The sequence below is a fragment of the Streptomyces sp. NPDC000151 genome, assembly GCF_040301705.1.
Classification (GTDB): Bacteria; Actinomycetota; Actinomycetes; order Streptomycetales; family Streptomycetaceae; genus Streptomyces.
On sequence record NZ_JBEPFC010000011.1, the window covers coordinates 1 to 57,671 of the forward strand.

The window sequence follows — 57,671 nt, forward strand, 5'->3', positions numbered from 1 at the left end:
GCCCGGCGCCGGCGCCGGCGGGCACCCGGGGCGCGGGCACCAGCTGCCGCCACATGTCCGTCACGGCCTCCCGGCTCCACCACGTACGGTCCGTGTGGCCGAGCTCCAGCAGCCCCACCACCATCGTGGTCAGCGCCCGGGCGAGCCGCTGCGGGTCGGTGTCCGGGGGCAGCCGGCCCGCCGAGCGGTCGGCGGCGGCCTTCTCCAGGAACAGCGTGCACCACCGCCGGTGCAGCAGGGTGCCGCTGGGTGTGGGGTCGCTCTCCGGGCGGATCCGCAGTCCGGCGCGGACGACGATGTCCCGGTCCACCCGGTCCAGCAGGGCGGCGGCGAAGTCGCGGGACGCGGTCAGCACCGGGTCGGGCGCGCGCAGCAACTGCTCCTCCAGCTCGCGCAGCGCGCCGAGCGCCTCGTCGCGGACGGCGAGGGTCAGCTCTTCCTTGGACTCGAAGTGGAAGTAGAGCGCGCCTTTGCTCAGTCTCGCGCGCCGGCTGATGTCGACCATGCCGGAGGCGGAGACGCCCTTGTCGATGAAGCTCTGGGCGGCCGAGCGGATGAGCGCCTGGCGGCTCTGGATCGCGCGGTGCTGCGTGGGCACTGTGTCCGTCCTGTCTCTCGTCCGGCTCGCGGGCTCGATGAGCCGAGGGCTCGGTGACGCGGGAGCCCGATGGCTCGATGGCTCACATGGTTCATGGTTCACGTGGTTCGATGCGGCGAAGGGTACCGAGAAAAACCAACCATGCGGTTTCAATATGGTACGGCCCGGCAAAGTCGGGCGCGGTAACCGGCCGATCCCTCGAAGCCGAGGTGGCTGAAGTGTTACCCCCATGATCGCGGCCCTGTGGCGGTCGGGTCGCGGTTCGTCCCGGGCGTCACAGGCGTTGCGGTCGTGTACGCGTTGTGTGTGAGGTGTGGCTCAGCGCATTGACAAACAGCGCAGGCGGTTTTTAAATCTGCAAAGGCGAGCAACGAAACGCGTTGCCTCCATGAAAGCCGTTGTAACGCTTCCCCGCCAGGCCCCCGCGGCGTTGCGTGCCGACGGATTCGCTTCACTCTTCACACATGCATCGGTTTCAGTTCCTCATCGCCGGTGGGAGTCCTGGACTCCGGCCGGCCCGTCAACGCATCGGAAGGTATCGAGCAATGCGCGATTCAGCGGACGTCGGCGAAGGCATCGGGGGGGCGCCGCGGGGCGGTGGCGCGGTTCCGATCCGGGCTGTCGTATTCGACCTGGACGGCACCCTCGCCGACACGCTGCCCGCCATTGGCCGGCTGCTCTCGAAGGTGGTCGCGGAGCAGGGGCGCCGGGTGACGCCCCGGCAGGCCGCGGCCGCGGTCGGCAAGCCGGCCCCCGCCGCCTTCGGGCAGCTGCTCGGCCGCCCGGAGACGGACGAGGCGGTGCTCACCGCGATGGGTCGCTACCGCGAACTCTTCGCACACGAAGTGCTCCGTGAGGGCCCGCGGCTGCTGTTCCCCGGCGTCTCCTCCGGCCTGTCCGCGCTGCGCGCGCACGGCATCGAACTGGCCGTGGCCACCTCCAAGGTGGCGCGCAGCGCCGAGGCGCTGCTGGACGTGATGGGCATCCGCGACCTGGTCGGCCCGGTCGTCTGCCACGACATGGTGCGGCGCGGCAAGCCGCACCCGGAGATGGCGCTGCGCGCCGTCTCCCAGCTCGGCGTCTCGCCGCGCGAGAGCGCGTACGTCGGCGACACCGTCGGCGACATGCGCATGGCCGTCACCGCCCACATGGCCCCGATCGCCGTGACCTACGGCGTGGGCCGCTTCGGGGAGCTGGCCGCGGTGGCCGGCACCCGGATGTGCAGCTCCTTCCGTGACGTGGTCGCCGCCGTGGCCGCCACCCGCCCCCGCCCGGTCGAGATGGCCGCCGGGCACCACCGGATGCGCTGAGGCGCTCCACTGCCCGTCCTCCTGGGGCCGTATCCGCGTCCGCCCCGTACGACGCCCGCTCCGCACGACGTGCCTCACGCGCGGCCGCGCCGCCACCCTGACGGCCGTCTCCCGCCCGTCGGCACGCCGGACCCCCCATGCGGAGGCCCGTCCCTCACCCGGGACCCAGTGCGCCCCGCTCAGCCAGTACCCCGTGCGCGAACTCCGCGCCCGCCGCGTGCAGCCGCCGGTGCAGCCGGCCGAAGACCGCCGCCGCGCGGCCGCCGGGCCAGTCCTCCGGCAACAGCGCGGCGGGCAGGCCAGGATCGGCGTACGGCAGGCGCCGCCAGGCGTCCAGGGCCAGCAGATAGTCGTGGTACGCCGCCTCCGGCACCGTCCCGCGCCGGCGGGTCCAGCGCCGCAGCACCGGCTCGTGCGCGTCGAGGAACGCGCGGTGCCGCCCGGCGATCGCGGGCAGGTCCCACCAGCGCGCCACCGCCTCCACCGTGGGCGCGAACCCGGCATGCGCGCCGGTGAAGAGGTCGACGTACCGATCGAGTTGGAGGCGCCGCACCACGTGCCGGGTCTCCTCGTAGAGATGGCCCGGCGCGATCCATACGCCCGGAGCCGCGGTACCGAAGCCGAGCCGGGCCAGCCGGGAGCGCAGCAGGTGCCGCTTGTGCCGCTCCTCCTCGGGTACCGAGAACACCGCCAGCACCCAGCCGTCGCTCGCCCGGGCGGCGGGCCGCCCGTAGATCCGCCGGTCGCCGTCGGCCAGCAGCTCGCGCGCGTCCGCCGACAGCGCGTATCCGGCGCCCCCCGCCGGCGTGCGCGCGGGCACCAGCAGCTCGCGGCGCTTGAGCCGGGAGACCGCCGAGCGCACCGACGGCGGGTCCACGCCCACCACGCCCAGCAGCGTGATCAGCGCGGCCACCGGCACCGGCCCCAGCGGTTCCCCCTTCGCGTCGCGTCCGTACGCGCCGTAGAAGGTGACGATCAGGGACCGTGGGGTGCGCTGCGGCTGCGGGTCACTCACGCCGTCACTCTAAAGGGGCGCCCTGAAGAGGCGCGCGCAGCCGGAAGCGCTGGAGTTTGCCGGTCGGCGTCCGGGGAAGCGCGTCGTGGAAGACGATCTCGCGCGGGCACTTGTACGGCGCGATCTCGGCCTTGGTGAACTCCCGCAGCGCGGCGACGGTTTCCTCCGAACGGGGGAGGTCCGTGCCGAGCACCACATGGGCCACGACCACCTGTCCGCGCGCCGCGTCGGCACGGCCGACCACCGCGGCCTCGGCCACCGCCGGGTGCCGCAGCAGCGCCTCCTCGACCTCGGGCCCGGCGATGTTGTACCCGGCCGAAATGATCATGTCGTCGGCGCGCGCGACATAGCGGAAGTAGCCGTCCGGCTCGCGCACATAGGTGTCGCCGGTGAGGTTCCAGCCGTCCCGTACGTACTCCAGCTGGCGCGGGTCGGCGAGGTAGCGGCAGCCGGTCGGACCGCGCACGGCCAGCAGCCCCGGCTCGCCGTCCGGCAGCGGCCGCCCCGCCGCGTCCACCACCCGCGCCTCGTACCCCGGCACCGGCACCCCGGTGACCCCGGGACGGGCGGCCTCGTCGGCGGCCGAGAGGAAGATGTGCAGCAGCTCCGTCGCGCCGATGCCGTTGATGAGCCGCAGGCCGGTCGCCTCGCGCCAGGCGTGCCAGGTGGCGGCGGGCAGGTTCTCGCCCGCCGAGACGCAGCGGCGCAGCGAGGAGACGTCGTACCCGGCCAGTTCGGGCAGCATCGCGCGGTAGGCGGTGGGCGCCGTGAACAGGACGGAGACGCGGTGGGCCGCGATGTCGCGGAGCAGTCCGCGCGGCCCGTTCCCTTCGGTGAGCAGCGCGCTGGCCCCGGCCCGCAGCGGGAAGACCACCAGGCCGCCGAGGCCGAAGGTGAAGCCCAGCGGCGGGCTGCCCGCGAAGACGTCGTCCGGCACGGGGCGCAGCACGCGTGCCGAAAACGTGTCGGCGATGGCGAGCACGTCCCGGTGGAAGTGCATGCAGCCCTTGGGGCGCCCGGTGGTGCCGGAGGTGAACGCGATCAGCGCGACGTCGTCGGCGGCGGTGTCCACCGCGGCGTACTCGGCGGGCTTGCCGGCGGCCAGGCGCAGCAGGTCGTCCGGTGCCCCGCCGCCGTACGCGGTGACCGCGAGGCCGGGCAGCGCGGCCTTGGCCAGGTCGTCCACCGACCGTACGTCGCACACCGCATGGCGGATACGCGCGATGTCGCACAGGGTGGCCAGCTCATGGGTGCGCTGCGCGGCCGGTACGGTCACCGCCACCGCGCCCGCCTTCATCACCGCCAGCCAACAGGCGGCGAGCGCGGGGGAGTTCGGCCCGCGCAGCAGTACTCGCGCGCCGGGCCGCACGCCGAGGTCGTCGCTCAGTACGTGCGCGATGCGGTTGACGCGCTCGCGCAGCTCTCCGTACGTCCAGACCGTCCCGGTGCCGTCGCGCAGGGCGGGCCGCCCCGCGCCGAACCGGTTCAGCGAGCCGTCCAGCAGCTCCGTACCGCAGTTGAGCCGGTCGGGATACCCCATATCGCCGAGGTGCGGCCACTGCTGGGGTGGTGGGAGATGGTCGCGGGTGAAGGTGTCGGCGTGGGCCGAAGGCTGTAGGTCCATGACGCATGCGCCCCCTCGTGACGCTCAGCCGTGGTGTCCGAGGGCCGCCGGGGACTGCCGTACGGACGGTTCGCCAGCGTAACGTGTTCGTGACGACAGTCAACAGACCGCGATAAGGGAGCCGCCCTGTGACCGCATTCGCGCTCGACGCCGGGGACGTGGCCTGGTGTGCCGAACTCCGGGCCCTGACCGCCGCACAGCTGCGCCCGCTCGCCGAGAAGGGCGAGCCGGGCCGGGTCAACCGCCCGCTGGTGGCCGCGCTCGGCGAACTGGGGCTGCTGCGCCGGCTGTTCCCCGAGGGTGGCACCGTCCGCGCCCTGGACCTGTGCCTGTTGCGGGAGTCCCTGGCGCAGGAGTGCACCGAGGCGGAGACGGCGCTCGCCCTCCAGGGGCTCGGCACCTATCCGGTACTCCAATCCGGTACCGAGGAGCAGCGAGCGCGCTGGCTGCCGGAGGTCACCGCCGGGCGCGCGGTCGCCGCCTTCGCGCTCAGCGAGCCCGGCGCCGGGTCCGACGCGGCGGCGCTCAGCCTGGCCGCAGAGCCGGACGGCCCCGGCGGCAGCGGCTGGCGGCTCACCGGCGAGAAGTGCTGGATCTCCAACGCGCCCGAGGCGGACTTCGCCACCGTCTTCGCGCGCACCGGCGAGGCCCCCGGCGCCCGCGGCGTCACCGCCTTCCTCGTCCCCGCCGACCGCCCCGGACTGAGCGGCGAGCACCTGGACATGCTCAGCCCGCACCCCATCGGCACGCTGGTCTTCGACGGCGTCCCCGTCACCCGCGCCGACGTCCTGGGCGAGCCGGGCCACGGCTTCGGCGTCGCGATGCGCACCCTGAACCTCTTCCGGCCCAGCGTCGGCGCCTTCGCCGTCGGCATGGCCCAGGCGGCGCTGGACGCCGCACTGGAACACGCCGCCACCCGTGAGGCGTTCGGCGCGCCCCTGAAGGACCTGCAGTCCGTCTCCCACCGCCTCGCCGACCTCGCCACCCGTATCGAGGCGGCCCGGCTGCTGGTGTACGCGGCGGCCGCGGCCTACGACGCGGGCGCGCCCGGCATCGCCAAGCGCGCCGCCATGGCCAAGCTGCTCGCCACCGAGACCGCCCAGGAGGCCGTCGACGCCGCCGTGCAGATCCACGGCGCCCGCGCCCTGCGCCGCGGCCACCTGCTGGAACACCTCTACCGGGAGGTGCGCGCGCCGCGCATCTACGAGGGCGCGACGGAGGTGCAGCGGACGATCATCGCGCGGGAGCTGTACCGCTGACGGACGTACTGTCTCCGGTGGGAACTCCTGGTCGACTTCGTCCACCGGGAGCCGGTGGCCGAGCTCCCGGCCGTGCGGTAGAGTTGATCTTGAGCGCGCCGCCGGGAAACCGGTGACGGCCCAGGCGTTGGTGGTCCAAGGAAAGACGCCCCGCTTCCTGCGGGGAGATGCAGGTGCAAGGCCTGCCCAGCGCTCGCGACGAACCCCGGTCTCCGCACGGAGACCGGGGTTCTGCCATTGCCCCCGGCGGGGGCTGGGCACGGGCTCTCAGGGGCGGGCCTTCTTGAGCGCCGTGGTGACGGCGTCGAGCAGGCGGTACCGCGAGACCGTCGCCTCCTCGTGGGCGGCGGCTTCGAGCCGGCGCGGGACGTCGTCCAGCGGAACGCCCAGCCGCGCAAGGGAGTCGAGCGTACGCGCGGCCTCCGCCCCGGTCGCCTCCTCCTGCTGGACGCGCTGGATGCGGCCGTGGTCGGCCACCGCCCACAGGAGCTGCTCCGGCATCGCGCTGACCGTGCCCGGCGCGAACAGCCCGTCCGCGTAGTGGGTGTCGCGGTACACGGTGTCGTGCACCGTCGTCGCGGTCCACAACAGCCGCTGGCGCCGGGCCCCGAGCCGCGCGTGCGGCTGCCAGGCGGCGCCGTCGTACGTCCTCCTGTGCCGCGCGAGGGCGAGCCGGGCGACGGCCAGGGCGGTCTTGCCGCGCAGGGCCAGCGCCGCCTCCGTACCGATGCCGTCGAGCAGCGGGTCCACCGCACAGTCGATCGGGCTGACGTGGAACGACGCCACGGAATGGATGCGGGCCAGCGGGCGGCCCGCCCGGGAGGCCAGCTCCAGACCGGCGAGATGCGCGTCGGCGACCTGCTGATAGCGCTCGGCCGAGAACACCGCCGCGGCGTTCACGCCGATGCCCTCGGCGAGACAGCCGGTGATCGCCGCAAGGCCCGTGTCGGTGGCCGGAATCCTGATCAGCAGGTTGGGCCGGTCGATCTCCCGCCACAGCCGGCGGGCCCACTCCACGGTCGCCGCACTGTCGCCGGAGAGCCGCGGATCGATGTCCACCGACACCAGCCCCGTCGTGCCGTGCCGCGCGAGGTGGACGGGCAGCAGTACGTCACAGGCCCACCGCAGGTCATGGGCCGTCAGCTCCCACACGGCCTGTTCCACGGTGGCCTCGCGCGCGGCCAGGCCCCGCAGCTGTTCCGCGTACGCGGGTCCCGCGGTCACCGCGTGGAGGAACAGCTCGGGGTTCGTCGTGGCGCCGGACACGCGCCAGTCCTTCACCAGCGCTGCCAGGGCGCCGCTGCCCAGCAGGAAGCGGCTGATGCCGTCGAGCCAGAAGGAGATCCCCGCGTCGTTCAGCTGCCGCAGCCGTGGCGCGGTCATCGGGCCCGCCGGCGGAGGGTGACGCGGCGGTGGCGCGCGGTCCGCGCGGCGGACGGGGCGGCCGCGGCGGCCGGGCGTCCGGTGGTGCCCCGTGCGGGGTGGGGAATGTACTGCACACACCGACCCTCGCTCAGGGCGCGGGGAACCAAAAGGGGGCGCACCGGACTCCGTCAAGTAGCCCGCGATTTCTGGCCGTTCGGGCAAGAATCCGCGCCCCGAGGGGCATGCGGGCCGGCGCCGGCGTGCCCGGCCGGGCAGCGGCGCCTACGCCTCCGCCGGACCGGACCGTCGGCCGGGGGCGGCCGTCTCCCGCTGCTGCCGCAGCACCTCCCGGGCCCGCACCAGGCGCAGGGCGAGCTGGACCTCGACCGCGCGCTCGCCCTTCTGCCAGCCGGACCCGAGCAGTTCCGTGATCCGGTCGAGCCGGCGGGCCACGGTGTTGGCGTGGATGTACAGGGCCTCCGCCGCGCGGGTGGGGCTCTGGCCCGAGGCGAAGTACGCCTCCACGGTGCCGACGAGATCGGCTCCGCGCTCGGCGTCGTGGTCCAGCAGGGGACCGATGGCCGAGGCGACGAACCCGTCCACGTCCCGGTCGTCGGAGAGCAGCAGCCCGAGGAAGCCGAGGTCGGCCATGGAGGCGGCGTTCCCCGCCTCGCCCAGGATGGCCAGTGTGTCCAGGCAGCGCTGCGCCTCGTGGTGCACCCGGGCCACCGACGCGAGCCCGGTGCCGGGACCGGCCGCGCCGACGGTCACGGGCTGCGTCAGGGAGGGCGACAGCTCGTCGGACACGGCGCGCGCCGCGGCCGAGGCGTCGGAGCCGGGCAGCAGCAGCACGATGCGCCCGTCCCGTACCGTCTTGAGCCCGCGGTGCCGGGAGCTGTACGACGAGGCCCACACGACGGCCTTGCCGTGCTCGCTGCCCTCGGGCCGGATCGCCACGACGACGTACGGCTCGTCCAGGTCCACCTGGAGCCGCTGGGCGCGCGTGGCGAGCCGGTGCGGCGCGCGCAGCGGCACGGCGAGGAGCTCGTCGAAGAACTCGTCACGGACCGGCCCGGCCGCGACCGCCGTGCTGCGCTGGATCACCAGCAGCATGGCCACCGCCTGCCCGGCGAAGCGGAGGAACCGCCGCCCTTCGGCGTCGAGTCCGGCGGCGGGCCGGAACAGGACGATGCCGAGGTTCTCGGCCCCCGCGCTGACCGGGGCCGCCCAGAGGTCCGCCGCGAGGGCGACCGGCTCGCCCGCCGCGTGCGCCTCCAGCACGGCCCGGTCCGTCACCGCATCGGTGAGCCCGGACGCCTCCCCGGCCGACGTCAGGACCCGCCCGTACGCGTCGCTCACCACCAGCCCGCCGTCCAGTGCCTCGGCCGCGGTGCTCGCGAGCTGCTGCAGGTCGCTGCCGTCGAGGACCAGCGAGGCCAGCCGGGACTGGGCGTCCTCCAGGTACGTCATGCGCGCGACGGTGGCCCGCGCCCGGGCGCCCAGGGACTCCAGCTCGGCGATCTCCGAGCGCGTACGGTCGAGGAGTTCGGCCTTCTCCAGGGCGACCGAGGCGAAGTCCGCGAGCGAGCGCATCACGCTGATCTCGTCGGGCGTGAAGTGCCGCACCACGCGGTTGGCCCCGTAGAGCACGCCGATCGGCTCGCTCCCGCGCAGGATCGGCACCGCCATGATCGCGGAGAGGCACTCCGCGCGGACGACGGCGTCGACCTCCTCCCAGTGCGGGATCCGGTCGTCGTTGAGGTAGTCCGTGGTCCAGAAGGGCGCGCCCGTGGTGCGGACCAGGTCGCTCAGACCGCGCTGCTTGCGCACCACGAGGCCGGTGTTGAGGGCCGTCGTGTCGCCGTCCGAGCTGTGGATGTAGGAGTTGTCCTCGGCGTCGCGCAGGCTGACGTACGCCATGTCGAAGCCGAGCAGTCTGCGGGCCCGGCTCGTGACGACCTTCAGCAGGGTGTCGGGGCTGGAGGGCGCCGCCATGTCGTGCACGGTGTCCACGAGCCCGGTCATGAAGGTCTCGCGCCGGCGGCGCTGGCTGACCGACGCCTGGACGTCCAGCGCCAGATGCGTCGCCCGCTGGAGATCGGCGAGCCCGTCCGGTGACAGGGACAGCCGCCGGCCGCGCTGGAGCAGTTCGTGGAACCGGTCCGGCGGTGAATCCTGCGCGAGCAGTTCCAGAACGGCCAGTGCCGGGACGCCGATGGACTCCTCGCCCTTCACCTTTGCATCTCCCCCCGAGACCCCGAACGCGTCGAGCCGCTTGAATGTATGTGCCGCCGTGGGCCGAGTCAAGCACGAGTCAAGCCCCGGTCAAGCGGCTGACCTGGAAATTCGCATTCTGCCGGTGGCTGCGACATCACTCGGCGGCCGCGCGGTGTTGTGGGACCACCTTTTGCCCGCCGTCCGGCTCGGCAACGATCAACGCGGGGGCCGGGAACGGACTTCGCCCGGGGGTGGCGACGACGTTCGCGGCGATCAATGAGAAACGGGGGCGGGATGGCCGCGATCAAGAACTACGTGCTTTCTCTGGAGCGGAGCAGAGCGGCGCTGCTGCACAAGGAACGGCCGCGGACGTTCGCCATGGCGGGCGCCGAATGGGATTTGCTGGACGGGGTGTTCGCGCCGCCTTTCTCCGCCTCGACCGGCGCGGCCATGGAACTCCTCGGCCTCACCGGGCCGGACCCGGCACTGTGGCGTGGCTCGTTCCTGGAGGTCGGCTGCGGTACCGGAATCATCGCCGTGTCCGCCGCACGGGCGGGCTGCGACCGCGTCACGGCCCTCGATATCAGCGCGGACGCCGTACGGAACGCCGCCATGAACGCGGCCCGCCACCACGTGGCCGACCGCGTGAAAGCCGTGCACAGCGACCTCTTCGACGGACTCGTGCCGGGCGACCGGTACGACACCGTTTACTGGCACTCGAATTTCGTCCTGGCCCCGCCGGAGTACCGCTACCTGTCGGTGCACGAGCAGGCGTACGTCGACCCCGGCTACCGCGCTCACCGGCGCTATCTCGCCGAGGCACCGTCGTACGTGACGCCCGGCGGAAGGGCCCTGCTGCACTTCAGCGAGCGCGGCGACCTCGCGTCGCTGGAGGCGATGGCCGCGGACTGCGGCCGCCGGCTGCGGGTGCTGCGCAGCCGCACGGTGCGCGAGGGCGCGGAAAACGTCGGGCACTTTCTTCTGGAGATCACCGATACGGCGACCGAGCGGCGCGCGGCGGCCCGCTGAACCGGCGGCGCCGAATGCGAGAAAGCCTTGTCGGCCCCGAGTACTCCCCTTCGTACGTACTCCTTCGTACTCCTTCCCGAGCTGAGAAAAGAATCGTGCGGACTCTGCTGATAGACAACTACGACTCCTTCACCTTCAACCTCCACCACTACCTGTCCCGGGTCAACGGAGTCGAGCCCGTGGTGCTCCGGAACGACGACCCGCGGTGGGATCCGGCGCTGCTCGCCGAATTCGACAACGTCGTACTGTCACCGGGACCCGGAAACCCCGGCCGCCCGGCCGATTTCGGAATCTGCCGGGAGATCGCCGAACGCGGCGACATTCCGGTGCTCGGCATCTGCCTGGGCCACCAGGGGCTGGCGCTGCTGCACGGCGGCACCGTCGCCCGGGCCCCGGAGCCGCGGCACGGCCGCACGTCACTGGTGCGGCACACCGGCACCGGACTCTTCCGCGGCCTGCCCTCGCCCTTCGAAGTGGTGCGCTACCACTCGCTGGCGGTGACGGACCTGCCGGACGGGATGGAGGCGGTGGCGTGGACCGAGGACGGCGTCCTGATGGGGCACCGGCACCGGTCCCGCCCCCTGTGGGGAGTGCAGTTCCACCCGGAGTCGATCCTCACCCAGTACGGCCATGAACTCCTGGCGAACTTCCGCGAGCTGACCGCGGAATGGCAGGCGGGACGGGGTACCGGACGCGGTGCCGGACGACGAGACGCACCGCACGTACCCGCCGTCGCGGAGCCCGTCGAGCCCGCCGGACCCGTCACGCCCGCCGCCCCCGACGTACCCGTCGTGCGCCGGCTGCGTGTCCTGACCGAGCAGCTGCCGACACGATGGCGCGACGAGGTCGCCCACCAGCGGCTCTTCGGCCGCAGCGAGAACGCGTTCTGGCTGGACAGCAGCAGGGCCGACGCGGACGCCGGGCGGTTCTCCGTCATGGGCGACGCCGCGGGGCCGCTCGCGCGCGTGGCCAAGGCCGATGTGTGGAGCCGCACCGTCACGGTGAGCTCCGCCGAGGGCCTGCAGATCGTCACGGGCGAGTTCCTCGACTGGCTCGACCGGGACCTGCGCGGCATGGAGACCGAGCTGCCCGACGTGCCCTTCGAATTCACCCTCGGCTGGGTCGGCTACCTCGGGTACGAGCTGAAGACGGAGTGCGGCGGCGACCTGGTGCACCAGGCGGAGGACGCCGACGCCGCCATGGTGTTCGCCGACCGCGCCGTGGTCCTGGACCACCTCACCGGGACCACCCATCTGCTGGCGCTGGCGGAGGACGACGACGAGCGCGACGCGCGCTCCTGGCTCACCGCCACCGCGCGGACGCTGGAGTCCCTCGCGGGTGTGCCCGCCGGCGAACCGGCCCCGCCGGCCCCGACCGCCGGGATCCGGCTGCGCCACGAGCGCGACGGCTACCTGCGGCTGATCGACGCCTGCCAGGAGGAGATCGCCGCCGGGGAGACCTACGAGGTCTGCCTGACGAACCTGGCCGAGGCGGACTGCCCCCTCGACCCGTGGGAGGGCTACCGCGCGCTGCGCCGCTTCAGCCCCGCCCCGTACGCCGCGCTGCTGCGCTTCGGCGCGCTGTCCGTGCTCAGCACGTCGCCCGAGCGGTTCCTGCGGGTGAGCGCGGCGGGCGTCGCCGAGTCCAAGCCGATCAAGGGCACCCGGCCGCGCGGGGCGACCGCGTCGGAGGACGCCGCGATCGTCGCGGAGCTGCGCGCGAACGAGAAGGACCGCGCGGAGAACCTGATGATCGTCGACCTGGTGCGCAACGACCTCGGCCGGCACGCCGAGATCGGCTCCGTCGAGGTCACGGGGCTCTTCGACGTCGAGTCGTACGCCACCGTCCATCAACTGGTCAGCACCGTACGCGCCAGGCTGCGCGCTGACCGTACCGCGGTGGAGTGTGTGCGGGCCGCGTTCCCCGCCGGGTCCATGACGGGCGCGCCGAAGGTACGCACGATGCAGATCATCGACCGGCTGGAGGGCGGACCGCGCGGCGTCTACTCGGGGGCCATCGGCTACTTCTCGCTGTCCGGGGCCGCCGACCTGAGCGTGGCGATCCGCACGGCGGTGGTCACGCCCGGGCGCGTCCGCTACGGCGTGGGCGGAGCCATCGTCGCGTTGTCGGACTCGGAGGAGGAGTTCGAGGAGACGGCGGTCAAATCGGCGCCGCTGCTGATGCTCACCGGAGCCGAGTTCCCGGGCCGCCGCAGGACGGACTCGGTCCCCGGGTGACTCCCGGGAAGCGGTGGTGCGGGCCCCGCCCCGTCGCGGTGCCCGCACCACCGGCACGGTGTCCCCGCCACCGCAGCGGCCGCGCGCGGGCGGCACAAAAGGCGTGACAGGGCGGCCGGGTGGTGGTGGGAGCACCACCCGGAGGCGCAAGAGGGGAGCCTGCGCACCTCGTCCGAGGCGGCCGGCCGGAGCGATTCTTGAGGCGGTCGAAGGATCACCGTGTCAGAGGGGGAGACCCGTGGTTGTGTCCGTCAGTGCAGGAAGAGCGGTACGCGAGCAGTCCTGGTCCGCCGCGCCGTCCGGGCCCGCGGGAGCGCCGGAGGCCCGGGAGGCGGTGACCCGCGGACTGGGCGACGTGCTGTTCGCCTCGTTCGCCCGCAGGGACCAGCGCCGCAAGGGGGAGCAGTACCTGCGCGGGCTGCTGCAGACGGAGGGCCGCAAGTCCATCCGTAACATCGCGGCCCAGGTGGGCGGTTCGGCCACCGAGCAGAGCCTGCACCACTTCATCAGCAGCTCCACCTGGGACTGGCAGCCCGTGCGCGAGGCGCTCGCCGGCCACCTCTCGCGGCTCGCCACGCCGCAGGCATGGGTGGTGCACCCGATGGCCATCCCCAAGGCCGGCGACCAGTCGGTGGGCGTGGACTACGGCGTCGACCCCTGTACGGGCATCTTCCGGGGCCAGCGCGCCTTCGGCGTGTGGTACGCCACCGAGACGCTCAACACCCCCGTCAACTGGCGGCTTTTCCTGCCGGGCTCCTGGGACGGTGACGAGGAGCGGCGGCGCCAGGCCGAGATCCCCGAGGGAGCGGGCGGGGAGACCCTGGAACAGTGCGCCGCGGCGGCTGTACTGGAGGTGATGGCGTCCTGGCGGGTGCCCGCCCGCCCGGTGGTGCTCAACACCCACATCAACCGGATCGGCGCCACCATCGGCCGGTTCAGCGCCGCCGGGGTCCCGGTGATCGCCCGGATCCGCGGGACGGACCGGCTCATGATGGGCGACCCGGCGCTGCCCGGCTACGACGGGGGAGCGCTGACGGCCGAGCGGATCCTCGCGGGCGTGCGCGGGCTGCGCCGCCCCGTCCGCGCGGCCGGCACGGGCGACACGCTGGCCGTCGCGGTCCGGGTGGCGTGCGTCGGCGAGCCGCCGCGCCGGCGCCGGGGCGGCGCGGCCGACGCCCCGGGTGACCTCGTGCTCGTCGGGGAGTGGCGGGACCCGCAGGGCCCGCCCGCCGCCCTGTGGGTCACCAATATGACGGCGGTCCCCGCGGGGGCGCTGCTGCGGCTGACCGGGCTCGGCGGCCGGGCCTGCCAGGACCTCGCGGCGGCGGGCGAGGACGTGGGGCTCAAGGACTTCGAGGGCCGCTCGTTCCGCGGCTGGCACCGCCACATGACCCTGGCCTCCGCCGCGCACGCCGTGGCCGCCCTGTCGCGCACCGGCGGCGCCCCACCAGTGGGCGCAGGGCGGGGACTTGACGGACTCCGGACCACCTGACGTAGTCGCGCCGCCGGCGTTGGCGCCGGTCCGCGCGTGCCGCACGATTCAGGCCACAGGGCGCCGCGCGGAGACGATTTCCGGCGGCCCGGAGGGGGAGCATCCGTGACATCCATCGGGAAGCCGGACGGTGACGGCCGGCCCGGTTCCGCGACCGTCGAGAGCGTGCCGATCGACCGGCTCAAGCCGTCCGACTCGCCGCGCGGCGGTTCCTGCGACGAGAGCCACGTCCGCGCGCTCGCCGACTCCGGCCGGGAGTTCGAGGCCATCGTCGTGCACCGGCCGACGATGCGGGTCATCGACGGCATGCACCGGCTCCGCGCCGCCCGGCTGCGCGGCCACCACGCCATCGCGGTGCGCTTCTTCGACGGCAGCGAAGCGGACGCGTACGTGCTCTCCGTCCAGCTGAACGTCCGGCACGGCCTGCCGCTGTCACGGGCCGAGCGCCGCGCCGCAGCCGAGCGCATCCTGCGTACCCACCCCCACTGGTCCGACCGGGCCATCGCGGAGCGCACCGGCCTCAGCGGCAAGACCGTCGGCAAGCTGCGCGGGTGTGCGAGTGCGGAAATTCCTCAGCCGCACACCAGGGTCGGCAGGGACGGCACCGTACGGCCGGTCAGCAGCCTCGACGGGCGGCTGCGCGCGGCCGGCCTGATCGCGGCCGACCCCACCGCCTCGCTGCGCGAACTGGCGCGCAGGTCGGGGCTGTCCACGGCGACGGTGCGCGACGTGCGCGACCGGCTGCGGCGGGGCGAGGACCCCGTGCCAGGGGGCGGCCGCGGCTCCGGCGGGCCCCTGGCGCGTACGAATGCACCTGCCGGGCCGTCCCTGCGGCTCGACGCCGGGAGCGGGACGGGGGAGGGCGAGGAGCGCCCCGACCCGGTGGCCACGGCGGTGCGCAAACTCGTCAAGGACCCGTCCCTGAAGGGCAGCGAGCCCGGCCGGCAGCTGCTGCGCGCCCTTCTCGCCACCGAGCTCACCCCCCACCAGTGGCGGCGGATCGCGGCCGCCCTGCCCGGACACTGCGCACCACTGGTGCGCACCGTCGCCGCCCAGCGGGCCGCCGAGTGGAACGCCCTGGCCGACGCGGTCCCCCCGCGCGTCCAGGGCGCCGCCTGACCTTCCCCCAGGCGTCCAGGCTTCCTGCCTTCCCGGGCCGAGCGCCGGGGCAGCCCGTACCGACGGGCCGCCCCGGCGTGCCCGTATTTCCGCGTCCGCGGCAAAGAAATCCGACTGTTGAAATCCGACCGTTGAAGATTCTTCCGTACCCGGCATCCGGTCATTAGGCTGCGATGAGTCCGATACGGGAATTGCCGTGACCGCCGCCTTCGGCGAGCGACATCCGGCCGGCCCGTGACGCGCTTTCCCGCCGTCCGGACCTCCTGCGCGCAAAGCGCCTCCGCCATTCATCCGGCAGTCATCAGCCATGCACTGCGAAGGGATTTCCATGTCTGAAACCGCAGCCTCCCAGGGATTCGCCGACGCGGCCGAACTGCGCCGCGCGCACCGGGCCGTCGTGGAGCAGTACATGCACACCAAGGGCGAGGCCCGCCTCCGGCGGCACAAGCTCTTCACCGAGGACGGCAGCGGTGGCCTGTGGACCACCGACACCGGTTCCCCGATCGTCATCAACGGACGGGACCGCCTCGCCGAGCACGCCGTCTGGTCGCTGAAGTGCTTCCCGGACTGGGAGTGGTACAACATCCGCGTTTTCGAGACGGATGACCCGAACCACTTCTGGGTCGAATGCGACGGGCACGGCAAGATTCGGTTCCCCGGTTATCCCGAGGGTTACTACGAGAATCACTTCCTGCACTCGTTCTCGCTGGAGAACGGGAAGATCAAGCAGAACCGCGAGTTCATGAACCCCTTCGAGCAGCTGCGCGCGCTCGGCATTCCGGTGCCCGAGATCAAGCGCGAAGGAATACCCACCTGACGGTTCCTCCCCCTCGGCGGAGCCGGCCCTTCCCCCCTTGGAGAGCAACATGGAAAACGTTCTGCGCGCCTTCGAGTCCCGCGCCGCGCTGCAGCAGCCGCAGTGGGCCGACCCGCATCAGCTCCAGCGGGTCAGGGAGACCCTGGAGGCCAGGCCCCCGCTCGCCAGGGCCGACGACATCCGTACGCTGCGTTCCCTGCTCGCCCGGGTCGCCGCCGGCGAAGCCATGGTGGTGCAGGCCGGGGACTGCGCCGAGGACGTGAACGAGCACACGCCCGGCTATGTGGCCCGCAAGGCCGCGCTCCTGGACCTGCTGGCGGGCGTCCTGCGGATGGCGACGCACAAGCCGGTCATCAGGGTGGGCCGGATAGCGGGCCAGTTCGCCAAGCCGCGCTCGAAGGCCACCGAGTGCATCGGCGGGGTCGAACTCCCCTCGTACCGCGGCGACATGGTGAACGGCCCGGAGCCGGACGCCGAGAGCCGGCGCCCCGATCCGCTGCGCGTCCTCGCCGGGTACATGGCGGCCAACGACATCGTGGAACACCTGGGGTGGAAGGGCCGCGCCGAGGGCCAGGGCATCGAGGCACCGGTGTGGACCAGCCACGAGGCCCTGCTCCTCGACTACGAAGTGCCGATGCTGCGCCGGGACGAGCACGGCGGGAGCTACCTCGGCTCCACGCACCTGCCGTGGATCGGGGAGCGGACCCGTCAGGTGGAGGGCGCCCATGTCGCCCTGCTCGCCCAGGTGTTCAACCCAGTCGCCTGCAAGGTCGGCCCGGGCATGACGCCCGAGGAACTGCTGGCCCTGTGCGAGCGCCTCGACCCCGGCCGTGACCCCGGCCGGCTCACGCTGATCGCCCGCATGGGCGCCGACCTGGTCGCCGACCGGCTGCCCCCGCTCGTCGAGGCGGTCCGCGCCGCGGGCCACCCGGTGATCTGGCTGACCGACCCGATGCACGGCAACACCGTCTCGGCCCCGGACGGCCACAAGACCCGCATGGTGGCGACGGTCGCGCGCGAGGTGCGCGACTTCCAGCAGGCCGTGCTCGCCGGCGGGGGCATCGCCGGCGGCCTGCACCTGGAGACCACGCCGGACGACGTCACCGAGTGCGCCACCGATCAGGCCGGCCTCGCCCGGGTCGGCGAGAAGTACACCAGCCGCTGCGACCCGCGCCTGAACCCGTGGCAGGCCGTCGACGTGGTCTCGGCCTGGAACGGCTGACCGGAACGGCCGACTGCACCGGCCGACTGCACCGGCCGACCCCTTCCCGACATCAGAAGCTGGAGGTCAGGGCCATGCCCGGCATACCGCCCATCGAACCCTACGCACTGCCCACCGCGGGTGAGCTGCCCGCCAACACCGCCCGCTGGACCATCGACCCGGCCCGCGCCGTCCTGCTGGTCCACGACATGCAGCGGTACTTCCTCGAGCCCTTCCCGGAGCCCCTGCGCACCGAGCTCGTCGCCAACGCCGCGCTGGTGCGGCGGTGGAGCGCCGCGCACGGCGTCCCGGCCGCCTACACCGCCCAGCCCGGCGGTATGGACGACCGGCAGCGCGGTCTGCTCAAGGACTTCTGGGGGCCGGGCATGCGCACCGACCCCGCCGACCGCGAGGTCGTCGACGAACTGGCACCCGGACCCGAGGACTGGCGGCTCACCAAGTGGCGCTACAGCGCCTTCTTCCGCTCCGACCTGCTGGAGAGGATGCGGGCCGCCGGGCGGGACCAGCTGATCGTGTGCGGCGTGTACGCACACGTCGGGGTCCTGATGTCGGCGGTCGAGGCGTTCAGCCACGACATCCAGCCGTTCCTGGTCGCCGACGCCGTCGCCGACTTCTCGGCGGAGTACCACCACCTGGCACTCCGGTACGCCGCCGAGCGCTGCGCCACGGTCCTCACCGCCAAGGAGGTACTGGCGTGAACGCGGGTCTCCTCGACCGGATCCTGGGCCCGGAACCGGGGCCGTTCGCCCTGCTGCACCGGCCCGAGACGACCGGCCCCGGACACCTGGATGTCCTGGTCGGCGAGGTGTCCTACCCGGAGTCGCTGGCACAGATCCCACTGCCGGACGGTCCCGCGCCTGCCACCGGGGTGCGCCACGAGGTCCTGACCGTCATCCCTTACCGGCAGATCGCCGAACGCGGATTCACCGCGGCCGACGACGGGGCGCCCCTGATCGCCCTGACCGTCACCGGCCAGGAGACCGTCCGCGTCGAGGACGCGGCCGCCCGCATCGGCGATGTGCCGACCGAACTGCGCGACGCCCACTTCGACGTGGACGACGAGGAGTACGCCGAGACCGTCCGCAAGGTCATCGCCGAGGCCATCGGTGAGGGCGAGGGCGCCAACTTCGTCCTCAAGCGCTCGTTCGTCGCCGACATCAGCGACTTCGGACCGCGCAGCGCCCTGGCCCTCTTCCGGCGCCTGTGGGAGCGGGAGACCGGCGCCTACTGGACGTTCGTCATCCACACCGGCGACCGCACCTTCGTCGGCGCCTCACCCGAGCGGCACATCAGCCTCCGCGACGGCGTCGCCGTCATGAACCCGATCAGCGGCACGTACCGCTACCCGCCGTCCGGCCCCGAACTGCCCGGGATCATGGACTTCCTCGCCGACCGCAAGGAGACCGACGAGCTGTACATGGTCGTCGACGAGGAACTGAAGATGATGGCCCAGATCTGCCCCGAGGGCGGCCGGGTCGTCGGCCCCTACCTCAAGGAAATGGGCAGCGTCGCGCACACCGAGTACTTCATCGAGGGGCGCACCGACCGGGACGTGCGCGACGTCCTGCGCGAGACCCTGTTCGCGCCCACGGTCACCGGCAGCCCGCTGGAGAACGCCTGCCGGGTCATCGACCGCTACGAGCCGCAGGGGCGCGGCTACTACAGCGGGGTCGCCGCCCTGATCAGCCGCGACGAGCACGGCGCGCGCTCGCTCGACTCGGCCATCCTCATCCGCACCGCGGACATCTCCGCCACGGGGCGACTGCGGATCGGGGTCGGCGCCACGCTCGTACGCCACTCCGACCCGGCGGCCGAGGCCGCCGAGACCCGCGCCAAGGCCGCAGGGCTGATCGCCGCCCTGGAAGTGCCCGCGGTCACCCGCTTCGCAGAACACCCCACGGTCCGCGCCGCCCTGGGCAGCAGGAACGACACCATCGCCGGCTTCTGGCTGAGCGACATCGGCCGGCGGCTGCGGCCGGAGCCCGGCCTCGCCGGCCGCGAGGTCCTCGTCATCGACGCCGAGGACACCTTCACCGCCATGATCGCCGGGCAGCTCCGCTCGCTGGGCCTCGCGGTGACTGTGCGGCGCTTCGACGAGACGTACTCCCTCGACGGGTACGACCTCGTGGTCATGGGCCCGGGGCCGGGCGACCCGAGCGCGTCGGCCCACCCGAAGATGGCGCACCTGCGCACGGCCGTCGACACCCTGCTGCGCGACCGGCGGCCGTTCCTCGCCGTGTGCCTCAGCCACCAGGCGCTCAGCCTCCGGCTCGGCTTCCGGCTGCGCCGCAGGGACGTCCCCAACCAGGGCGTGCAGAAGGAGATCGACCTGTTCGGCCGCGCCGAACGAGTCGGCTTCTACAACACCTTCGCGGCGGTGAGCCACGAGGACCGCGTCGAGGTCGACGGGGTCGGCACGGTCGAGGTGAGCCGCGACCGGGCGACCGGAGAGGTGCACGCGCTGCGCGGGCCGCACTTCGCGTCCATGCAGTTCCACGCCGAGTCCGTGTTCACCCAGGACGGGCCGCGGATCGTGGCCCAGGCCGTACGGGACGTCTTCGCGGCAGCGCCGCAGCACGTCACCTCCTGAGCCCGCACCCCCCACCCAAGTTCCTTTGTACTCCGCCCGGTTGGAGAGAACCTCATGCACCGATACGTCGTCGTGGACGCCTTCGCCGAGGAACCCCTGCGCGGCAATCCCGTCGCCGTCTTCTTCGACGCCGACGATCTGCCCGCCGAACGCATGCAGCGCATGGCCCGGGAGATGAACCTCTCCGAAACCACCTTCGTGCTCAAGCCGCGCGATGACGGGGACGCCCGCATCCGCATCTTCACGCCGGTCAACGAACTGCCCTTCGCCGGGCACCCGATGCTCGGCACGGCCATCGCCCTGGGCGCGGAGACCGACCGGGACAAGCTGCTCCTGGAGACCTGGATGGGGACCATCCCCTTCGAGCTGGACCGCAGGGACGGGGACGTGGTGGCCGCGCGGATGCAACAGCCGATCCCCACCTGGGAGGCGTTCGACCGGGCCGAAGAACTCCTGGCGGCCCTGGGCGTAGGCGAGTCGACCCTGCCGGTCGAGATCTACCGCAACGGTCCCCGGCACGTCTTCGTCGGCCTGGAGAGCGTCGAGGCGCTCTCGCGGCTCAACCCCGACCACCGGGCGCTCGCCACGTTCGACGACATGGCGACCAACTGCTTCGCCGGCGAGGGCACCCAGTGGCGCAGCCGGATGTTCTCGCCGGCGTACGGGGTGGTCGAGGACGCGGCCACCGGTTCCGCGGCCGGACCCCTCGCCCTGCACCTCGCCCGGCACGGCCTGATCACGCACGGGCAGCCCGTGGAGATCCTCCAGGGCGTGGAGATCGGCCGCCCCTCGCTGATGCTGGCGCGCGCCGAGGGCACCGGCGACCGCTTCACCTCCGTCGAAGTCGGCGGCAGCGGCGCGCTGTTCGCCCGAGGCGAGGCCCTGGTCTGACGGCCGGGCCCCAAAAGGCGACGTAACGAACTACCGGCGTAACGAACTACCGGCGTAACGAACTACCGGCGTAACGAACTACCGACGTCACGTACTACCGACGTCACGACGTGAAGTCACACCCTGAGGAGGCAGTAATGAGTGCAGGCAGGTCGGAAACGATGACCGCGACCATCGACATCGACTTCCCCGAGTACGACACCCCACCGGCCTCCCCGGCCGGAATCGTCCGCGGCTGGTGGGAGACCGCCGCGCGCCTCGGGGTGCGGGAGCCGAAGGCGCTGGCGCTCGCCACCGCCGACAAGCGGGGACGCCCGTCGACGCGGATCGTCGCGGTGAACGAGATCACGGACGAGGGCATCGTCTTCGCCACGCACCTGGGCAGCCAGAAGGGCCGCGAGATCACCGAGAACCCGTGGGCCTCGGGCGTCCTGTACTGGCGCGAGACCAGCCAGCAGATCAGCGTCAGCGGCAGGGTGGAGCTGCTCGGCCCCGACGTGGCCGACGCCAAGTGGGCCGAGCGGCCCCTCTTCACGCACCCCGCGTCGGTCACGTCGCGGCAGAGCGAGGAGCTGCGCGACATGGCGGCGTTCCAGACGGAGGTCGACCGGCTCGCCGGCACCGGACCGCTGCCGCGCCCGGAGAGCTATGTCGCCTATCTGCTGCGGTTCGACGGCGTGGAGTTCTGGGCCAACGGCGAGAACCGTGTGCACCAGCGCCTGCGGTACGACCGGGACGGCGAGGGCTGGACGGTGCGGCGCCTCCAGCCGTGACCCGCGCTCCGCTGCACGCCCGCGCCGCGCCGCTGCTCAGCGGCGCGGCGCTTTGCGTTGCCGAACGCCGTTGAACGTCGCCGCGGCCCCGCGCAGGCCCCCGCTGACGACTTGACATAGTGCCGCCCGGACCGTCGCAGCGCGTGGGCCGCTGGCGCACAATTTCCTGAGTGAGCGAAAAGCTTGAGGAAACCGAAGAAGCAGGAGCGGGAGCGGCCGAGAAGATAGCGGCGGCCTATATCGCGGCCTGGCGCGGCAAAGAATTCGACACCTTGCGATCATTCCTGGCCGATGAATTCGAGTACGTAGGACCGCTGGCCCGGCTCGACGATCCGGACGCGTGCCGGGAATCCCTGGAGCGCATGTCGCCGGTGACGACGGACCTCGCCGTGGAGCGGGTCTTCGTTTCGGGCGCCGACGTGGTCACGTGGTTCACCCTGCACACCACCATCGCCCCGCCCACTCCCGTCGCGAACTGGATTCACGTCGAGAACGGAAAGATCAACAGAATTCGAGCGGTGTACGACCCGCGCGCGCTGCTTTCCGACTGAACGAGAGGAAGAAAACCCCGATGACCACCGAGCGGGAAAAGGCCAAGGAGCCGGAGGACCTGGCGCGGCTGTGGGTGGAGCTGGCCAACGCCGGCGACGCCGAGGGCATGGCGGCGCTCTACGAAGCGGACGCGATCATGGCGTTCCCCATCGGCCGGGAGCACGTCGGCCGGGACGCGATACAGAAGGCGTTCGAGGGGATGCTCGCGAAGTTCTCCTACTTCCCGATGGAGCAGTCGCTGCCCACGCTGCGCCTCGGCGACGTCGCCCTGACCTCCAGCGTCCCGGAGGACAACAGCCGCGGCCGCTACCAGGTGGCCCGGCGCCAGCCCGACGGCACCTGGCTGCGCGTCCTGCACTCGTCCGGTTACTTCGGCGAGCCCACCTGACCTCCACCAGCGATGACTGGCGCCCCCAGAAAGGAATCCGCGCGATGAGCGCACACGCTGTGCCTGCCGATGCCTACACGACAGGACTGCTGAGCAAGGATCTGCCCACCGAACTGGAGCGGCTCCAGCTGCTGGAGAGGACCTACGACCCCGGAACGGTGCGGGCCTTGTCCCAGTTGCCGATGCGGTCGGACTGGCGGTGCCTGGAACTGGGCGCCGGCGCGGGCTCCATCGCGTACTGGCTCGCCGAGCGGGTGCCCGACGGCTCGGTGCTCGCGGTGGACATCGACCCCCGGTTCATCGACGCCGGCCGCGCGCCCGGTCTGGAGGTGCGGGGATCGGACATCACCACCGACGACTTCCCGCCCGGCTCCTTCGACCTGATCCACGCCCGCGCCCTGTTCATGCACCTGCCGCGGCGCGAGGAAATGGTCGAGCGGGCGATGAAGTGGCTCGCGCCCGGCGGCTGGCTGGTCCTGGAGGACGTTCACTTCCTGCCCGCCGCCGACTCCCCGTACCCGGTGTGGCAGCAGGTGCACGGCGCCTATCTGGAGGCGCTCGCCGGGCAGGGCATCGACCTGGCCTGGGCGCGGCGCATCCCGGCGCGGCTGGCGGCGGCCGGCTGCGACGCGGTGGGCCTCTCGGTCACCCCGGGCGGCCTCGGCGTCGACGAGGTGCAGGACCGGCTCCTGAGCATCCGACTGATCCAGAGCGGCCCGCGGCTGGTCGAAGCCGGTCTCGCGACCGCCGAACAGATCGAGGCCGCACAGCGCCTGGTCGAAAGCGACCCGGCCCCCGATGTCTCCACCTTCGTCTACAGCGCCTGGGGCCAAAAGCCCGACGGATACGCGCAGTAGACACCTTCTCGCCTTCCCACCTTCTCACCTTCCCACCTTCTCACTTTCCCCTTCTCCGGCGCCGCTGCCGACGCCGAAGAGTCCCCCCATCCCAGCCCTCGACGGCGGTGTAGAAAACATGAGTTCAACGCAGAGTTCGACGCAGAGTTCAACGCAATCACAGAGCGGCACGGAAAACTCCGCGCCCTCAGTGGTGAAGAAGGTATCGGCCACGGCCATTGCCTGGCTTTCGTTCACGACCATGTTCGTGATCGGAACCGACACCTTCCTCGTCGCTCCGATGCTTCCCACGCTTTCCCGCAGTTTTGACGTCTCCACCAGCATGTCGGGGTGGATGGTCAGTGCCTACGCCCTCGGCTTCGCCCTCTTCGCGCTGGTGGCCGGCCCCCTCTCGGACGGCAGGAACCGGCGCAGCGTACTCCTCCTCGGCTTCGCCGGATTCACCATCGCAACCGCGCTCTGCGGAGTGGCGCCGGGCTTCTGGGGCATGATCGTCTTCCGGGTGCTCGCCGGCATGTCGGCCGCCCTGGTCACCCCGCAGCTGTGGGCCTCCATCCCGGTCCTGGTGCCCAAGGACGCCATCGTGAAGACCATGGGCCTGGCGGGCGCCGGCATGTCCATCTCGCAGGTGGTCGGCGTCCCGATCGGCGGCTGGCTGGCGGCCAGCTCCTGGCACGTGCCGTTCTTCGCGGTCGCCGGGCTCTCCGCCGTCGTCTGGGTCCTGCTGTTCCGGGTCTTCCCGTCCGTGCCCGCCGCGCCGTCGGCCGGCGGCGGCTTCTTCTCGGTGTACGCGGGTCTGTTCCGCTCCCGCACGTTCACCTGGTACCTCGTGGGCTACCTCGCGTACCAGACCGGCGTGTTCGAGACCATCTCGTTCATCGGGTCCTGGCTCGCCAAGGACTTCGGGCTGGGCGTCACCGCGATCGGCGCCGCGATGATGGCGCTGGGCGTGGGCATGGCGATCACCTCGATCTTCGGCAACCACCTCATCAAGCGGCTGGGTGAGGCGCGCACGCTCGCCTGGGCGTTCGTGGCGCTCATCGTCATCTACGCCGCCGTGCCGTTCGCCCCCAACCTGGCCACCGCGATCACCTTCCTGGCCCTCGGCTCCGCCGTGCTCGGCCTGAACTACCCGATCTTCATGGCCATGCTGCTCTCCCGGACCACCGCGGCCCGCGGCACGGTCTCCTCGCTCGCGACGACCGCGCTGTACGTCGGAACCACGATCGGCGGCTTCGTGGGCGGCATCCTGCTCTCCCACTTCGACGGCTTCCACGGAGTCTCCGGATTCACCGTGGCGGCCCTCGTGATCGCCGCGCTGGTCTTCGCCGGGTCCGGAGCCTTCCGGACCAAGAAGGCGGAGCCCGCGGCCGCCTGACCGGGATCCCGGACCGGCCCCGCGGGAACCCCCGCTCGCGCGGCCGGGCGACCGCCGGGATCCCGCAGGCCACTGCCCGTGGCCGTGAGCGCCCACTCCGACCGGAGAGGCGCACACGGGCACGGGCTTGTGGGACGTGGGGGTGCGTACCACCTGTCCAGAACCTTCGGAGCCTGTGTCCGAACCCATCCGTTGCACCTGGGGGAGTCCGTGAGTAGTGCCGCGTTGCGCGAGGCGAGCGGGTGCCGGCCGGCCGTCGACGCGCTGCAGACCCTGTGCGCCCCGCTGTTCGCCTCGCTGCCCCGCAGCGACCAGCGCGAGCGGTTCGTGAAGTACGTCGAGGGGCTGCTCGCCACCGAGGGCCGCCGGTCCTTCCGGAACATGGCGGCCTGCCTGGGCGGCGGGCCCACCCTGGAACAGCGCCTGCACCATTTCGTCAGCTGCTCCACCTGGGACTGGATGCCGGTCCGGCGCGCCCTGGCCGCCCGGGCGACCGCCCCGGTGCCGCCCGACGCGTGGGTGCTGCGCACGGTACTGGCGCCGAAGGAGGGCACCAGCATGGTGGGCGTCCACCGCCGCCACGTACCGGCCCTCGGTCACTCGCTCAACGTGCAGTACGCCGTCGGCCTCTGGGCCGTGTCCGGTACGGAATGCCGGCCCGTCAACTGGCGGCTGCTGCTGCCCCGTACATGGACGGACGACCCGGAGCGGCGGGCCCGGACGTCGATCCCCGACGGGAGCCGCCCCGAGACCCCGACGGAGTGCGCGATCGGCGCGTACAGCGGCCTGATGGATGACGCGGAGGGGCAACTGCCGGGCGCGCCGGTGGTGTTGGCCGTGGACGGCGTCGACGTGGCCGCGGCGGTCCGGCACCTGCGTGCCGCTCGGCTGCCGTTCCTCGTGAAGGCCGACCCCGGCGACCCGCTCGGCGCGCGCGCCGCCTCCGACGACGGCCTGCTCCTCTTCGGCAGCAGTACGGGGACGGAGCCGTGGCCCGACGAGGTCTGGCTCACCAACCTGCGGGACGCCGGCACCCCGGAGCTGACGGCCCTGGCGGCGTCGGCGCGCGCGGTGGACGCGTCGTTCGCGCAGGTCACCGACCCGCTCGGCGCGCGGGACTTCACGGGCCGCACCTTCGACGGCTGGCACCGCCATATGACGCTCGTCTCGGTGGCACACGCGGCACACGCGGCGGCCCACACGGCTCGTGCGGCCGCCCCGGCGGACAACCGCCCCTCGTCCTCGCTTGTGACAGAGTCTGCACCTTTTCCTGGTGTTGCCGATCGGGTGTGACTAGCGTCGAGCCAGTCGCGGCCGGCGCGGCGTGCGGCCCTCGCCGCCACAGTCCCGCGCCCCCGCCTTTTCCGCCGCAGCCGCCCATCGTGTGGCCGCCGCACCACTTCCACCGGACTTTCACCGGTTCCTCTGGTCTAGGAGTGCCATGTCCCGCCGTCTGTTCACCTCGGAATCCGTGACCGAGGGGCATCCCGACAAGATCGCTGATCAGATCAGCGACACGATCCTCGACGCGCTGCTGCGGGCGGACCCGGTCTCCCGGGTCGCCGTGGAGACGCTGATCACCACCGGCCTCGTCCACGTCGCCGGCGAGGTCACCACGAAGGCGTACGCGGACATCGCGACCCTCGTCCGGCAGAAGATTCTGGAGATCGGCTACGACTCGTCGGCCAAGGGGTTCGACGGCGCCTCGTGCGGCATCTCGGTGTCCATCGGCGCGCAGTCGCCGGACATTGCGCAGGGCGTCGACACGGCGTACGAGCGGCGGGTGGCGGGCGAGACGGACGAGCTGGACCGCCAGGGCGCGGGCGACCAGGGCCTGATGTTCGGCTACGCCACCGACGAGACGCCCGAGCTGATGCCGCTGCCGATCCACCTGGCGCACCGGCTGTCGCGCCGCCTCTCCGAGGTGCGCAAGGACGGCACGCTCCCGTACCTGCGCCCGGACGGAAAGACCCAGGTCACCATCGAGTACGACGGCGACAGGGCGGTCCGCCTGGACACGGTCGTCGTCTCCTCGCAGCACGCGGCGGACATCGACCTGCAGACGCTCCTCACCCCCGACATCCGCGAGCACGTCGTCGAGCACGAGCTGGCGGCCCTGGCCGACGAGGGCATCAAGCTGGAGACCGACGGCTACCGGCTCCTGGTGAACCCGACGGGCCGCTTCGAGATCGGCGGCCCGATGGGGGACGCGGGCCTGACCGGCCGCAAGATCATCATCGACACGTACGGCGGCATGGCCCGGCACGGCGGCGGCGCCTTCTCGGGCAAGGACCCGTCCAAGGTGGACCGTTCGGCGGCGTACGCGATGCGCTGGGTCGCGAAGAACGTGGTGGCGGCCGGGCTGGCCGCGCGCTGCGAGGTGCAGGTCGCGTACGCGATCGGCAAGGCCGAGCCGGTCGGCCTGTTCGTGGAGACCTTCGGCACCGCGACCGTCCCGCAGGACCGCATCGAGAAGGCCATCACCGAGGTCTTCGACCTGCGCCCGGCCGCCATCATCCGCGACCTGGACCTGCTCCGCCCCATCTACGCGGCGACCGCCGCCTACGGCCACTTCGGCCGCGCCCTCCCGGACTTCACGTGGGAGCGCACCGACCGCGCCGCCGCGCTGCGCACCGCCGCGGAGGCCTGACGTGCGGATCGTCATCGCCGGATCGGTCGCCACCGACCACCTCATGACCTTCCCCGGACGCATCAGCGACCAATTGCTGGCCGACAAGCTGGACAGGGTCTCCCTGTCGTTCCTCGTCGACACCCTGGAGATCCGGGAAGGCGGCGTCGCCGCCAACATCGCCTACGGCCTGGCCCGCCTCGGCCACCGCCCCCTCCTCGTCGCGGCGGTCGGCGCGGACTTCCGGGACCAGGGCCGCCGCCTCGCCGAGCTCGGCGTGGACACCTCCGGGGTGCGCGTCTCCGGTACCCGGCACACGGCCCGCTTCCTGTGCACCACCGACCCGGACGGCAACCAGCTCGCCTCCTTCTACGCGGGCGCGATGGCCGAGGCCGCCGACATCGACCTCGCCGCCGTGCTCGGCCCGCGCGGCGGCGCCGACCTCGTGCTGATCGGCGCCGACGCCCCGGCCGCGATGCTCCGCCACACCCGGGCCTGCCGCGCCCTCGGCATCCCCTACGCCGCCGACCCGGCCCAGCAGCTGGCCCGCCTCGAAGGCCCCGAGATCCGCGAACTCGCCGACGGGGCGACGCTGCTGTTCACCAACGAGTACGAACACGAACTGCTGCTGCGCAAGACCGGCTGGACCCACGCCGAGGTGCTGCGGCGGGTCGGCACATGGATCACCACGCTCGGCGAGAAGGGCAGCCGCATCGAACGCGACGGCGAACCGGTGGCGGAAGTCCCGGCCGTCCCCACGGACGTCGTCGCCGACCCGACCGGCGTCGGCGACGCCTTCCGCGCCGGATACCTGGGTTCCCTCGCCGCGGGGCGCGACCCCGTGCGCTGCGCGCAGACCGGATCGGTGATGGCCTCGTTCGCCCTGTCGGCCGTGGGGACCCAGACGTACACCCCCACACCCGAGGGCGTGCGCGCACTGCACCGCACCGCCTACCCGGGCGCCGCGGACCCCGCGACACCCGTGCTCGCAGAGGGGGCGGCGCACCGATGAGCGTGCTCACGCTGCCCGCAGCCCGCCCCGGCCCGGCCGAGCTGATCGCGGCCGGCCACCGCTCGTACTCCTTCGAGTTCTTCCCGCCCCGGACCGACCAGGGCGAGCGGGTGCTGTGGCAGGCCCTGCGCCGGATCGAGGCCGTCGACCCGGCCTTCGTCTCCGTGACCTACGGGGCGGGCGGGTCCTCGCGGGAACGGACCACCGACCTCACCCAGCGCATCGCGGAGCACACCACCCTGCGCCCGGTCGCCCACCTCACCGCGGTCGGCCACTCGACGGCCGAACTCCGCCGGATCATCGGGCGCTACGCCGACGCCGGCATCCGCGACGTACTGGCCCTGCGCGGTGATCCGCCCGGTGACCCCCGTGGCCCGTGGACCCGGCACCCCGACGGCCTCGACCACGCGGCGGACCTGGTACGGCTCGTACGCGACCTGGGCGACTTCAGCATCGGCGTCGCCGCGTTCCCCGAGCGGCACCCCCGCTCGCCCGACTGGGACACCGACATCCGCCACTTCGTCGCCAAGTGCCGGGCGGGCGCGGACTACGCCATCACCCAGATGTTCTTCAGCGCCGAGGACTACTTCCGGCTGCGCGACCGGCTGGCCGCCGCCGGCTGCGACACTCCGGTCATCCCGGAGATCATGCCCGCCACCCGGTACGACCAGATCAGCCGCTTCGCCGAACTGAGCAACGCCACCTTCCCGACCGGCCTCGCCCGCCGGCTGCGTGCCGCGCGGCACGCCCCCGGGGACTCCCACCGCATCGGCGTCGACCACGCCACCGAACTGGCCCAGCACCTCCTCGACGAGGGCGCGCCGGGCCTGCACTACATCACCCTCAACCACTCCACCGCGGCCCTCGACATCCACCGCCGCCTCCGCCTGGAGACGACTCACCTATGACCACGTCACTTTCCCTGCCCTGCGTCGGCCCGCTGCCTCCGCTGCTCCCCCTGGGCTTCGAGTGGTCCGCACTGGACCAGCGGGCGGTCGACACCGCCCGTGTGCTGGCCGCCGACGCCGTGCAGAAGGTCGGTAACGGCCACCCGGGCACGGCGATGAGCCTGGCCCCTGCCGCGTACACCCTTTTCCAGAAGGTCATGCGGCACGACCCCGCCGACCCGGACTGGACCGGCCGTGACCGGTTCGTGCTGTCCGCCGGCCACTCGTCCCTGACCCTCTACATCCAGCTCTACCTGGCCGGTTTCGGCCTGGAGCTGGAGGACTTGATGGCCTTCCGTACCTGGGGTTCCAAGACCCCGGGTCACCCGGAGTACGGCCACACCGTGGGTGTCGAGACCACCACCGGCCCGCTGGGCCAGGGCGTGGCCAACGCAGTGGGCATGGCGATGGCCGCCCGGTACGAGCGCGGCCTGTTCGACCCGGACGCCGCCCCCGGCACCTCGCCGTTCGACCACCACATCTACGCCATCGCCGGCGACGGCTGCCTGCAGGAGGGCATCTCCGCCGAGGCGTCGTCCATGGCCGGGCACCAGAAGCTCGGCAACCTGATCATGCTGTGGGACGACAACCACATCTCGATCGAGGGCGACACCGAGACCGCCATCTCCGAGGACACCGCTCTGCGGTACGAGGCGTACGGCTGGCACGTCCAGCGCGTGGCGCCGAAGTCCAACGGCGACCTGGACCCGGCCGCCCTGTACGCCGCGATCCAGGCCGCGAAGGCGGTAACGGACCGCCCGTCGCTGATCGCGATGCGCTCGATCATCGCCTGGCCGGCCCCGCACGCGCAGAACACGGAGGCCGCGCACGGCTCGGCACTGGGTGCCGAGGAAGTGGCCGCCACCAAGCGGGTGTTGGGCTTCGACCCTGAGCGGACCTTCGAGGTCTCCGAGGAGGTCATCGCCCACACCCGGACCGCACGGGACCGCGGTGCCCGGGCCAGGGCCGAGTGGGAGAAGGCGATGGCCGCCTGGCGCATGGCGAATCCGGCGCGGGCCGCCGAGTTCGACCGGATCACCGCGGGCGAGCTGCCGACGGGCTGGGAGGCGAAGCTCCCGGTCTTCGAGACCGGCAAGGGCGTCGCGACGCGCGCAGCCTCGGGCAAAGTCCTGCAGGCGCTGGGCGGCGTGATTCCCGAGCTGTGGGGCGGCTCCGCCGACCTCGCCGGCTCGAACAACACCACCATCGACAAGAACTCCTCGTTCCTGCCGGTGGGCAACCCGCTGCCCGAGGCCGACCCCTACGGCCGCACGATCCACTACGGCATCCGCGAGCACTCCATGGCCGCGGAGATGAACGGCATCGCGCTGCACGGCAACACCCGCATCTACGGCGGCACCTTCCTGGTGTTCTCCGACTACATGCGCAACGCCGTACGCCTCTCGGCCCTGATGCACCTGCCGGTCACCTACGTGTGGACCCACGACTCCATCGGTCTCGGCGAGGACGGCCCGACCCACCAGCCGGTGGAACACCTCGCCTCCCTCCGCGCCATCCCCGGCCTCAACGTCGTCCGCCCGGCCGACGCCAACGAGACCGCGATCGCCTGGCGCGAGATCCTCAAGCGCTCCACGAAGGAGTACGGCAAGAGCGCCCCGCACGGCCTGGTCCTGACCCGCCAGGGCGTACCGACGTACGAGCCTGACGAAGGTGCGGCGAGGGGCGGTTACGTCCTGCTGGCGGCCGAGGGCGGCGAGCCGCAGGTGATCCTGCTCGGCACGGGCTCCGAGGTGCAGCTCGCCGTCGAGGCGCGTGAGCGGCTGCAGGCCGCGGGCGTCCCGACGCGCGTCGTCTCGATGCCCTGCGTGGAGTGGTTCGAGGAGCAGGACCAGGCGTACAAGGACAGCGTCCTGCCGCCGGCCGTCAAGGCCCGCGTGGCCGTCGAGGCGGGCATCGGCCTGACCTGGCACAAGTACGTGGGCGACGCCGGCCGCATCGTGTCGCTGGAGCACTTCGGCGCCTCCGCCGACGGCAAGGTCCTCTTCCGCGAATTCGGCTTCACAGCCGAGGCCGTGACCGCCGCGGCCCTGGCCGCACTCGGCGGCGGAAGCGAGCGGGACATGACGGAGGAGCACCGTTGAGCAGGTTGCGCTGGCTGACGGCGGGGGAGTCGCACGGCCCCGCACTGGTGGCGACGCTGGAGGGCCTTCCGGCCGGCGTCCCCGTGACCACGGAGATGGTGGCGGACGCCCTGGCCCGTCGCCGGCTCGGTTATGGCCGCGGTGCCCGGATGAAGTTCGAGCGTGACGAGGTGACCTTCCTCGGTGGCGTGCGGCACGGCCTGTCGCTGGGTTCGCCCATCGCGATCATGGTGGGTAACACCGAGTGGCCCAAGTGGGAAAAGGTCATGGCGGCCGATCCGGTGGACGAGGCGGAGCTGGCCGAGCTGGCCCGCAACGCGCCGCTGACCCGCCCGCGCCCGGGCCATGCGGATCTGGCGGGGATGCAGAAGTACGGCTTCGATGAGGCCCGCCCGATCCTGGAGCGCGCGTCGGCGCGTGAGACGGCGGCCCGGGTGGCGCTGGGCGCGGTGGCCCGCTCCTTCTTGAAGGAGACGGCGGGCATCGAGATCGTCAGCCACGTCGTCGAGCTGGCGGCTGCCAAGGCCCCGTATGGCGTGTACCCGGAGCCCTCCGATGTGGCGAAGCTGGACGCGGACCCGGTGCGCTGCCTGGACGAGGCGGCGTCGAAGGCGATGGTCGCGGAGATCGACCAGGCGCACAAGGACGGCGACACCCTCGGTGGCGTGGTGGAGGTGCTGGCGTACGGCGTGCCGGTGGGCCTCGGTAGCCATGTGCACTGGGACCGCCGCCTGGACTCCCGCCTGGCCGGTGCCCTGATGGGCATCCAGGCGATCAAGGGCGTCGAGGTCGGCGACGGCTTCGATCTCGCCCGGGTGCCCGGTTCCAAGGCGCACGACGAGATCCTGGCGACCGACGACGGCATCAAGCGCGCGTCGGGCCGCGCCGGTGGCACCGAGGGCGGCCTGACCACCGGCGAACTCCTGCGCGTCCGGGCCGCGATGAAGCCCATCGCGACCGTGCCGCGCGCGCTGGCCACCATCGATGTGGCCACCGGTGAGGCGGCGCAAGCCCACCACCAGCGCTCGGATGTGTGCGCGGTGCCGGCTGCCGGGATCGTGGCCGAGGCCATGGTGGCGCTGACCCTGGCCGACGCCGTGGCGGAGAAGTTCGGCGGCGACAGCGTGCCCGAGACGCGGCGCAACGTGCGCTCGTACCTCGACAACCTGCGGGTCCGGTGAGCCGCTCAAGTACGGTCCGCGGTCCGCGGGTTGTGCTGATCGGGCCGATGGGGTCGGGCAAGTCGACGGTCGGCGCGCTCCTCGCCGAGCGGCTGGGCTGCGGTTTCCGGGACACGGACGCGGACATCGTGGCCGCGCAGGGCCGGGAGATCGCGGACATCTTCGCGGACGAGGGCGAGCCGTACTTCCGCGAGCTGGAGCGGGCGGCGGTCGCCGCCGCCGTGGCCGGGCACACGGGGGTCCTCGCGCTCGGCGGCGGGGCGATCCTCGACGGGTCGACCCGCCGGCTGCTCGCCGGGCACCCGGTCGTCCATCTGTCGCTGGGCGCGGCGGAGGCGGTCGAGCGCATCGGCGCGAACCGGGCCCGCCCTCTGCTCACCGCCGACCGGCACACCCGGTGGCGGGAGTTGATGGAGGCGCGCCGGCACCTGTACGCCGAGGCGGCCCGGGAGGTCGTGGCCACCGACGGCCGCACCCCCGAAGAGGTCGCCCGGGCGGTCCTCGGCGTACTGGAGCTTCTGTAGGTCGGGGAACGGCCCACGGGGTGCCGGGGCTTACGGGTGGTACTTCTCCTCGACCGTCTCGCCGGCGCCGGACTTGGTGCTCATGGTGACGCGGACGGTCACGCTGCCGGTCTTCGCGGCCTTCTCCAGCTGTTCCACGGTGCACTTCGCGGTGCCGTAGCCGTCGTCGCCGAGGGACACGCCGTCGTCGGGGTCGTCGGAGCAGATCGCGGCCGCGCCGAGGATCTTGGTGGCGTTGGCGACGAAGAACGCCTGGTCCGTGCCGCCGTCCTGGGGCTTGACGATCAGCTTGCCGGGCGCGAGGTACTCCAGCTTGCCGACGATCGTGCGGTGGTTGCCCGCGTTGGCGACGCCGCCGCCGGCGGGGGCGGACTCGCTGCCGGTGCCGGCGGCGGGCGGCGCCGTGGTGGGCTTGCCGCCGTCCTGGCCCTGCGGGCCGGAGTTGTCCGAGGAGGAGCCGCTCGTGGGCTGGGGCGAGGCCGAGGAGTGCTGCGAGTCGGTCGCGGCCGAAGAGCCCGAGGAGTCGGCGGCGCCCGCCTCCCCGGAGCCCTGCCCGCACGCCGTGGCCCCCAGGCCCAGCGCCGCGGCGGCGACGACGGCGGCGGCGATGCGGCGGCCGGCGCGGCTGCGGAAGCGCTTGGTGGCGGTGGCGGTGTTCATCGTGTACTCCCGTTGCTCTGTTCTCTCGTCTTTCTCCCTGACGACAATCAGTTTCCAAGATCGCGTTGGCGTTCCGCTAACGGACGGCTAATGCGGTGCGGCGGCACACCGCAGCGCGCGTGCCGCCGCCGCCGAAGGTCGGTCAGATGTCCCGGAAGATCTCGATCTGTGCGCCCAGCGAGTTGAGCCGCTCGGCGAGGTCTTCGTAACCGCGGTTGATGACATAGACGTTGCGGAGTACGGACGTCCCCTCGGCGGCCATCATCGCCAGGAGGACGACGACGGCGGGGCGCAGGGCCGGCGGGCACATCATCTCCGCCGAGCGCCAGCGGGTCGGGCCGTCGACCAGGACGCGGTGCGGGTCGAGCAGCTTCACCTGCGCGCCGAGGCGGTTGAGGTCCGTCAGGTAGATCGCGCGGTTGTCGTAGACCCAGTCGTGGATGAGGGTCTGGCCCTGGGCGCTGGCCGCGATCGCCGCGAAGAACGGCACGTTGTCGATGTTCAGGCCCGGGAACGGCATCGGGTGGATCTTGTCGAGCGGGGCGCTCAGCTTGGAGGGGCGCACGGTGAGATCGATCAGGCGGGTGCGGCCGTTGTCGGCGGTGTACTCCGCGCTGCGGGTGTGGTCCAGGCCCATCTCCTCCAGGACCGCGAGCTCGATCTCCAGGAATTCGACGGGTACGCGGCGGATCGTCAGCTCGGACTCGGTGACGACCGCGGCGGCCAGCAGGCTCATCGCCTCGACCGGGTCCTCCGACGGCGCGTAGTCCACGTCCCGCTCGATGTGCGCGACGCCGTGCACGGTGAGGGTGGTGGTGCCGATGCCCTCGACCCGTACGCCCAGCTGCTCCAGGAAGAAGCACAGGTCCTGGACCATGTAGTTGGAGGAGGCGTTGCGGATGACCGTGACGCCGTCGTGCCGGGCGGCGGCGAGCAGCGCGTTCTCCGTCACGGTGTCGCCGCGCTCGGTCAGTACGATCGCGCGCTTGGGCGCCACGGCCCGGTCGACGTGCGCGTGGTACGTGCCCTCGGTGGCGGTGACCTCCAGGCCGAAGTGGCGCAGCGCGGTCATGTGCGGGGTGACCGTACGGGTACCGAGGTCGCAGCCGCCGGCGTACGGGATCTTGAAGTGGTCCATGCGGTGCAGCAGCGGCCCGAGGAACATGATGACGCTGCGGGTGCGGCGTGCCGCCTCGGTGTCCATCGCGTCGAGGTCCAGCTCGGCCGGCGGCACGATCTCCAGGTCGTTGCCGTCGTTGATCCAGCGGGTGCGGACACCGATGGAGCCGAGGACCTCGAGGATGCGGTAGACCTCCTCGATGCGGGCGACCCGCCGCAGCGTCGTGCGCCCGGCGTTCAGCAGCGTGGCGCAGAGCAGGGCCACGCACGCGTTCTTGCTCGTCTTGACGTCGATGCTGCCGGACAGCCGCCGGCCGCCGACGACGCGGAGATGCATGGGACCCGCATACCCCAGGGAGACGATTTCACTGTCGAGCGCCTCGCCGATCCGGGCGATCATCTCAAGGCTGATGTTCTGATTACCGCGTTCGATGCGGTTGACCGCGCTCTGGCTCGTGCCGAGCGCCTCCGCCAGCTGGGTCTGTGTCCAGCCCCGGTGTTGCCGGGCGTCACGGATGAGCTTGCCGATGCGTACGAGGTAGTCGTCTGCCATGAGGAGAACGGTATCTCAGATATGAGATGGATGTTCAACTGTCGCTTGTTCTACTACTATGCGAACAATAGGCCGTACGGCGGCAGCGAGGCGACCGCTGCCGAGGCGGCGGACACAGGGGAGGCGGTGCCGGACATGGCCGGTCGCTGGGGCATTACCGCAGGACACGGCGGCGGCACGGCGGACGCGGGCAAGGGGCCGGGCGTGCGCCGGATGATCGTCGCGATCGCACCCTTCCCGGTGGCCGCCGCCGTCGTCGTAACGGCGTACAGCACGCTCGCCGGGCGGCTGCCCGACACGCTGGCCACGCACTTCCGCGCCGACGGGCGCGCCGACGGCTTCACGACCGCCGGCGGCTTCCTCGCCGTCTCGCTCGGCACCCTCCTCGTGTTCGGCGCCGTTTTCGGGCTCCTCGTCCTCGGGCCGACGGCCGGACGGCGTACCGGGACCGCGCGGCGTCCGGCGGACACGGGTCGTGCGGACGGCGTACCGGCCATGGCCCGCCTCCGCACGGCCGGTTCCTTCATCGCCGTCGGCTACGGGCTCGCGGGCCTGCTCGGGTACCTCTTCGTACGGACGCTGTACGCCAACGCGGCGGCCGGCGGCCACTCCGCCGCCCGGCTCCCGCTCTGGCAGGTCGCCGTGGCCCTCGGCGTGGGCGTGGTGGCCGGCCTGCTCGGCCGGCTGCTGGCGGGGAAGGATGTGCCGCCGCCGGACGGCGGGGTGCGCGGCGGTGCGCCCCGGCTGCCCCTCGCCGGCTCCGAGGTCGCCGGCTGGTCCCGGACCGTCTCCTCGCCCGTCATGTACGTCCTGGGCGGCGTGCTGCTCCTCGCGGGCCTGATCGCGGGCCTGACCGCGGGCCCGGGCAGCGGGTGGAGCGCGACGCCGGTCCTGCTCTTCGGCGGGCTGCTGATCCTCGCGCTCGCCGGGCTGCGGGTGACCGCCGACCGGCATGGCCTGACGGTGACCCCGCCGCTCCTCCCGTACCCCCGTATGCGCATCCCCCTGGCCCGCATACGGGAGGCCGACAGCCGGAAGATCGTCCCGCTGCGCGACTTCGGCGGCTGGGGCTACCGGATGCGGCCCGGCCGCAGCGGTTTCGTGCTCCGCTCCGGCGAGGCGCTGTCGCTGCGCCTGGCGAGCGGAAAGGAGTTCGTGGTGACGGTCGGCGACGCGGCCACCGCGGCGGCGCTCCTGAACACCCTCGTCGACCGCTCGGACGCCGCGGAGGGCAGCGGGGACGGTGGTACGGGGAGTAGCGCCGACGGTCCTGCGAACGGCAGCGCCGGCGGTCCGGGAGGCGCGGCCTGATGCTCGTCCGCATCGACCCGGCGTCCTCCGTGCCGCTCGGCGATCAGGTCGCCGCCTCCGTGCGCGGCGCCATCGCCGACGGCTCCGTGGGCGCGGGGGAACGCCTCCCCGCCGCCCGCGCCCTCGCCGTCTCCCTCGGCGTCAACGTCCACACCGTCCTCCGCGGCTACCAGCGCCTCAAGGAGGAGGGCCTGATCGAACTGCGGCGCGGCCGCGGCGCGGTGGTCACCGGCGCCGCGTCCCCCGCCCGCGCCCGCCTCACCGACGCCGCCGCCGGCCTGATCGAACAGGCCCGCGCCCTCGGCCTCACGGACGAGGAGATCGTCTCCCTGGTCCGTACGGGCCTGGGCGGCCGGATCGGTACGGGCTGACCGCCCATCAGGTCGGCTCGGCTACCAGGTCGGCCCCGCCACCTGCCGGGTCGTCACATTGATCCGGTTGAAGAGGTTGGTCAGGCCGACCATGAGGACGATCGACGCAAGCTGCTTCTCGTCGAAGTGCTCGGCCGCCGCGTTCCAGATCTCGTCCGGCACCGGGTCCGGCTGATCGGCGAGCCGGGTCGCGGCCTCGGCGAGGGCCAGCGCGGCGCGTTCGGACTCCGTGAAGAACGGCGCGTCGCGCCAGGCCGCCACCGCGAAGAGCCGCTCGTCGGTCTCGCCCGCCTTCTTCGCGTTGAGCGCGCCGCCCACCACGCAGTAACCGCAGCCGTTGATCTGGCTCGCGCGCAGGTGCACCAGCTCCAGCGTCGTCTGCGGTACACCGCCCGACCCCGCCGCCTTCAGGAGCTGCTGCACGGCCGCGGTGGCCTCGGGAAAGATGGTCGCGGGGTTCTGCATCCGTGCCTGCATGATCGCTCTCCTCGTGATCGGATTTCCGTGCTTCACCCCTACGACGGGAGCGGCCCGCGAGATGTGACATGCCGGCCGAGGCGTCCGCGGAAAATTTTCCGCACCCCTCTGTACCTACTGGTATGTATCCTCTCCCCATGAGCACTGCGAACGGCCCGTCGGCCGGCACCTCGGAACGCCTCATCGAAAGCACCCGCGAGCTGCTGTGGGAGCGCGGCTACGTCGGCACCAGCCCCAAGGCGATCCTGCAGCGCGCGAACGCCGGCCAGGGCAGCATGTACCACCACTTCACCGGCAAGCCGGACCTCGCGCTGGCCGCCATCCGGCGCACCGCCGAGGAGATGCGGGCCGAGGTGGCGCGGCTGCTTGCCGAACCCGGTACGGCACCGGACCGGATCGGCGCCTACCTGCGCCGCGAACGCGACGTCCTCAAGGGCTGCCCGGTCGGGCGGCTCACCCAGGACCCGGACGTGATGGCCGACCCGGCGCTGCGCGCGCCGGTCGACGAGACGTTCGACTGGCTGCGCGGCCGGATCGCGGAGGTGCTGGCGGAGGGCCAGGAGGGCGGCGAGCTGAATGCCGAGCTGGACCCGGCCGCCACGGCCGCGACCGTGGTCGCGGTGGTCCAGGGCGGTTACGTCCTCGCCCGCGCCGCCGGTACGCCGGACGCCTTCGACCAGGCCGTCACGGGCGTGCTCACCCTGCTGGCCGCGCACGCCACCGGGAGCCGCTGATGTACGCCGCGCAGTACGAGATCACCCTGCCCGCGGACTACGACATGGGCGTCATCCGAAAGCGGGTGGCCGACTACGGGCATCTGCTCGACGACCGCGCCGGGCTGGCCCTGAAGGCGTACCTCATCCGCGAGCGCGGCGCCGACGGCTCGCCGGTCAACCAGTACGCGCCCTTCTACCTCTGGCAGGACGTCGACGCGATGGGCCACTTCCTCCTCGGCGGGGGCGGCTTCCAGGGGATCATCCGCGACTTCGGCCGCCCGGCCGTACGGCACTGGACCGGCGTGGCCACCCTGGCGGGACCGGCCCGCGAGACACCCCCGCGCGCCGCCTCCCGCCGCCTGACCGCCCTCCCGCCCGACCCCGACCCGGACCGCACGGGCCTCGGTCTCTCCCGCCTCATCGAGCGGGAAACCGAAGCCCTGCGGACCCTGGCCCGCCGCGCCGACGTCCACACGGCGGCACTCGCCGTCGACCCGCACCACTGGCACCTGATGCGCTTCGTCCTCTGGACGGACACCGTCCCCGACAACGAGGACGCCACCGAACGCTACGAGGTCCTCCACCTGTCGGCCCCGCACCTCACCGAGCTGCAGGACGGCATGCGGCAGGGCGGAGCATGACCGCGCGGCGGCGATGTACTAGAGTTATCTCGACATCGAGATATCTGCCGAGAGGCGTACCGCTGCCGCGCTAGTAAGGCTCCCCTAACTAAGTCTTACCTTAGCTGATCGGCTGGGGCCGGTGACGGCAGGATCGTGGTGGTACGCGCGAATTCATGCATGAAGGAGACTGTCGTGTCGGCGAACAGCTTCGACGCCCGCAGCACCCTGCAGGTGGGCGACGAGTCGTACGAGATCTTCCGGCTGGACAAGGTGGAGGGCTCCGCCCGCCTCCCGTACAGCCTGAAGGTGCTGCTGGAGAACCTGCTCCGCACCGAGGACGGCGCGAACATCACCGCCGACCACATCCGGGCGCTGGGCAACTGGGACTCGCAGGCCCAGCCCAACCAGGAGATCCAGTTCACGCCGGCCCGCGTGATCATGCAGGACTTCACCGGCGTGCCCTGCGTCGTGGACCTCGCCACCATGCGTGAGGCCGTCAAGGAGCTCGGCGGCGACGCCGACAAGATCAACCCGCTGGCCCCGGCCGAGCTGGTCATCGACCACTCCGTCATCGCCGACAAGTTCGGCACCAACGAGGCGTTCGCGCAGAACGTCGAGCTGGAGTACGGCCGCAACAAGGAGCGCTACCAGTTCCTGCGCTGGGGCCAGACCGCCTTCGACGAGTTCAAGGTCGTCCCGCCCGGCACCGGCATCGTCCACCAGGTGAACATCGAGCACCTGGCCCGTACGGTCATGATCCGTAACGGCCAGGCGTACCCCGACACCCTGGTCGGCACCGACTCGCACACCACGATGGTCAACGGCCTGGGCGTCCTGGGCTGGGGCGTCGGCGGCATCGAGGCCGAGGCCGCGATGCTCGGCCAGCCGGTCTCCATGCTGATCCCGCGCGTGGTCGGCTTCAAGCTGACCGGCGAGCTCACCCCCGGCACCACCGCCACCGACCTGGTGCTGACCATCACCGAGATGCTGCGCAAGCACGGTGTCGTCGGCAAGTTCGTGGAGTTCTACGGCGAGGGCGTCGCCGCCACCTCGCTCGCCAACCGCGCCACCATCGGCAACATGTCGCCGGAGTTCGGCTCCACCGCCGCGATCTTCCCGATCGACGACGAGACGCTGAACTACCTCAAGCTCACCGGCCGCTCCGAGCAGCAGGTCGCGCTGGTCGAGGCGTACGCCAAGGAGCAGGGCCTCTGGCTGGACCCGGCCGCCGAGCCGGACTTCTCCGAGAAGCTGGAGCTGGACCTGTCGACGGTCGTCCCGTCGATCGCGGGCCCGAAGCGCCCGCAGGACCGCATCGTGCTGGCCAACGCCGCCGAGCAGTTCGCCACCGACGTGCGCAACTACGTCTCGGACGACGAGGAGGCGGGCAAGGAGTCCTTCCCGGCCTCCGACGCGCCGGCCACCTCCAACGGCGTGCCGACCAAGCCGACCCTGGTCACCGCAGCGGACGGCTCGACGTTCGAGATCGACCACGGCGCCGTCACCGTCGCCGCGATCACCTCCTGCACCAACACCTCGAACCCCTACGTCATGGTCGCCGCCGCGCTCGTGGCCAAGAAGGCGGTCGAGAAGGGCCTGACCCGCAAGCCGTGGGTCAAGACCACCCTGGCCCCGGGCTCGAAGGTCGTCACCGACTACTTCGACAAGGCCGGCCTGACCCCGTACCTGGACAAGCTGGGCTTCAACCTGGTCGGCTACGGCTGCACCACCTGCATCGGCAACTCCGGTCCGCTGGACGAGGAGATCTCGAAGGCGATCAACGAGGCCGACCTCGCCGTCACCTCGGTGCTCTCCGGCAACCGCAACTTCGAGGGCCGGATCAACCCCGACGTCAAGATGAACTACCTGGCGTCCCCGCCGCTGGTCGTCGCGTACGCCATCGCCGGCTCCATGAAGGTGAACATCACCGAGGAGGCCATCGGCAACGACACCGAGGGCAACCCGGTGTTCCTCAAGGACATCTGGCCCACCGAGGCCGAGGTCAACGACGTCGTGGCCAACGCCATCGGCGAGGACATGTTCAACAAGTCCTACCAGGACGTCTTCGCGGGTGACGCCCAGTGGCAGGCGCTGCCGGTCCCGACCGGCAACACCTTCGAGTGGGACAGCGAGTCCACCTACGTCCGCAAGCCCCCGTACTTCGAGGGCATGACGATGGAGACCACCCCGGTCGAGGACATCGCGGACGCCCGCGTCCTGGCCAAGCTGGGCGACTCGGTCACCACCGACCACATCTCCCCGGCCGGTGCGATCAAGGCCGACACCCCGGCCGGCAAGTACCTCACCGAGCACGGCGTCGAGCGTCGCGACTTCAACTCCTACGGCTCCCGCCGTGGTAACCACGAGGTCATGATCCGCGGCACCTTCGCCAACATCCGCCTGCGCAACCAGATCGCGCCGGGCACCGAGGGCGGCTTCACCCGCGACTTCACCCAGGCCGACGGCCCGGTCTCCTTCATCTACGACGCGTCGCAGAACTACCAGGCCGCCGGCATCCCGCTGGTCATCCTGGCCGGCAAGGAGTACGGCTCCGGCTCCTCCCGCGACTGGGCCGCCAAGGGCACCGCGCTGCTCGGCGTCAAGGCCGTCATCGCCGAGTCCTACGAGCGCATCCACCGCTCGAACCTGATCGGCATGGGCGTCCTGCCCCTGCAGTTCCCCGAGGGCGCCTCCGCCCAGTCGCTGGGCCTGACCGGCGAGGAGACCTTCTCCATCACCGGCATCACCGCCCTGAACGACGGCGGCATCCCGGAGACCGTGAAGGTCAAGGCCGCCCGCGGCGAAGCCGCTGATGGTGACAGTGTGGAGTTCGACGCCAAGGTCCGCATCGACACCCCCGGCGAGGCCGACTACTACCGCAACGGCGGCATCATGCAGTACGTGCTGCGCAGCCTGATCCGGAAGTAAGCAGCCCGGTCCGCGAGTGAGCGGGACCGGCAGCGGCAGGAAGGGCCGCACCCCTCGGGGTGCGGCCCTTCCCGCATGTCCGGCTTGTACCACGGAAGCGCCCGGCGGGGCGGGTGTGCGGGGCCGCTCGGGGACATCACGAGGCCGGGGGAGTGGTGTCGGGGCGGACTCGGTGAGAAGGCGGCGAGGCGCGGTAGGTCTTACGCCGTCCTTATTTCCTGCTGACAGGAGAATCACATGCGCAGGTTCATCGGCCGGTCCGTCGCGGCCGCCGTGCTCGCGACGGCGGTCGTGCTCCCGGTGTCGGGAGTGGCCCAGGCCGCCCCGAAGGCGCCGACGGTCGCGTCGTGGCAGCACCACGACTGCAAGTGCAAGCACAGCCACCACCGCTGGGACGATGACGACGACTGGGGCTGGGGCCACCACTGGTGGGGCCACGGCGGCCTGCTCAGCGGCCTCCTCGGCATCCTCCTCTGAGCCGTCCGGCAGCCGTACAGGGCCGCACCCTCCGTTCGCGGACGGTGCGGCCCTGGCGTGCGGGCGGGGTCAGGAGATCAGTTCGATCTCGGCGAGGGTGGCCCTGGCGGCCGGGACCAGGCGGTAGTGCCGGTACGTGCCCGGCCGGTCGACCGAGAAGACGCGGGTCTGCTTGCCCCACGTGAAGGACTCGGCGGAGCGGCGGTCCACGGTGGTCCACTTGCGGCCGTCGGGGGAGCCTTCCAGAGTCCAGCCGGCGGGTGCGTCCGCCTTGGCCGAAGAGGTCAGCGTGTACGAGGTGACGCGGGACGCCTTCGTGAGGTCGGCGGCCGCCGTTTCGAAGGACGCCGAGGTGTCCGAGGTGTTGTCGAAGAGCGCCGAGCCGTCCGGCGCGGTCACGTCACCGGCCGGGGACGGGACCTTGTCGTCCTGGGTGATCGAGGTGGGCGCGGCGTGCGCGCCGGTGCCCCAGCGGGACGGCTCCGGGCCCATGGCGAAGTCCAGGGTGCCGCCGCGGGCGAGTACGGAGTGCGGGAGCGCCGTGGAGGTCCAGGGCTTGCCGTTGACCCGCACGCCCTGCACGTAGACGTTCCGGGCGCTGTTCTTCGGGGCCTTGATGACCAGGTCGCGGCCGTTCTCCAGGTGGACGGTGGCCTTCGTGAAGAGCGGGGAGCCGATGGCGTACTCCGGCTGTCCCATCACCAGCGGATAGAAGCCGAGGGCGCTGAAGACGTACCAGGCGGACATCTCGCCGTTGTCCTCGTCGCCCGGGTAGCCCTGGCCGATCTCGCTGCCGAGGTAGAGCCGGGAGAGCACCTCGCGGACCTTCTCCTGGGTCTTCCAGGGCTGCCCGGCCGCGTCGTAGGCGTACGCGATGTGGTGCGACGGCTGGTTGCTGTGGCCGTACATGCCCATGCGGGTGTCGCGGGCCTCGGTCATCTCGTGGATCACGCCGCCGTAGCTGCCCGCGAACTCCTGGGTGCCGGTCTCGGGCGTGGCGAAGTACGTGTCGAGCTTCTTCGCCAGGCCCGCGCGGCCGCCGTAGAGGTTGGCGAGGCCCTTGAGGTCCTGCGGCGCGGTGAAGGCGAAGGTCCAGCCGTTGGTCTCGGTGTAGTCGTTGCCCCAGACGCGCGGGTCGTACTTGTCCGGCGTCAGCCGCCAGTCGCCCTTCTCGTCCTTGCCCTGGAAGAAGCCGACCTTGTCGTCGAAGAGCTTGACGTAGTCCTGGGCGCGGTTCAGGAAGTAGGCCGACTCCTCCTTGTAGCGCTTCTTGTGGGTCTTCTTGTAGAGCGCCTGGCCCATCCGGGCGATGCCGAAGTCGTTGAGGTAGCCCTCCAGTGCCCAGGACATGCCCTCGCGGGTCTTGGTGGAGGTGTAGCCGAGGAACGGCGAGGTGTTCATGCCCTTGCGGCCGACGCCGGGGCTGGGCGGCGCGACCGTGGCGTTCTTCAGCGCCGCCTCGTACGCCGCGTCGGCGTCGAAGTGCACCCCCTTGGCGTACGCGTCGGCGAACGCCACGTCGGAGCTGGTGCCGGTCATCAGGTCGGCGTAGCCGGGCGAGGACCAGCGGGAGATCCAGCCGCCGTCCTTGTACTGCTGGACGAAGCCGTCGGCCAGCTGCCCGGCCAGCTTCGGGGTGAGGAAGGAGTACGCGGGCCAGGTGGTCCGGTAGGTGTCCCAGAAGCCGTTGTTGACGTGCACCTGGCCGTCGACGATCTTCGATCCGGTGTGGGTCGGGGTGTCCGGGCCGGTCGCGGGGGAGAAGGGGCTGGCGTAGCGGGCCTTGCCGCTCACCTCCTCGGAGCCGGAGTTGGGGTAGAGGTAGAGCCGGTAGAGGCTGGAGTAGAGGGTGGTGAGCTGGTCGCGGCTCGCGCCCTCGACCTCGATGCGGCCGAGGATGCCGTCCCAGGCGGACCGGGCCTTGTCCGTCAGGGAAGTCAACGACGCGCTCTCCGGGACCTCCTGGCCGAGATTCGCCTTCGCCTGGTCGACGCTGATCAGGGACGTGGCGATGCGCATCGTGACCGTGCGGTCGGTGCCCGGCTTGAAGCGGAGGTAGCCGGTGACGTCGGGGCCGCCGCCTCCGGAGAGCTTGCCGCCGGCGGTGACCGGCGCGTCGAAGGTGGCGTACACGAAGAGCCGCGTGGCCCCCGTGGACGACCCGCTCTTGACGTCGGAGAAGCCGGTGACCACGCCGTTCTCGGTGTCGAGCGTGAGGCCGCCCTTGTTGTTGACGTTGTCGAAGATCAAGCTCGCGTTATCACCCGGAAAGGTGAACTTCATCAGCGCGGCGTGGTCGGTGGGAGCGATCTCGGTCTTCAGCCCGTTGTCGAAGGTGACGCCGTAATAGTGCGGCTTCGCCGTCTCGCGGGAGTGGTGGAAGGGGAGCGCGCGGGCGGTGCGGGAGGCGTCGGGGGTGCCGGCGGCCGCGGACGGCATCACCTGGAAGGTCTGCCGGTCGCCCATCCAGGGGCTGGGCTCGTGGCTGGCGGCGAAGGCCTGGAGTGTGGGGAGGTTGTCGGCGTTGTTCTTGCGCGCGTATTCGTAGAGCCAGTCCTGGGAGCCGGCGTTGGTGACCGGGGTCCAGAAGTTGAAGCCGTTGGGGACGGCGGTCGCGGGGAAGGTGTTGCCGCGCGAGAAGCTGCCGCTGGAATTCGTGCCGCGGGTGGTCGAGGCGTAGTCGGCGAGGTGCGCGAGCCGCTTCTCGGGCGCCTTGGGGGCCAGCTTCACATCGTCCAGCCAGCCGCGGAACTTCGCCGGGCCCTTCGGGGAGTCGTAGGCGACCAGGATCCGGTCGACGGTCCGGCCGTTCGCGACCTGCCCGATCCGCGAGGCGATGTGGTTCCACTGATTGACGTAGAGGGACTTCGAGGCGCCCTGACCCCGCGGATCGAGCGGGAAACCGTGCTGGTCAACGGCCTTGAGGTCGCTCAGATAGGTGCCGTCGCTGAAGGCCAGGTCGACGGCGACGTTCGTGGCGTCGTAGTCGCGGTCGCCGTCGGCCATCGACGGGAAGACGCGGTAGGAGAGCTCGGTGTCCCGGTCGACGGCGACGTTCACGTCGAAGACCTTGTTGTACGAGTATCCGCGGCCGTCGGCCGTATGCGTCCCGGCGTAGCGCAGGGCGCGCGTCCCGGTGAATCCGGCGCGGGCCTTGGCGGTCGGTGAGCCGCTCGGGCCGCGGTCGACGAGGGAGAGCATGTCCTTGGGCGCGGGGGTGTCGCCGCCGTCCGCCGCGAGGTGGACGTCGGCGAGCTGGAGGGCGTCGTCGGCGCCGTTGTTCGCGGTGATGTCGAGGCGGTAGTGGCGGTAGGCGGCCGGGGCGCCGATCTTGTACGTCCTGGTCTCATGGCGCTTCGGGAAGGACTGGTCCCGCTGGGTGTCGAGGACCTTCCAGTCCTTGCCGTCCTGTGACCCCTCAAGGGTCCAGTCCCGGGGGTCGCGCTCGGCGTGGTCATTGGCCGAGGTGAGCGCGTACGTCGTGACCTCGATGGGCGCGTCCAGGTCGAACTCGGCCCAGCTCGTGCGCGCGAAGGCCAGCCACTTGCTGCCCGGATCGCCGTCGATGAGGTTCTCCTTCACCTCGCCGCCGCCGTCGTTCTCGCCGCCCGCCCGGACGTCGGTGACCCGCTCGGTCACCTCGCCGGGGATGCCGGAGCTGAACGCGCCGTTGACGCCCGCGGCCTTCTTCTTGCCGTCGGCACCGGTCTCCACGGTGTTGAGCCAGGTCGGCGCGGGGTCCTTCGCCTCGAAGGAGGAGCTGAACGCCCGGTCGGAGCGCGGAGATCGGTCCGGCGTGGCGACCGCCGGGCTCTGGCCGCCCATGGCGAGGGCGAGGGCGACCGCGCCGATCGTCGTGGCGGTGACCGGGCGACGTCTGTATCGAGATCTGTGCCCCATCCGCAAGATTCCTCCAGTTGGACAACGTTGTCACGAGGCCGCGCAAGGGACCAGTAGGGCGGCAAGCGGGCAGGAGTGTCAAGGGCGCGGGACGACCGAGGGGCGGTTGTCGGTCGTACGCCGCTGGTTGTCGGCCGTGCGCCGCGCTCGCTTCGGTTACGGCTTCGCGGCGACGGGCGGCACGAAGAAGCTCACCATGTCCCGGTACTCCTGGTGGGGCGCGTCATCGGCGGCGAGCCAGTCGCTCGGTCCCACGCGGTCCTCCCACGCGAGATGCCGCTCGGCGATGGCGCCGACGAAGTCCTGGGCCAGCCGCCCCGCTTCGAAGAGGTCCTGGTCCGGACTCTGCGAACTCGCCCCGACGATCTGCCCGCGCACTTCGGCGGAGTGTCCGTAGCGAAAGCCGGCGCTGCCGCACAGATGCGGGTCGACGAGGACCGCCTCGCCGTAGTTGCGCCCCAGTCGCCGGTGGCCTGCGGCCTTGGCGGCCGCGTTGGGCAGGAATCTGTGCCCGTCCTCGCCGATGCTGACGACGCCGAGAACCGCGCGCTCGTTGGGTATCCAGGGCCCCGCCGTGGGATCCATGAGGACGAAACCCATGGCTGTCCGGCCATAGCTGCCGCGGGGCGCGGCGGACGCGGCGGTGGTGTGCTGGCGCCAGATGCTCGCCGCGCGCCGGAGCCCGAGCTCCAGCAGGAGCTGGTCGAGTTCGCCGGGGCCGAGCAGGTAGTCGTACGGATTGCGGCGGTGCTGGGCGCGCACCGTCAGCCCGTGCTCCGAAACGGTCTCGCGGACATTCACTGTCGGCTCCTTCTGCGGTGTGCACCAGTGGTCGGCCACCGGCGGGGCGGTGAGATCGTCGGAGATCATAAGGCCGAAATCCGGTGCCGCCGCGGGGAAATCGAAAAAGATCTTCGAGAGGTGGGCGGTGCGGCCGTTCCGTAGAAAATTCTGCGCGGAAAGGCCGCGTACGCGGTGCCGGAATCGTTCCGGTTACGTGCGGGAATGGCGATAGTGGTTGAACCACTTGACGTCACGTCAGTTTCCATCCATGCAGGTCAAGTTGGGTTCACGTAAAAGGCGTGGTCCGCTCATGGAAATGCTTGACCGCGGGACCGCTTCCCCATAGATTGCCTGGCGCCGCAGGGATCGAATATCGAACGGGGGGCGATCAAGTGGTGGGGGGTTCCGGGACCCGCAGGGTTTCCCGATCTTGAGTACGTGGAGTCGCCGACTCCGTATTCACACCTGACCTGGCTGGGCCGCCACAGGGCGCCCCGGCTTTCCGAGTCGCGCCCTTGAACCATCGGGACCATCGCGCGAAATCACCGTTGCCGTATTGCCTGCCGACAGCCCGGGCCTTGGCCCAGGTGGCCTCGGCATGCCGCGCGGCCACTCATGGGAAAGGTTGGTTCTGCAATGACAGTGAGCGCTCATCTCGGCCTGGCGGAGACGTTCCGGCGGGACGGTTTCGCCGCGACGGGGCCGCTGATCTCCACGGACGAGGTGGAGCTGTACCGGGACATCTACGACCGCTTCCTGAGCGGCGAGATCGAGAGCGGGGACAAGCGCTCCGACCTCGGCTCCCACGTCCCGCGCCGGGACGGCGTGCGGGAGAACATCACGCAGATCATGTGGCCCTCCGCGCTGTACAAGCCGCTCCTGGACCTGCCGCTGCACGACCGGGCCCTGAAGGTCGCCCGCGAACTCATCGGTGACGACGCCGAGCTGGACTTCGACATGCTGATCCACAAGGCGCCGCACACCGGCGTGCCGACGCCGTGGCACCAGGACGCGGCCTACTGGATCGACCTGCCCGACACCCGTGCCGTCTCCCTCTGGGTGGCCCTCGACGAGGCCGTGCTGGACAGCGGCTGCATGTGGTACGTCCAGGGCTCGCACCGGCAGCCGCTGCGCCCGCACCGCCCGACCAGCGACGGCAAGAACATCGAGACCGACTGCTCCGAGACCGAGCCCGGGGCGACCGCGGTGCCGGTGTCGCCGGGGGAGGGCATCGCCCACGGAGGCCAGACGCTCCACTACTCCCGCGGCAACACCACGGACCAGGTCCGCCGCGCCTACATCCTCAACTACCGCCCCGCCTCGATGATCCGGTTCGAGCGGGAGCGGGGCGCGGACCACGGCCTCGAGGAGAACGTGCGCAAGGTGCGCAACGCGAACGCCGGGGACGCGGGCAACTGAGCGACTCGCAATTGATCCACCCGCGACCGATCCACCCGTAACCCCCCTCCGACCGCCCTGAACACGCCTGTGAGGTAATGCCATGGAGCCCACGAGTCACCCGGTGAAGTTGAGCGGTGCCGTGATGGCGCATCCCAAGCGCATGAAGGAAGCCCAGCTCATCGCTGACGCCGACGCGAAGGGCCGGATCCGGGTGACCGTCGACCCCGAGCCCGGGGGCCGGCCCACGGCGCTGCGCACCGCGCTGGTGTCCTGGGGATGCGTGGCGCCGGACGCCACCCACCACGTGGTCCTGCAGGACGACGTGCTCCTGGCAGACGGGTTCTACGAGCACGCCGAACGCGTCGCGGCCCGGGTCCCGCACGAGGCGGTCGCCTTTTATGCCGGGTGGGAGGCGCGCAACGGCGCCGTGGCGCGCCTCGCCGCGCTGACCGGCTCCCCGTGGGCGTACACGCTCCAGGAACACGTGCCGTGCCAGGCGCTGATGCTGCCCGCCGACGTGGCCCGGGGTTACGCGGCCTTCCAGGAGGAGCACGGCGAGGGCTGGCCGTACGACGTCGTGGTGCAGCAGTACCTGAACTCCCTGGGGATACCCGTACGGTTCACGACGCCCAGCACCGTGCAGCACGACGAGGTGCCCAGCATCGCCGGCAACAGCTACCACGGGTTCCGCCAGGCGACGCTGTTCACCGGACAGGCGGCGGAACCGTCGACGTACGACTGCCCCCGCTTCCCGGTCGTGCCCTTCTACCAGTACGGCGACGCCCGGTGCGCCGTCCGCCGTGAGACGGAATGGGAGTACCTGGAGACCGAGCGGTACCTGCGGCGCCTCGGGCTGCTCGACAACGCCACGGCGGCCTTCGACGCGGCCGAGCCGTCCGGTCTCCCCGAGCGGGTGAGCCGGGCCGTGTGGCTGACCGGGTTCGCCACCGGCGTCGTCACCGCCGACGCGCCGGAGCCGGAGCCTTCGGTGGCGGCCGCGGTGATGGAAACGCTGGGCACCGGCGGCCTGTGCGAGGAGTACACGGCCGCTGAGCTGCTCGCCATGGCCCCCGCGGTGCGGGACCTGGCACTGGCCGCGCTGGCGGCGGGACGCCGGGCCGGACGCCTCGGCATACGCGCGGCAAGCCCCGGACCCGATGCCGCCCGCGTCGTCGTCACCGGGGGCGAGAGCCGCTTCGGCGGCCAACTCGCCCGCCTGCTCGTCGACGTGGGGTACCAGGCCGTACATCTCGCGGGCGCGCCGGAGGCCCGGGACCTGGCCGGTGTGCCGTACGTCGTGCACCTGGGCGGCGCCGACGACGCGCTGCTCGACGAGGTGCTGACGGCCGCGGAGCAGGCGGGCGTGGCGCGCCTCGTGTACGCCGGTTCCGCCGCGGTCTACCGCGGCAGCGGCGCCCGGACGGTGGCGGAGGGGACGCCGGCGGAACCGCCGGGCGACCCGGTCGCGCTGGCGTGGTGGCGGCAGGAGGAGCGGTGCCGCCAGTGGGGCGAGCGGAGCGGGACCGCCGTACAGGTGCTGCGCCTCGCCGACCCCGTCGGTCCGCACGCCCCCGCCGACAGCACCCCCGTCCGGTGGGTGCACCTGGCGTGGACGCGCCACTCGCTCTCCCTGAACAAGCAGGGGGCGCACCAGATCCTCGACTACCGCGACATGGCCGACGCCATCGGCGCCGTGCTGGCCGCCCCGCCGGCCGCGGCGGTGCTCAACGTGGCCTCGGCGGCGTACGGCGAGGAGGAGCTGGCGGAGCTGCTCGCGGACGTCTCGCGCCGGACGCCGTGGGAGTGGAGCGACGGCCCGGAGGCCGAGCGCTGGACCATGTCGACGGAGCTGATCGAGAAGGAGCTGGGCTGGCACCCCTCGGCCTCGGTCTTCGAGGGCGCGCGGGCGCTGGCCCAGTGGTACGCCTGCGACATCCACGGCGACTACGACGTCCCGGCCTGAACACCCCATCTCTCATTGACCTTTCAAGGAGTGCGGCATGTCCGGTATAGCTGGCTGGGTCGACTTCTCCCGCGACGTGGCGCGGGAGCGGGACGTCGTACAGGACATGACGGCCACGCTGGCCCGGCGCGGTCCGGACGGCGAAGGCGTGTGGCTGTCCGGGCACGCCGCGCTGGGCCACCGGCGGCGGTCCGCCGCCGAGGCCGAAGGGGGCGAGCTGCCCCTGGTCCTCGATGCCGGTTCCGGCCCGCGCACGGTCCTGACCTGGAACGGCCGGCTCTACAACGCCCAGGAGCTGCGGACCCGGCTCCGGTCGGCGGGCCACGACCTCAGGGCCGGCGGCGACGCCGAGCTGGCCCTGCACGCGCACCGGGAGTGGGGGCCGGACTTCGTCACGCGGCTCGAGGGTGTGTACGCCTTCGCTCTCTGGGACGTACGACGGGAGGAACTGCTGCTGGTCCGTGACCGCATGGGCGTGAAGCCGCTGTGCTACGCGATCACGCCGGCCGGGGTGCTCTTCGGCTCCGAGCCGAAGGCGATCCTCGCCCATCCCGATTTCTCGGCGGCCGTCGACGCCGAGGGGCTGCGCGACATCCTCTCGGTCGCCCGGGTGCCAGGGCACGCGATCTTCCGCGGCATGCGGGAGGTCCGCCCGGGCCACACGGTGCGGGTGACGCGCGCGGGCACGGTCGAGAAGCGCTACTGGGGACTGCGGGTGGCGGACCACACGGAATCCCTCGACCGGACGATCGACACCGTCCGCGGCCTGCTGGAGACCATCGTCACCGAGCAGATGGTGGGCGAAGCGCCGCCGTGCGCGCTGCTCTCCGGCGGCCTGGACTCCAGTACCCTCACCGCGCTGGAGGCGAAGACGGCCCGCGCCCAGGGGATCGGCCCCGTCCGCTCGCTGGCGGTCAACGACCACGACCCCGACGGGAAGGCCGGCAACGACGACCACCTCTACGCGCGGATGCTGGCGGAGCACGTCGGCACGGACCACGGCGAGATCTCCCTGAAGGACCTCGACCTGCTCGACCCGGCACTGCGGGCCTCCGTCCTGGCCGCCTACGACGTGCCGATCAACAAGGGCGACCAGTACGCCTCCCTGCATCTGCTGTTCCGCGCCGCGCGAGAACACGCCACCGTCGCCTTCTCCGGAGAGTGCGGCGACGACGTGTTCGGCGGATACAACTGGAACCGCCTCTCCGAGTGGATCTCCACCAGTACCTTCCCCTGGGTGGCCGAGGGGAGGCCGCGCTTCCAGGGCTACGAGTCGGTCTTCGACCCCGGCCTCCTCGGCAAGCTCGACCTGGCCACGTACGAGCGCGACTCCCACAGCGCCGCGGTCGCGGAGATCGCGGCGGCCGACCACCTCGACGACGCGGACGAGGCGCGCTACCGGGAGGTCACCTACCTGGCGCACACCCGCCACTCCCGGGTTCTCTTCGACCGCCTCGACCGGCTCGGCATGGCGTCCGGGCTCGACATCCGGGTGCCCTTCGCCGACCACCGGCTCGTCGAGTACACCTTCAACATCCCCCGCGCCATGAAGGGTTTCGACGGCCGGGAGAAGAGCCTGCTGCGCGCGGTCATGAAGGACCTGCTCCCGGAGCCGGTGGCGATGCGCGTCAAGACCCCCTATCCCAACCTCCGGGACACCGCCTACGACCGCGTGCTCCGCGACCGGCTCGTGGCCGTCGTACGCGACCCGGACAGCCCGATCGCTCCGCTGCTCTCCGACGGACTCAGGGCAGCGGTGGCGGGGAGCGGCGCGGCCGCGCTGGAGAGCGGGGTGAGCCGGGCGGCTCTGGAGACGGCACTCCAGACGGAGAGCTGGCTGCGCACCTACGGGGTGCGGATGGACCTCTGAGAGTTCTCCAGCCTGAATTCCGTGCAAAGGATGCCCGAATGATCACGCCCCTCGCCCCGCCGGCCCGCCTGTGGACCTGGAATTTCGGCGGCTACTTCACCGCCCGCATCGCGTCGATGCTGGGTGACGCGATGCTCCCGGTCGCCATGTCGGTCGCGCTGCTCTCCCTCGGATACGGGGTCAGCGCGGTCGGGTTCGCGCTCGGCGCCTGGATGGGGGCGTTCGCCCTCTTCGTCGTTTTCGGCGGGGTGTTCGCCGACCGGTTCCACCCCAGGCCGCAGATGATCGCCGCGGACGCGGTCCGGTTCCTGCTCATCGGCTCGCTCGCGGCGTACTTCTGGCTCGGGCACCCGCCGCTGTGGTTCATCCTCGCGGTGTCCGTGCTCGGCGGGACCGCGACCGCGATGTTCCAGCCGGGCGTCACCAGCCTGGTGCCCCAGGTCGCCGCCGACCCGCAGCAGGCCAACGGGGTGCTGCGGGTGGCCCAGGGGATGTCCACGATGGCGGGGCCCGCGCTCTCCGGGCTGCTCGTCGCCACCACGTCGGCGGCCGTGGCGTTCGCGGCGACCGCCGCCACCTTCGCGGTCAGCGGGGTCTGCCTGGTGGCGCTGCGGCTGCCCCGGTTCGAGCCGGACCGGTCGGCCTCCACGCTGGCGAATCTGCGTACCGGCTGGGACGAGTTCCGGTCCCGGTCCTGGCTGTGGGCGGTGATCCTGATCTGGTGGATGCTCGGGATGTTCGTCTGGGGCCCCATCACGCCGCTCGGCGCGGCCTCCATCACCGACGCGCACGGCAAGGCCGCGTTCGGCTACGCCGAGGGCGCGTTCGGGGCCGGCTGCGTCCTCGGGGGTGTGCTGGCGATCCGGATCCGCCCGTCCCGGCCGCTCTTCGGCGGCGGGCTCGCGATGTTCCTGTTCCCGCTGATGCCGCTGGCCGCTTCCCTGGTCCCGGCCCAGCCGCTGCTCATGCTCGGGTATGCGATCAGCGGCATCGGCTGGGCGTTCTGGGGCGTCCAGTGGGCCACCACGATGCAGACCCAGATTCCCGAGGACCGGCTCAACCGCGTGTCCGCCTACGAGATCGCGGGCTCGATCCTCGCCGTGCCGATCGGGCAGATGATCGCGGGCCCCGCCAGCACGGCCTTCGGCGTCCACCGGATGCTGATGGTCGCCACGGTGATCGGCTTCTGCTGTGCCGCGGCCCTCATCGCCGTCGCCCCCATCCGCCGGCTCCTGCGCGCGCCGGAGCGACCGCGGCCCGCGCCGGCCACTCCCTCCCTCGACGCGACCAGCACATGATTGGGGCTTGTCCATGCGGTACCGCATGACGGTGATCGGCAGCGGATATCTCGGCATCACCCACGCCGCGTGCATGGCGGAACTGGGCCACGAGGTCCTGGGGCTGGACATCGACGAGGACCGGATCCGCCGGCTCGGCGCCGGTCGGCTCCCCATCCACGAGGAAGGTCTCGACGAGCTGCTCCGCCGCGGGCTGGACTCCGGAAAGCTGCGCTTCACCACTTCCTACCAGGAGGCGGCCGAGTTCGGCGACGTACATTTCCTGTGCCTGGGCACGCCGCAGAAACAGGGCGAGTACGCGGCCGACGTCTCGCAGCTCGATGCGGCGGTCGACGCGTTGGCGCCCCATCTGACGCGGGAGTGCCTGGTCGTCGGGAAGTCCACCGTGCCCGTCGGTTCGGCGGAGCGGCTCGCGGGCCGACTGCGGCGGCTCGCGCCGGCCGGTGACCGGGTCGACCTGGCGTGGAACCCCGAGTTCCTGCGTGAGGGCTTCGCCGTCCAGGACACGCTCGGCCCGGACCGCGTCGTCCTCGGCCTCCGTACCCGGTACGCCGAGAAGGTGCTGCGCGAGATCTACGCGCCTCTCGGCGAAGTCCCCTTCGTCGTCACCGACTTCGCCACCGCCGAGCTCGTCAAGGCCGCCGCCAATTCCTTCCTGGCCACCAAGATCTCCTACATCAACGCGATGGCCGAGGTGTGCGAAGCGGCCGGAGCGGACGTGGTGCAGCTCGCCGAGGCCATGTCCTACGACGATCGCATCGGCGGGCGCTTCCTCCGCCCCGGACTCGGCTTCGGCGGTGGCTGCCTGCCCAAGGACATCCGCGCTTTCCTGGCCCGCGCCGATGAGCTGGGCGCCGGGCAGGCGCTGTCGTTCCTGCGCGAGGTGGACGCGGTCAACCTGCGCCGCCGGGACCGCACGGTGGATCTCGCCCGGGACCTCGCGGGCGGGTCCTTCGCGGGCCGCAGGCTGGCCGTCCTCGGCGCTGCCTTCAAACCCGACTCCGACGACATCCGGGACTCGCCGGCGCTCCACGTCGCGGGGGAGATCCAGCGGCAGGGCGGGCGGGTGTCCGTGTACGACCCGGTCGCGCTGGACAACGCCCGCAAGGCATGCCCCGAGCTGAGCTACGCCACCTCGGCGACGGAAGCGGCGCGTGGGGCACACGTGCTGCTTCTGCTCACGGAGTGGCAGGAGTTCGTGCGCCTGGACCCCGCGGAGCTCGGCGCGGTGGTCACGGTGCGCCATGTCCTCGACGGGCGCAACGCCCTCGACCCGGCTGTCTGGCGGAAGGCCGGATGGCATTACCGGGCCCTGGGCCGCCCTTGACCGGGGCTCGCCCCCCTGGCGCACTGGCGGGGTAGCGGAGCAGCGGGACGGCCGTCACCGTGAGGTCTCAACTCGGACAAGACCGGCCTGCAAACCTGCGTTCGATCTTGCCCAGTTCGTGGGGAGAGGACTATACCTGTCGGCGTCAGCATGGCCGTTCAGCCGAACGCGGACCCGGGCAGGGGGCAGGGGAAAGCGTCCGAGCAGCGATGCGAGCCGTGCGGGCCCTTCCTTGTCACCGGCCCCGGAACAGGCACAGCAGTACAGCAGCACCGTACGACCCCAGCTTCACACCACCGCGGTGCCGGGGAGGGTCCGGTTCACCGCCTGAGTCCAGAAGGCGAGGACTTGAGCATGGGATCCAGCAGACTCAACCGTCGTGACGTGATGAAGAGGGCCGCGGCGGCCGGTCTTCTCACGGTGCCCGCCATCGGCGCCCTCAGCTCCTGCGCCAGCGGCGGCAGCGAGGAGAACAAGGCCGAGAAGGGCAAGAAGAGCAAGGACAACCCGCTCGGCGTGAAGACGGACGCGGGCCTCGCCGTGTACATCTTCAACGGCGGCTACGGGGACAAGTACGCCCAGTACGTCACGGACATGTACGCGGAGAAGTACCCCAAGGCGAAGCCGTCGCAGAAGGCCACGGAGCGCATCGCGACCCAGCTGCAGCCGAAGATCATCCGGGGCAACCCGACCGCTGACGTGATCAATAACTCCGGCGCCGACAAGATGAACCTCGGCAAGCTCGTGAAGAACGGGCAGGTGGCCGACCTCACCGAGCTGCTCGACGCGCCCTCGTGGGACGACCCGAGTGTGAAGGTGCGCGACACGCTCGCAGCGGGCATGGAAGAGATGGGCGCCTTTGGCACCAAGGGCTGCTACCAGCTCAACATCGCCACGACCGTGTACGGCAACTGGTACTCCAAGCGGCTCCTGGAGGACGAGCTGGGCATGGAGTATCCGAAGACCTGGGACGAGATGCTCGCTGTCTGCCGCAAGGCCAAGTCCAAGGGCATCCACGGCTGGAGCTATCCGGGCGGCCACGCCCGGTACATGCTCTTCAGCATGTACGCGATGTTCGCTCAGGTGGGAGGGCGGCAAGTCGTCGAGGCGATGGACTACTTGGAGCCGAACGCCTGGAAGCACGACGCGGTGAAGTCCGTCCTGGAGGCGTTCGAGGAACTGATCGCCAAGAAGTACGTGCTGACCGGCTTCGACGGACAGGACGCCCACACGGAGATGCAGACCGCCTGGACCAAGGGCAGGTGCGTCTTCATCCCCGACGGTTCCTGGGTGGAGAACGAGGCCAAGGACACCACTCCGAAGGGCTTCAGGATGGCGGTGGGCGCGACCCCCTCGCTGGACAAGAGCGACAAGATGCCGTTCGGCACGCTCTACGCCCCGCCCGGCGAGCCCTTCGTCGTTCCGGCCAAGGCCGTCAACGTGCGGGGCGGCATGGAGTGGCTGCGGATGATGTACAGCAAGAAGGCCGCCCAGAACTTCTTCAAGGAGGTCTCCTCGATCCCGGCCCTGAAGGGTGCGATCGCCGGAATGGATCTGCCGCCCGGCGTCGACAGCGCGCAAAAGGCGCTCACGGCCGCCGGCGACAACGTCGTGATCCCGTTCTTCAAGGAGTGGTACGAGGAGCTCTTCGCGAACGACTTCGACAGCGCCATGGCCAAGTTCATGGTGGGTGACCTGTCGGTGCGGGGCGTGATGGACGCCATGCAGAAGGCGTCCGACCGCGTGGCCAAGGACCCCGACATCACCAAGGTCAAGAAGGGCTGACGGGGCGACAGTACGGAGCACGGGGACAACAGCGGTGAATCGGGGCGGCGTGAGCGCACAGACACGGGCGGACAACAAGTCCTCGCCCGGCAGGACGGGTTACGGCGGAGCACAGCAGACCTCGGCGCCGGGGCGGCTGCTCTTTCTCGCGGCGGTTCTCCTCCCGCCCCGGTTCACGCCGGAGAGAGTGCGCAACGACCGCAGATACCGCACGCTCGACAAGTACCGCTTCATCGCCGGCTTCCTGGTCGTGCCGCTGGCCTTCTACGCGGTCTTCGTCATCTCGCCCTTCATTCAGGCGATCTACTACTCGTTCACCGACTGGTCCGGCGGGCCGGTGGCGAACTTCATCGGCCTCGGCAACTTCGTGAAGATGTGGCACGACGAGCGGTTCTGGGATTCCGCGACGACCAGCCTCACGCTGCTCGTCATCGCCCCGCTCATCACGCTCGTCCTGGGCATGTTCTTCGCCTACATGCTCACGGCGGGCGGCCGGCACCGCAGGGGCCAGGCCGTGGCGGGCGTGGCCGGTTCCTCGCTCTACAAGGTCGTCTACTTCTTCCCGCAGGTCCTCTCCGTCGCCATCATCGCCGTTGTGTGGGGACGGGTCTTCAGCACCAACAGCGGCCTGCTCAACGGTGCCCTGGAATCCGCCGGTGTGGCCGGCCCCGCCTGGCTGGGCGGGAACCACACCCTCGCCCTCATCGCGGTGCTCACCGTGCTCTCCTGGAGCTTCGTCGGCTTCTACGTGGTGCTGTTCTCGGCGGCGATGGGCGCGATCCCCAAGGACATCTACGAAGCCGCGCTCCTGGACGGCGCGGCCCGGGGCCGCACCTTCTTCAGCGTCACGCTCCCGCTGACCTGGGACACCGTGCGGACCGGCTGGATCTATATGGGCATCCAGGCGCTCGACTCGTTCGCGATCGTCCTCGTCATGGTGCCGGGGAACGCCCTGAAGGTGACCCCGGTCTTCCTCTACGA

At 71.7% G+C, this 57,671-nt stretch carries 47 protein-coding genes (1 of these 47 running past the window's edge); 36 read left to right on the plus strand and 11 right to left on the minus strand.

All coding sequences use genetic code 11. The features are described from left to right. A partial coding sequence (locus ABT381_RS05750) for a TetR family transcriptional regulator (RefSeq protein ID WP_351588216.1) occupies positions 1-598 on the minus strand: 598 nt, incomplete at its 3' end. Between the two features lie 545 nt (positions 599-1,143). On the opposite strand from ABT381_RS05750, the gene ABT381_RS05755 reads away from it, so the two are divergent. After that, positions 1,144-1,908 (plus strand): HAD family hydrolase, encoded by a 765-nt coding sequence (locus tag ABT381_RS05755; RefSeq protein WP_351588219.1) that lies wholly within the window; start codon positions 1,144-1,146, stop codon positions 1,906-1,908. A 154-nt stretch (positions 1,909-2,062) separates the two neighbouring features. Here ABT381_RS05755 and ABT381_RS05760 read toward each other — a convergent pair whose 3' ends face one another. Together ABT381_RS05760 and ABT381_RS05765 are read right to left on the minus strand one after the other, a co-directional pair. Then, positions 2,063-2,923 (minus strand): PaaX family transcriptional regulator, encoded by an 861-nt coding sequence (locus ABT381_RS05760; protein ID WP_351588222.1) that lies wholly within the window; start codon positions 2,921-2,923, stop codon positions 2,063-2,065. A 4-nt stretch (positions 2,924-2,927) separates the two neighbouring features. Beyond that, the gene (locus tag ABT381_RS05765) at positions 2,928-4,547 is read right to left on the minus strand and encodes an AMP-binding protein (protein ID WP_351588224.1); all 1,620 of its coding nucleotides are present in this window, start codon (positions 4,545-4,547) and stop codon (positions 2,928-2,930) included. A 128-nt stretch (positions 4,548-4,675) separates the two neighbouring features. Between ABT381_RS05765 and ABT381_RS05770 the strand changes: the two genes are divergently transcribed. Beyond that, entirely contained in the window at positions 4,676-5,806 is a 1,131-nt protein-coding gene (locus ABT381_RS05770; protein ID WP_351588227.1) for an acyl-CoA dehydrogenase family protein, read from the plus strand. A 267-nt stretch (positions 5,807-6,073) separates the two neighbouring features. Here the strand turns inward: ABT381_RS05770 and tal are convergent, their stop codons facing one another. Both tal and ABT381_RS05780 read right to left on the minus strand, forming a co-directional pair. Beyond that, entirely contained in the window at positions 6,074-7,189 is a 1,116-nt protein-coding gene (tal, locus tag ABT381_RS05775) for a transaldolase (RefSeq protein ID WP_351588230.1), read from the minus strand. A 264-nt stretch (positions 7,190-7,453) separates the two neighbouring features. Then, positions 7,454-9,406 (minus strand): helix-turn-helix domain-containing protein, encoded by a 1,953-nt coding sequence (locus tag ABT381_RS05780; protein ID WP_351588233.1) that lies wholly within the window; start codon positions 9,404-9,406, stop codon positions 7,454-7,456. Positions 9,407-9,682: 276 nt separating this feature from the next. Here ABT381_RS05780 and ABT381_RS05785 point away from each other — a divergent pair, with 276 nt between their 5' ends. From ABT381_RS05785 to ABT381_RS05845, 13 genes are all read left to right on the plus strand, one after another. Further along, complete coding sequence (locus tag ABT381_RS05785) at positions 9,683-10,417, plus strand: methyltransferase domain-containing protein (RefSeq protein WP_351588236.1); 735 nt, start codon at positions 9,683-9,685, stop codon at positions 10,415-10,417. Positions 10,418-10,512: 95 nt separating this feature from the next. Next, positions 10,513-12,654 carry an aminodeoxychorismate synthase component I gene (gene pabB, locus ABT381_RS05790; protein WP_351588239.1) on the plus strand — a complete coding sequence of 714 codons (2,142 nt, stop codon included), beginning with the start codon at positions 10,513-10,515 and terminating at the stop codon, positions 12,652-12,654. A 334-nt stretch (positions 12,655-12,988) separates the two neighbouring features. Then, positions 12,989-14,146, plus strand: coding sequence for an IS701 family transposase (locus ABT381_RS05795; RefSeq protein WP_467754196.1), 1,158 nt, complete (start codon positions 12,989-12,991; stop codon positions 14,144-14,146). A 105-nt stretch (positions 14,147-14,251) separates the two neighbouring features. Continuing rightward, positions 14,252-15,265, plus strand: coding sequence for a ParB/RepB/Spo0J family partition protein (locus tag ABT381_RS05800; RefSeq protein ID WP_351588245.1), 1,014 nt, complete (start codon positions 14,252-14,254; stop codon positions 15,263-15,265). A gap of 328 nt (positions 15,266-15,593) precedes the next feature. Further along, the gene (locus ABT381_RS05805; protein WP_351588248.1) at positions 15,594-16,082 is read left to right on the plus strand and encodes a PhzA/PhzB family protein; all 489 of its coding nucleotides are present in this window, start codon (positions 15,594-15,596) and stop codon (positions 16,080-16,082) included. Between the two features lie 49 nt (positions 16,083-16,131). Further along, positions 16,132-17,304: a 3-deoxy-7-phosphoheptulonate synthase gene (locus ABT381_RS05810; protein ID WP_351588251.1), complete on the plus strand. Its 1,173-nt coding sequence runs from the start codon at positions 16,132-16,134 to the stop codon at positions 17,302-17,304. 74 nt (positions 17,305-17,378) lie between these two features. Next, positions 17,379-18,002 (plus strand): isochorismatase family protein, encoded by a 624-nt coding sequence (locus ABT381_RS05815; protein WP_351588254.1) that lies wholly within the window; start codon positions 17,379-17,381, stop codon positions 18,000-18,002. Further along, positions 17,999-19,894 carry an anthranilate synthase family protein gene (locus tag ABT381_RS05820; RefSeq protein WP_351588257.1) on the plus strand — a complete coding sequence of 632 codons (1,896 nt, stop codon included), beginning with the start codon at positions 17,999-18,001 and terminating at the stop codon, positions 19,892-19,894. Before ABT381_RS05815 ends, ABT381_RS05820 begins: the two co-directional genes overlap by 4 nt. Positions 19,895-19,948: 54 nt before the next feature. Continuing rightward, the gene (locus tag ABT381_RS05825; protein ID WP_351588260.1) at positions 19,949-20,785 is read left to right on the plus strand and encodes a PhzF family phenazine biosynthesis protein; all 837 of its coding nucleotides are present in this window, start codon (positions 19,949-19,951) and stop codon (positions 20,783-20,785) included. Between the two features lie 137 nt (positions 20,786-20,922). Beyond that, a complete protein-coding gene (gene phzG / locus ABT381_RS05830) occupies positions 20,923-21,558 on the plus strand; it encodes a phenazine biosynthesis FMN-dependent oxidase PhzG (RefSeq protein ID WP_351588263.1) in 636 nt (211 codons plus the stop codon). Positions 21,559-21,728: 170 nt separating this feature from the next. After that, positions 21,729-22,109 carry a nuclear transport factor 2 family protein gene (locus tag ABT381_RS05835; RefSeq protein ID WP_351588266.1) on the plus strand — a complete coding sequence of 127 codons (381 nt, stop codon included), beginning with the start codon at positions 21,729-21,731 and terminating at the stop codon, positions 22,107-22,109. 20 nt (positions 22,110-22,129) lie between these two features. Then, positions 22,130-22,498: a YybH family protein gene (locus ABT381_RS05840; protein WP_351588268.1), complete on the plus strand. Its 369-nt coding sequence runs from the start codon at positions 22,130-22,132 to the stop codon at positions 22,496-22,498. A gap of 44 nt (positions 22,499-22,542) precedes the next feature. After that, positions 22,543-23,355, plus strand: coding sequence for a class I SAM-dependent methyltransferase (locus ABT381_RS05845; RefSeq protein ID WP_351588271.1), 813 nt, complete (start codon positions 22,543-22,545; stop codon positions 23,353-23,355). A 24-nt stretch (positions 23,356-23,379) separates the two neighbouring features. Here ABT381_RS05845 and ABT381_RS05850 read toward each other — a convergent pair whose 3' ends face one another. Then, positions 23,380-23,598, minus strand: coding sequence for a hypothetical protein (locus ABT381_RS05850; protein WP_351588423.1), 219 nt, complete (start codon positions 23,596-23,598; stop codon positions 23,380-23,382). Between ABT381_RS05850 and ABT381_RS05855 the strand changes: the two genes are divergently transcribed. The 8 genes from ABT381_RS05855 (at position 23,549) to ABT381_RS05890 (ending at position 33,128) form a co-directional block, all read left to right on the plus strand. Beyond that, positions 23,549-24,733 (plus strand): MFS transporter, encoded by a 1,185-nt coding sequence (locus ABT381_RS05855; protein ID WP_351588412.1) that lies wholly within the window; start codon positions 23,549-23,551, stop codon positions 24,731-24,733. The genes ABT381_RS05850 and ABT381_RS05855 overlap by 50 nt on opposite strands. A gap of 210 nt (positions 24,734-24,943) precedes the next feature. Then, positions 24,944-26,026, plus strand: coding sequence for an IS701 family transposase (locus tag ABT381_RS05860; RefSeq protein ID WP_351588274.1), 1,083 nt, complete (start codon positions 24,944-24,946; stop codon positions 26,024-26,026). A gap of 148 nt (positions 26,027-26,174) precedes the next feature. Continuing rightward, a complete protein-coding gene (gene metK / locus ABT381_RS05865; protein WP_351588277.1) occupies positions 26,175-27,383 on the plus strand; it encodes a methionine adenosyltransferase in 1,209 nt (402 codons plus the stop codon). A 1-nt stretch (position 27,384) separates the two neighbouring features. Next, complete coding sequence (locus ABT381_RS05870) at positions 27,385-28,374, plus strand: carbohydrate kinase family protein (RefSeq protein ID WP_351588280.1); 990 nt, start codon at positions 27,385-27,387, stop codon at positions 28,372-28,374. Then, positions 28,371-29,282, plus strand: a complete 912-nt coding sequence (gene metF, locus ABT381_RS05875; RefSeq protein WP_351588283.1) for a methylenetetrahydrofolate reductase [NAD(P)H] — start codon at positions 28,371-28,373, stop codon at positions 29,280-29,282. The genes ABT381_RS05870 and metF overlap by 4 nt, the downstream gene beginning before the upstream one ends. Continuing rightward, on the plus strand, positions 29,279-31,423 hold the full coding sequence (gene tkt / locus ABT381_RS05880; protein WP_351588286.1) for a transketolase: 2,145 nt from the start codon (positions 29,279-29,281) through the stop codon (positions 31,421-31,423). Before metF ends, tkt begins: the two co-directional genes overlap by 4 nt. Further along, entirely contained in the window at positions 31,420-32,604 is a 1,185-nt protein-coding gene (gene aroC / locus ABT381_RS05885; RefSeq protein WP_351588288.1) for a chorismate synthase, read from the plus strand. Before tkt ends, aroC begins: the two co-directional genes overlap by 4 nt. A gap of 47 nt (positions 32,605-32,651) precedes the next feature. Beyond that, positions 32,652-33,128, plus strand: a complete 477-nt coding sequence (locus tag ABT381_RS05890; RefSeq protein ID WP_351588290.1) for a shikimate kinase — start codon at positions 32,652-32,654, stop codon at positions 33,126-33,128. 30 nt (positions 33,129-33,158) lie between these two features. Here ABT381_RS05890 and ABT381_RS05895 read toward each other — a convergent pair whose 3' ends face one another. Beyond that, positions 33,159-33,788, minus strand: coding sequence for a hypothetical protein (locus tag ABT381_RS05895; protein ID WP_351588292.1), 630 nt, complete (start codon positions 33,786-33,788; stop codon positions 33,159-33,161). Positions 33,789-33,930: 142 nt separating this feature from the next. Beyond that, positions 33,931-35,460, minus strand: a complete 1,530-nt coding sequence (locus ABT381_RS05900; protein ID WP_351588294.1) for a helix-turn-helix domain-containing protein — start codon at positions 35,458-35,460, stop codon at positions 33,931-33,933. Positions 35,461-35,505: 45 nt separating this feature from the next. Here ABT381_RS05900 and ABT381_RS05905 point away from each other — a divergent pair, with 45 nt between their 5' ends. Then, on the plus strand, positions 35,506-36,771 hold the full coding sequence (locus ABT381_RS05905) for a DUF1648 domain-containing protein (RefSeq protein ID WP_351588296.1): 1,266 nt from the start codon (positions 35,506-35,508) through the stop codon (positions 36,769-36,771). Further along, entirely contained in the window at positions 36,771-37,142 is a 372-nt protein-coding gene (locus ABT381_RS05910; RefSeq protein ID WP_351588298.1) for a GntR family transcriptional regulator, read from the plus strand. Before ABT381_RS05905 ends, ABT381_RS05910 begins: the two co-directional genes overlap by 1 nt. A gap of 21 nt (positions 37,143-37,163) precedes the next feature. Here ABT381_RS05910 and ABT381_RS05915 read toward each other — a convergent pair whose 3' ends face one another. Continuing rightward, positions 37,164-37,619 carry a carboxymuconolactone decarboxylase family protein gene (locus ABT381_RS05915; protein ID WP_351588300.1) on the minus strand — a complete coding sequence of 152 codons (456 nt, stop codon included), beginning with the start codon at positions 37,617-37,619 and terminating at the stop codon, positions 37,164-37,166. Positions 37,620-37,756: 137 nt separating this feature from the next. On the opposite strand from ABT381_RS05915, the gene ABT381_RS05920 reads away from it, so the two are divergent. The 4 genes from ABT381_RS05920 (at position 37,757) to ABT381_RS05935 (ending at position 42,363) form a co-directional block, all read left to right on the plus strand. After that, positions 37,757-38,353 (plus strand): TetR/AcrR family transcriptional regulator, encoded by a 597-nt coding sequence (locus tag ABT381_RS05920; protein WP_351588303.1) that lies wholly within the window; start codon positions 37,757-37,759, stop codon positions 38,351-38,353. Beyond that, on the plus strand, positions 38,353-38,976 hold the full coding sequence (locus tag ABT381_RS05925) for a DUF4865 family protein (RefSeq protein WP_351588306.1): 624 nt from the start codon (positions 38,353-38,355) through the stop codon (positions 38,974-38,976). The genes ABT381_RS05920 and ABT381_RS05925 overlap by 1 nt, the downstream gene beginning before the upstream one ends. Positions 38,977-39,150: 174 nt before the next feature. After that, positions 39,151-41,886 carry an aconitate hydratase AcnA gene (gene acnA, locus ABT381_RS05930; RefSeq protein WP_351588309.1) on the plus strand — a complete coding sequence of 912 codons (2,736 nt, stop codon included), beginning with the start codon at positions 39,151-39,153 and terminating at the stop codon, positions 41,884-41,886. Between the two features lie 237 nt (positions 41,887-42,123). After that, positions 42,124-42,363: a hypothetical protein gene (locus ABT381_RS05935; RefSeq protein ID WP_351588312.1), complete on the plus strand. Its 240-nt coding sequence runs from the start codon at positions 42,124-42,126 to the stop codon at positions 42,361-42,363. A 69-nt stretch (positions 42,364-42,432) separates the two neighbouring features. Here ABT381_RS05935 and ABT381_RS05940 read toward each other — a convergent pair whose 3' ends face one another. Continuing rightward, a complete protein-coding gene (locus tag ABT381_RS05940) occupies positions 42,433-46,263 on the minus strand; it encodes a GH92 family glycosyl hydrolase (protein WP_351588315.1) in 3,831 nt (1,276 codons plus the stop codon). A gap of 156 nt (positions 46,264-46,419) precedes the next feature. Beyond that, positions 46,420-47,133 (minus strand): hypothetical protein, encoded by a 714-nt coding sequence (locus ABT381_RS05945; RefSeq protein WP_351588318.1) that lies wholly within the window; start codon positions 47,131-47,133, stop codon positions 46,420-46,422. Positions 47,134-47,682: 549 nt separating this feature from the next. On the opposite strand from ABT381_RS05945, the gene ABT381_RS05950 reads away from it, so the two are divergent. From ABT381_RS05950 to ABT381_RS05980, 7 genes are all read left to right on the plus strand, one after another. Then, positions 47,683-48,465, plus strand: coding sequence for a phytanoyl-CoA dioxygenase family protein (locus ABT381_RS05950; protein ID WP_351588320.1), 783 nt, complete (start codon positions 47,683-47,685; stop codon positions 48,463-48,465). A gap of 82 nt (positions 48,466-48,547) precedes the next feature. After that, complete coding sequence (locus ABT381_RS05955) at positions 48,548-50,410, plus strand: NAD-dependent epimerase/dehydratase family protein (protein WP_351588322.1); 1,863 nt, start codon at positions 48,548-48,550, stop codon at positions 50,408-50,410. A 37-nt stretch (positions 50,411-50,447) separates the two neighbouring features. After that, positions 50,448-52,280, plus strand: a complete 1,833-nt coding sequence (gene asnB, locus ABT381_RS05960; RefSeq protein WP_351588324.1) for an asparagine synthase (glutamine-hydrolyzing) — start codon at positions 50,448-50,450, stop codon at positions 52,278-52,280. A gap of 38 nt (positions 52,281-52,318) precedes the next feature. Further along, the gene (locus tag ABT381_RS05965; RefSeq protein ID WP_351588325.1) at positions 52,319-53,578 is read left to right on the plus strand and encodes an MFS transporter; all 1,260 of its coding nucleotides are present in this window, start codon (positions 52,319-52,321) and stop codon (positions 53,576-53,578) included. A gap of 13 nt (positions 53,579-53,591) precedes the next feature. Further along, complete coding sequence (locus ABT381_RS05970; protein ID WP_351588415.1) at positions 53,592-54,905, plus strand: UDP-glucose dehydrogenase family protein; 1,314 nt, start codon at positions 53,592-53,594, stop codon at positions 54,903-54,905. A 354-nt stretch (positions 54,906-55,259) separates the two neighbouring features. Beyond that, positions 55,260-56,690 carry an N-acetylglucosamine/diacetylchitobiose ABC transporter substrate-binding protein gene (ngcE, locus tag ABT381_RS05975; RefSeq protein WP_351588327.1) on the plus strand — a complete coding sequence of 477 codons (1,431 nt, stop codon included), beginning with the start codon at positions 55,260-55,262 and terminating at the stop codon, positions 56,688-56,690. A gap of 187 nt (positions 56,691-56,877) precedes the next feature. Beyond that, positions 56,878-57,671, plus strand: the 5' portion of a protein-coding gene (locus tag ABT381_RS05980; RefSeq protein ID WP_351588418.1) for a carbohydrate ABC transporter permease. The gene runs 121 nt beyond the window's last position; the window shows 794 of its 915 coding nt (coding positions 1-794); the start codon lies at positions 56,878-56,880; its stop codon lies off the right edge, out of view.

Bases quoted from the DNA above. Each gene is read 5' to 3' on its own strand.
- ABT381_RS05840 (WP_351588268.1), top strand. From the start codon at position 22,130: ATGACCACCGAGCGGGAAAAGGCCAAGGAGCCGGAGGACCTGGCGCGG.
- ABT381_RS05920 (WP_351588303.1), top strand. From the start codon at position 37,757: ATGAGCACTGCGAACGGCCCGTCGGCCGGCACCTCGGAACGCCTCATC.
- ngcE (WP_351588327.1), top strand. From the start codon at position 55,260: ATGGGATCCAGCAGACTCAACCGTCGTGACGTGATGAAGAGGGCCGCG.
- ABT381_RS05940 (WP_351588315.1), bottom strand. From the start codon at position 46,263: ATGGGGCACAGATCTCGATACAGACGTCGCCCGGTCACCGCCACGACG.
- phzG (WP_351588263.1), top strand. From the start codon at position 20,923: ATGAGTGCAGGCAGGTCGGAAACGATGACCGCGACCATCGACATCGAC.
- ABT381_RS05765 (WP_351588224.1), bottom strand. From the start codon at position 4,547: ATGGACCTACAGCCTTCGGCCCACGCCGACACCTTCACCCGCGACCAT.
- ABT381_RS05950 (WP_351588320.1), top strand. From the start codon at position 47,683: ATGACAGTGAGCGCTCATCTCGGCCTGGCGGAGACGTTCCGGCGGGAC.
- ABT381_RS05900 (WP_351588294.1), bottom strand. From the start codon at position 35,460: ATGGCAGACGACTACCTCGTACGCATCGGCAAGCTCATCCGTGACGCC.
- tkt (WP_351588286.1), top strand. From the start codon at position 29,279: ATGACCACGTCACTTTCCCTGCCCTGCGTCGGCCCGCTGCCTCCGCTG.
- ABT381_RS05785 (WP_351588236.1), top strand. From the start codon at position 9,683: ATGGCCGCGATCAAGAACTACGTGCTTTCTCTGGAGCGGAGCAGAGCG.
- ABT381_RS05810 (WP_351588251.1), top strand. From the start codon at position 16,132: ATGGAAAACGTTCTGCGCGCCTTCGAGTCCCGCGCCGCGCTGCAGCAG.
- ABT381_RS05755 (WP_351588219.1), top strand. From the start codon at position 1,144: ATGCGCGATTCAGCGGACGTCGGCGAAGGCATCGGGGGGGCGCCGCGG.
- ABT381_RS05935 (WP_351588312.1), top strand. From the start codon at position 42,124: ATGCGCAGGTTCATCGGCCGGTCCGTCGCGGCCGCCGTGCTCGCGACG.
- ABT381_RS05805 (WP_351588248.1), top strand. From the start codon at position 15,594: ATGTCTGAAACCGCAGCCTCCCAGGGATTCGCCGACGCGGCCGAACTG.
- ABT381_RS05915 (WP_351588300.1), bottom strand. From the start codon at position 37,619: ATGCAGGCACGGATGCAGAACCCCGCGACCATCTTTCCCGAGGCCACC.
- tal (WP_351588230.1), bottom strand. From the start codon at position 7,189: ATGACCGCGCCACGGCTGCGGCAGCTGAACGACGCGGGGATCTCCTTC.
- asnB (WP_351588324.1), top strand. From the start codon at position 50,448: ATGTCCGGTATAGCTGGCTGGGTCGACTTCTCCCGCGACGTGGCGCGG.
- ABT381_RS05925 (WP_351588306.1), top strand. From the start codon at position 38,353: ATGTACGCCGCGCAGTACGAGATCACCCTGCCCGCGGACTACGACATG.
- ABT381_RS05815 (WP_351588254.1), top strand. From the start codon at position 17,379: ATGCCCGGCATACCGCCCATCGAACCCTACGCACTGCCCACCGCGGGT.
- ABT381_RS05895 (WP_351588292.1), bottom strand. From the start codon at position 33,788: ATGAACACCGCCACCGCCACCAAGCGCTTCCGCAGCCGCGCCGGCCGC.
- ABT381_RS05970 (WP_351588415.1), top strand. From the start codon at position 53,592: ATGCGGTACCGCATGACGGTGATCGGCAGCGGATATCTCGGCATCACC.
- ABT381_RS05890 (WP_351588290.1), top strand. From the start codon at position 32,652: ATGGGGTCGGGCAAGTCGACGGTCGGCGCGCTCCTCGCCGAGCGGCTG.
- metF (WP_351588283.1), top strand. From the start codon at position 28,371: ATGAGCGTGCTCACGCTGCCCGCAGCCCGCCCCGGCCCGGCCGAGCTG.
- metK (WP_351588277.1), top strand. From the start codon at position 26,175: ATGTCCCGCCGTCTGTTCACCTCGGAATCCGTGACCGAGGGGCATCCC.
- ABT381_RS05845 (WP_351588271.1), top strand. From the start codon at position 22,543: ATGAGCGCACACGCTGTGCCTGCCGATGCCTACACGACAGGACTGCTG.
- ABT381_RS05910 (WP_351588298.1), top strand. From the start codon at position 36,771: ATGCTCGTCCGCATCGACCCGGCGTCCTCCGTGCCGCTCGGCGATCAG.
- ABT381_RS05955 (WP_351588322.1), top strand. From the start codon at position 48,548: ATGGAGCCCACGAGTCACCCGGTGAAGTTGAGCGGTGCCGTGATGGCG.
- ABT381_RS05965 (WP_351588325.1), top strand. From the start codon at position 52,319: ATGATCACGCCCCTCGCCCCGCCGGCCCGCCTGTGGACCTGGAATTTC.
- ABT381_RS05945 (WP_351588318.1), bottom strand. From the start codon at position 47,133: ATGATCTCCGACGATCTCACCGCCCCGCCGGTGGCCGACCACTGGTGC.
- ABT381_RS05850 (WP_351588423.1), bottom strand. From the start codon at position 23,598: ATGGTCGTGAACGAAAGCCAGGCAATGGCCGTGGCCGATACCTTCTTC.
- ABT381_RS05825 (WP_351588260.1), top strand. From the start codon at position 19,949: ATGCACCGATACGTCGTCGTGGACGCCTTCGCCGAGGAACCCCTGCGC.